We start from the raw sequence: 57671 nt of genomic DNA, 5'->3' as shown, positions 1-57671 counted from the left end.
TTGCCATGAACTTAGTCAAGCGCAAGCAGGCTGATGCCGTGGTGTCGGCGGGACATTCTGGAGCGGCTATGGCTGCGGCTCTGTTGCGTTTGGGGCGATTACCGGGTGTCGATCGACCTGCGATCGGGGCGTTGTTTCCCACACAGGTAGCCCATAAACCTGTATTGCTGCTTGATGTCGGCGCAAATGTGGACTGTCGTCCCAAATTTTTAGAGCAGTTTGCGATCATGGGATCGCTTTACAGCAAATATGCGATCGGCATCCAAGAGCCTAAGGTCGGCTTGCTTAATATTGGTGAAGAAGCCTGTAAGGGTAACGAACTCGCCATTCGCGTTCACCAAGCCTTGCAAGATAACCCCCAAATTACCTTTGCGGGTAATGCGGAAGGACGGGATATTCTGAAGGGGCAGTTTGATGTCATCGTCTGTGACGGCTTTGCAGGCAATATCGTCCTGAAGTTTGCCGAGGGTGTCGGTAATGCCGTAATGCAGATCCTGAAGGAAGAACTACCCAAGGGTTGGCGCGGCAAGCTTGGAGCCTTAATCTTGAAGCCCAATCTCAAAAAGGTAAAAGAGCGCATTGATGCTGATGAATATGGCGGTGCATTACTCCTCGGTGTCGCGGGTATTTGCGTGATTAGTCACGGCAGTTCCAACGCCATCAGTATTCGTAATGCTATCCGCGTTGCTAAGGATGCCGTTGATCATGGAGTGCTAGATCGCATTCGCGGTCAAATCAAGCCCAAGGTATCTATCCCTGCTGACGATACACCTGATGATCCTCCGACTTAATGCTCATCCTTCATATCGTTTACGTTTTACCCTATGGGTAAAACGTAAAAAACTTTATCCAGCCATTCAGATCGAATACAGCACATGACTAATACTGCATCTTCTCTCCTTGGAGTCCGTTTTATTGGTAGCGGTTCTGCCGTTCCCGATCGCGTACTTACTAATCACGACCTCGCGCAGATGGTGGACACTAACGACGAGTGGATTAGCTCGCGCACGGGCATCCGAGAAAGGCATATTGCCGATGGAGAGGAGGATTCGGTCGCAAGTCTTGCCTCGAAAGCTGGTCAAAAGGCGATCGCCGCCGCAGGACTGACCCCACAGGATATTGACCTGATTATTTTGTCAACCTCGACCAGTGATGATTTATTCGGTACAGCAGGACGAGTCCAAAAGCTTTTAGGTGCTGAGCGTGCGGTCGCCTTCGATCTGGTCGCCGCCTGTTCAGGCTTTGTCTTCGGCTTAGTCACCGCATCCCAATATATTCATACAGGGACTTACAAAAACATTTTACTCATTGGGGCGGATGTGCTCTCTCGGTGGGTGGACTGGCAAGATCGCCGCACTTGTATTTTATTTGGCGATGGGGCGGGGGCAGTTTTGTTGCAAGCGAGCAGCCAAAATAAACCCGAAAATAACCTGCTCGGCTTTGAGATGCGGAGCGATGGCAAGGGTAATGAATTTCTCAATATTAATTATTTGGGACGCAGTACCTTTGAACCGATCAGTATGAACGGGCAAGAGGTCTATCGGTTTGCCGTGCGCCAAGTGCCTGAGGTGATCGAAAAGTCCCTGCATTATGCCCAGCTTGAGGTTAACGATCTCGATTGGCTGATTTTGCATCAAGCCAATCAACGCATTATTGATGCCGTAGTCAATCGGTTTGGCATCGATCCCGCTAAGGCGGTCAGCAATATGGGTAAATATGGCAATACTTCCGCCGCATCGATTCCGATCGCCCTTGATGAATGGGTGCAGTCGGGTAAAATTCAGCCCAACCATCTAATTGCGATCGCGGGTTTTGGCGCGGGCTTAAGCTGGGGTTCCGCCGTTTTCCGTTGGGGCTAGACCTTCAGGCGATTTTTGGGGATCCATTTGCTCAGCCCTTCTAAATGATCGCGCCAAGTCACACAGTCGCGAATATCTTCGGGCAAGAGGCTTGCCATATATTGCAATTGAGCCATCGAAAGTGGCGATCGCCCACAGAAAAAGGGATGTTTGGGCTTGCGGCTGCAATAGCCAAAGAAGATAGCCGAGCGCTCGAATTTCGTTGGGGGCTTACCGCGATGGTAATATCGGGCTGTATCTACAAAAATCACCGTACCTGCTTTGCCCACGCAGCTTTGATACCAATTGTCTTGGAGATGGGGCGGTAACATTTCGATAACTTCATGGTGTAGGGCGGTCTTGTACCGACGCAGGGATTTAGCGCTCAGTCGCTCACTGAGGATGTGATTGGCTTCAGGGGTAACGCATTCAAAAGGACCGCCATCGGCATTGACATCATTGATATAGACCCCAACTTTAATCATTTGCCAATCTTCTTTATCGCGATGCCATTTGCGGGGTCCCGCTTCCCGACAATCGGGAAGACTGTAGTAATAGGACAGACCATCATAGGCAACGGGCAATTTGAGGTAGTTCTCAACGATTCTCAAAATTTTGGCATCTGCGCCCCATAAGAACAGTTCGGGATAGCGCATAATCTGCTCGGCATCGATATTTAACGTATGCTTGCCACTGTAAAGGGGTAACTGAGCCTTGTCTTTGAGTTCCTGTGAGATATGTTGAGCTGCGGTAAAAAAGCGATCGCTATCAGGAATCGCCAAATCTTCTAAGGTTGAGACAGATATCCCATACTGTTCTAGGTCGCGAACAATTTTTTGTTCTTCATCTGTCGGACGATTTAGTAAGGGTCGATAGGATTGAATAAATTGCTGATAGCGCGGATAGAGAATTTTTTGCTCGATAATGGCAAGATTGCTAATAAATAGGGCAATATCCGATGGGGCGCTGAGCGCTCGTTGCCATAATTTCTCAATAGTTTGATATGCCTGAGATATAACTATTTGGTGCATCTGCATAAAACCTATAAAACTATTTGCATTCCTAACTCGGCAAGTCTCAGACGATCTAGAGGACTTATGAATTTACCAAAAGTTGCGACTCCTAAGTGACTGGACATAATCAAAACCCAAAAAGCTGTAGCGCACGCTGCGCGTGCGCTACAGCTTTTTGGGTTTTATATTTAATTGTGCCCAGATCCTTATAGCAATCCTCAATGAATTGAGAGAGGCTTCGACCTCGCTCAGCCAGAGGGATACGATGGCTGAGCGAGGTCGAAGCCCTATTTTTCCATGTATTTTTTCCATAAATAATTTAGGACTGCTCTATATAATCTTTGGGCTAGAGAATACCCCGCCATTAGTCCTAAATTTCTTGTTTAATTATTAGAACTAAATCAGCTACCAATTATTTACGGGAGTCTCGGCGCTTACCATTGCATGGTAGCCCATATTTATTGCCATGAAGGTTTTGTAGAGGACATAAACCCCAAAAGATTAGTTGCGGCGCTTCGCGCCGCAACTAATCTTTTGAGGTCGGAGCGGTTTACGCTGCTAGCCAATTTAAAATTTCCGCATTTACGCGCTCGGGATTGTCATCATGGGCGCAATGTCCCAGTCCTTCTAAATATATGAGGGTGGCATTTGGTGCGTATTGGACTAGCCGCTTACCTTCTGATGGCGGAATGAGCCGATCGCTACTTCCCCACAAAATTAATAGGGGGGCTTGCAGTTGGGTGAGGGCTTGGGTCAAGCTGGGCGAATAATCGGGTTGATTCAGACTGCGATTGAGGCGGAGAAAAGCCTCGGCAGCTTGGCGATCGCGGGCAGGCTTAGCAATAATTTCTACTAAGCGATCGTCAACGCGATGGCGATTGCTATAGACGATTCCTTTGAGAATTAGGCGAATGATCCATGGCTGACGGATCAAATGAAATAGCGGTTTGACAAGGATAGCCGAAACGATCGCCTTCACGGCTCGTTCGATCGGTTGCAAGAACTTGGGAACCATAGCGTTAAAAGCAGCGATATCTGGCAAGCTAATGGTCACGACCCCTGAAGCAATTTCAGGATGATGGCTGGCAGCGATCGCTGCCACCAGAGCGCCGATGGAATTGCCCACGATCGTCATGGGGACTTTAATAAATTTTTGCCAAAACCCTAAAACCTGCTCTACCCACAAATGGATCGAATAGTTGATGGGGGGCTTCTCCGAGCCACCAAAGCCTAAGAGGTCGATGGCATATACTGTATAGCTTTCTGACAATGCGGGAATATTGCTGCGCCAGTGATCGATCGCCGCCCCAAATCCGTGAATTAAGAGGATCGGTGGCTTAGTGGGATCGGCATTAAATGCTCGGCGAAATCCATAGCGCGATTGCCAGCCTCGAAAATACCAATCGCGATATTGCATTACCGTAACTCTCTACATATAAAGACTTGAGAAACCATTTAAGACTTCACTAGATCCCCCCAGCCCCCCTTAAAAAGGGGGGAGAATTAAATTCTTCCCCCTTTTTAAGGGGGATTGAGGGGGATCTCTTAGAGTTTTTGACCGCAGAAAGTAATTCTTAAATGGTTTCTTAGGATCACTTCTTGCAGCACGAGTTGCTGCACTTCCTTCCATCGATGGGAAGCTTGCGGGGTGAGCATTTAGCCCTTAGCGCGAACTAAGCGACCATCGCTAGTAACATGGAGTCCGCATTCTTGGTTGCTCATTTCCCACCACCAGCGACCAGCACGCAGATCTTCGCCTGCTTGGATCGCTCTGGTGCAGGGAGCACAACCGATGCTGGGGAAATTTTGGTCGTGCAGAGCGTTGTAGGGAACATCGTTCTGATGGATATATTCCCAAACCTGTTCGTTTGACCAGTCGATCAGCGGATTGATCTTCGCAATTTGGCGATCGCCATCTAGCTCAACGGTTTCCATGGTCGAACGATTAGCGGTTTGATCGCGGCGCAAACCTGTAATCCATGCATCAAGCCCTTGCGTAGCGCGTCCGAGGGGTTCGACCTTACGGACATAACAGCATTGTTTGCGGCTCTCAACACTGTCATAAAACAAATTAATGCCTTTGGTGCTGACCATTTGCTCCACGGCTTCAGCCTGTGGAAACATGATTCGCAATTGGAGTTGAGGATATTTTTGTTGTACCTTCGCGATTACTTCGTAGGTTTCCCCATTTAATCTTCCCGTATCAAGAGAAAATACATGGGCATCGGGTTTGATTTTGGCGATCATGTCGATTAATGCGACATCTTCTGCACCAAAACTAGAGGCAAGCGAGATTTTTTCATAGTTACCCAGAGCCCATGCGAGGACTTCTTGAGGACTTTTGCCCTTGAGCTGAGCGGCTGCGTTGTCGATATCGGTTTGGAGGGTCATTATTTACTTGATGAATCATGACTTAGAGATACTAATGTTATTATGCCCTACGCCCAAGTTCGCTAAATATACCAAAGATGAGTGATGGCGCTTCGCGCCATCACCCATGGTGTTTTATAGCTGCCGCCAGTCTTGTTATACCAATTCCCAAAATGGCGTTGCCATTTTGGGAATCTCAAAACCTGACTGGGTTTGGTGTTTATAGCTGCCGCCAACTGTATCAGGACATAAACAAAGAGAGTTGCCGCGCTCCGCGCGGCAACTCTCTTTGGGGGTTTATATTTGCGCCTAGCTACTTAAAACGTAGGTAGTCATTGCGCCTTTTCCCTTGATCTCTACCCGATCGCGGACTTCAAAATGATAGCGATCGCGCAGATATTGATAGGTAGTTTCGGAGACCTGAATACAGCCTGCAATCCCGTGTGATTCCATCCGACTAGCCGTATTCACCGTATCGCCCCAAAGATCGTAGGTAAATTTTTTGATCCCGATTACCCCCGCGACAACTGGCCCTGAGCTAATCCCGATCCGAATTTTGAGATTTTGTTGATACTCGCGATTAAAAGTCGCTAATTCTGACTGCATGGCGATCGCCATTTCGAGGCTTGCTTGGGCGTGATCTCTATGGGCAAAGGGGATACCCGCTACAGCCATATAAGCATCACCGATCGTCTTAATTTTCTCTAAGCCATACCTCTCTGCAAGGACATCAAAACGGGAAAAAATTTGATTGAGAAAGGTAACTACTTCTTCGGGGGGAAATTTTTCGGCAAATACAGTAAAGCCTACGATATCGGCAAACAGGACGCTTACATCCTGAAAATTATCGGCAATGAGATTGGATTCTAACTTCAGGCGATCGGAAATAGATTGCGGCAAAATGTTTAATAAAAGGCGTTCTGAGCGTTCTTTTTGCTCCTCTAGCTCCTTGCGAGCGATAAATTCCCGCTCCTGTAGCTGCTCGTATAGATAAACAGATAAATCCCCCATTACACAGATCCAACCAACAAATAGAAAGATCAGGGAAATTGGCATCTCCAGCTTACCTGCAACTAATAAGGGCGACCTTGTAAAGATGTCACTCACACCATCGCCAAACAAAAAGGTAACGAGCAGAAAGTAGCTGCCTACGGTAATCGCCTGAACTGCAAAATGGAGTCGCCAACATACTGGGACGATCGTGACCTGAGCTACAAAAACCAATACCCAAGGAATGAAAAAAGGGGTTTCAATACCTGTTAAGGAGACATGAATTTGGGTTGTTAAGTTGATCGTAAGGGGAATAAATAAAAAGATGGGATAAATTAAATTTTTAGCAAAGGGCGATCGCAACAGCCAAAAAGAACCGATCAGGAGCGCCTCGATCCCCAAATCTAGGGCGACGCTGATATGAGTATTGAGGGGAGATTGACCTTTGCGGCTGACCACCATCTGCCAAATCATAAAACTGAAAATACAAATCGACGACATCACCGTCACAATTTGCAGCCGCTTGCGCATAAATTGCGATCGCCACCGAATATACTCAGCATTCATGGGAATTTGCCTGTGATTTGTTTGTAAGTTTGTGTGGTTATGAAGTCGCCATGCTAACCTTGTAGCAAATTTTTCATCCCGCCGATCCCTTCAATAACCTATGGACATAACATCCTTAGATGCTAATCCACTAGATGCTAAATCACTAGATGCTAAATCACTAGATGCTAAATCACTAGATAGATCCCTAATGCCCCTCAGCATAGATGCGATCGCTGACTCAGAAACGAATGTAGCCATCCATACCGAGCAATTGCCCAGTTCGCTTGAGGATCGCTCGGCAAATGATCCTTTGCCGAGCGATTTTCACTCGGCAAACGATCGCTCGAGTGAAAATCGCTCGAGTGAAAATCGCTCGAGTGAAAATCGCTCGAGTGAAAATCGCTCGAGTGAAAATCGCTCGAGTGAAAATCGCTTGAGTGAAAAGAGTCTTGCTCTAGTAAATGAGACCAATGGCATCCTAACCGAAGAATTGGCGGGGATCGAACTCTCCCATACCAAGCAAAAAGGTGACTGCCTATACCTTTACAGCCAAGATCCCGAAGTGAATTGTGCCACGCAGATCTTAGAGGCGATCGCTCCTAGCACCCAAGATCTGGCAAGTTCGGTTCTATTTGCGGAAGGGATCCGTCGCCTTAAACTCCATGGCAATGCTTGGGCTTTGGGGTTAGATTTGCCGATCTCCGATGGCGCGATCGTGGCAACGGAAATTATCGCGAACCTGCTCGCCACCTTCCGCCATGATCAACAGTCCCCCAAGCTCGCTCAAGCAAAATTAAAGTTGTTATTACAAGACAACTGTCTGAACTTACTCTGCGAAACGAAGATTAATATTTTGCAAGCCGAGATGGCTTTGCCTGTACTCAATGCTTTGCGAGCGGTTCGTGCCGCCGAATATTTTCAAGCGGTAACAGTTTCTAGTCGAGTCATTGGCACAAAAAAACCTAGTTGGTCCTTTGAAATCGATCTGCTGGCGATCGGCTCCCAAAATCCTCAACTCGAAATAATTGAGGAAGATAATAGCCTCACCCTCGACAGCTCCGATCAAGAAGAGGTTAGTGACGAGGAATCAAGGAATCCGTCATTTAGCGATCGCCTAAATGCTCGGCTCATGGGAGTCGGACGGATGGTCTTTGGATTGAAGTGGCTGGGACAAACGACCCCACAGACGAATCCACAGACGACCCCACAGACGTTGTCTCTACCGACATGTATTGCTAGTTTTGTGATTGGCTTGGGATTGACGATCGCCCTTGATCGTACCCTCAGCCGTTATGAACCACCCGATCCATCTATTAAATTTGCGATCGCCGATACTAAGATCGATGTCCAAGGCGATCGACCGGCTAGCGCTCCTGCCAAAGAAACTGCGAATAAACCCGCCCTCAATTTTAATATTGCTCTTTTTAATGAGAAATTAGCGTTGCTAGATTGGCAAACTACTAACAAACGGCGATCGCCAGATATTTTAATTGTCGGTAGCTCTAGAGCATTGCGCGGTATCGAACCCAACGTTTTAGAAAAAGCCTTAATCAATAGAGGCTTTAAAGATATCAGCGTTTTCAACCTTGGTATTGATGGCGCAACAGCCAAGGTCGTAAACCTCCAAATCACCCAAATCCTAGCGCGTCCTCAACTACCGCGAGCGATCGTTTGGGCAGATGGTTTGCGGGCTTTTAATAGCAGTCGCAGTGACATTACCTACGACGAAATCACCGCATCATCAGGCTATAAACAATTGCAGGAAAGCCTCAAAGCTAGCGGACTTAACTCCGAGCCACTCTCCAATCAAAATGTGGCGATCGCCAAATCGTTAAACCCCATCTCCCAGTCCCTTGATGCGCTATTCACGACCCTACCCAAGAGGCAAGAAATTCGGACTTCCCTAGTGAAGAAATTCGATCGCAATACCCATATGCTCAGCAACAGCGAAGCCCTAATCGCTTCTACTTTACCCAGTACGGCTACTGCGCTTGACTCCAAAGGCTTTGTGGCATTTGATGTCACCTTTGACCCCAACACCTATTTCCAAAAGTTCCCCCAAGTTCCTGGAGACTACGACCTCGACTATCGCAACTTTGATACCACGGGTTCACAATTCGAGGCTTTTGCCAATGTCGTTGATTTTTGCCGCCGCAATGATATCGAGCTTATCGTCGTGAATATGCCCCTCCATGCCACCTATCTTGATAACATTCGCACGCGGTATGAAGCAACTTTTAACGGGCGGATGCAAGAACTTGCCCTGCGAGAAAGTTTTACCTATCTCGACCTTTCACACCAAATTCAAAATCAAGCCGAGCTTTTCTCCGACCCCAGCCATTTAAATCAAAAAGGCGCGATCGCGATTTCTCAACTGCTCGCCCAAAACCCGAAAATTTCTTGGCAAAATATCCTTAATAATAAACCGAAGAGATGATAGTGTCGGCGTTTCACGCCGACACTATCATCTCTTCGGTTGGGATTTGTCCTAACTAACGTTAAATATAAAACCCTAAAACCTGCGGCGCAGGCTGCGCGTCCGCCGCAGGTTTTAGATCTGGATTTTAATTATGTTCAGCTACTCAGCTGATAAAACTATTTTTTGTAAAACTATGAAGCACTTGTGCTATTTTTCCCAATATAGTTATGCAAAAAGCTATGATCGCCTTACATTGCTTTGCGATCGCAAAGATTTAATCTCAATTGGGTAATGAACTCTTAGGAAATCTTGGGCTATGAATACATCAGATCAAGCGCCAACCACCGCCGCAAGCAGAAATAAGACCAAAGCTCTTGCCAAACGGGGAGGTCGAACTCCCTTCGAGAGCAAACTGATTCAAGCAGGACATGCCACCTCCGACCAGTTCGATCGCGCTGTCAAAGATAGCCAAGAACAAAATGTGCCATTTCTCAACGTCCTAGAGCAAATTCTGGGGCAGCAACTCGCCCCCGACATTACCCGCTATTACAAACGCCAACAACTTTTTGAATTACGGGTACTTTACGGCATCGAACCGATCGATCCCGATGTTGAAATTGACAAATTTGATATTGGTAACCTCAGTGTTTTACTTGACTCCAATATCATCCCCATATCCACCTGCCGAGACTGCGAGATCCTGCCCCTAGTTAAGACAGAAAACAGCATCACACTTGCCGTAGTTGCGCCTGACAGCTATAAAGTCCAAAATGAGATCGCGCGTCTCATTAAAAACATGACAATCGTTAAGCGTGTGATTGCCCGTGAGGATTTTCATCGCACCTTTGACAATATCGTGCAGTTTCAAGTCAATAAGAGTGCCAAGTCGGAAGGAGCGATCAGCGATGAAGATCTACAGGTCAAAGATGATGTCTTTGGCGAAGATATTGCCGATACCGATCAAGGCGATGAACTAATGGTTGGGGGTGAAAATTCCGCCCCAATCATCAGCCTCGTTGATAAAATTCTTGTCAAAGCTCTTAAAGAAGGATGTTCCGACATTCACATCGAACCACAGGAAAAGGATCTCTGCGTCCGTCTGCGGAAGGATGGCGTACTACGCGAATACTTCTTCCTCAGCGAAAATAAGCGCTTACCGAAAAATATTATCAACGCCGTCATTTCTCGCTTCAAAATTATCTCCAACCTGAACATCGCCGAAAAACGCGTTCCCCAAGACGGTAAGCTCAAACGAAACTTCCAAGGTCGGCGGGTTGACTTCCGCGTCAATACTTGCCCCACCCAAAACGGGGAAAAGGTATGTCTGCGGATTTTGGATAACTCCAATACCCAGCTCGGACTCAACAAATTGATCAGCGATCCCGAAAGCCTTGCCCTCATGCAAAGCTTTGCCCAAAGACCCTATGGATTAATTCTCGTAACTGGACCGACAGGTTCGGGTAAAACCACTACCCTCTATTCAACCCTTGCGGAATGTAACGATCCTGGCATTAACATTAGTACTGCCGAAGATCCCGTTGAATATAACTTACCTGGATTGACCCAATGCCAAGTGCTGCGGGAAAAAGGGATGACCTTTGCCAGTATTCTCCGCGCTTTTTTACGGCAAGATCCCGATGTCATCCTCGTCGGAGAAACCCGCGATGCAGAGACCGCCAAAACAGCGATCGAGGCAGCTTTAACGGGGCACTTAGTACTGACCACCTTGCATACCAATGATGCACCTAGCTGTATCGCCCGTCTCGAAGAAATGGGTGTCGAGCCATTTATGGCAAGTACCGCCATTATCGGTGTACTCGCCCAGCGTCTCGTTCGCAAAGTGTGCGACAACTGCCGTATCCCCTACAACCCATCCCAAGAGGAACTAGATCGTTTCGGTTTACCCAGTAGCGACCTTGAGAAAACCTTCTACCGTGCCAACATCGTCAATCGCGAAGCTATGCTTCCTGGTCAACGAGTCTGTCCAAAATGCAATGGCTCTGGGTACAAGGGCAGAGCAGGTGTATACGAGATCATGAAAATGACCGAGCGCTTGCAAAGTGCGATTAACAAAGGCGCAACCACTGAAGTCATCAAGGAAATTGCTGTACAGGAAGGCATGAAAACCTTGATGGCCTATGCTTTTGACTTGGTCAGAACTGGCGCGACCACCTTAGATGAGGTGCTGCGGGTTGTCTATACCGATAAAGGTCGAGAAGCCGAAGAACGCGCCCGTCGAGGCAAAGGATTGGAATGTGATAATTGCGACGCAATGCTCACGCCCGAGACCGTTGAATGTCCGTACTGCACCACGCCTAGAACTTTCTAAAAAACTGCGCTTGAAGCCTTTTGTAAAGCACTTGTGAAGCATTTGCGAAACATTTGCAAAGCACGGGGCTTCAAGCATGGGAATTTTCTAGTTTTTAAAATCTGATGCAAAGGCAGATTTTAGGGGATATATAGGGAAACATGCACTTATTAGGATTAGATCAGGAGAATCGCCCACTATGGTAATGGACTACATCATCGAAGACTTGATGGAAGAGGTCGTAGAGCGTAAGGGTTCTGACCTTCACATTTCCGCAGGACTTCCTCCTTATATTCGTATCAACGGGCATCTCACCCGTACCGATCGCGATCCGCTCACTCCTGAAGAATGTCAGCGCTTAATTTTTGCGATGCTCAACAACAATCAACGCAAAACGCTCGAACAAAGCTGGGAATTAGACTGCTCCTACGGAGTCAAGGGATTGGCAAGGTTTCGTGTCAATGTTTACAAAGATCGCGGCACCTATGCAGCTTGTCTGCGGGCGCTTTCATCGAAAATCCCCGACATGGATGATCTGAACTTGCCACCGATCGTCCGCGAACTTAGCGAAAAACCACGCGGACTAGTTCTGGTTACGGGTCCTACAGGTTCGGGAAAAACAACGACCCTCGCGGCAATGATCCAAACGATCAATAAAACCCGCGCTGAGCATATTCTCACCGTTGAAGATCCCATCGAATTTGTTTATGAATCCGTAAAAAGCGTGATCCACCAACGGCAGGTTGGGGAAGATACCAAAACCTTTGCCAATGCCCTCAAAGCGGCATTAAGGGAAGATCCCGATGTAATTCTCGTTGGGGAAATGCGTGACCTAGAAACCATTCAACTAGCCGTCTCGGCTGCTGAAACAGGACATCTCGTATTTGGTACATTGCATACTAGCTCTGCATCCCAAACCGTCGATCGCATGGTGGATGTATTTCCCCCAGAACAACAAGGGCAGATTCGCGTCCAGTTGTCTAACTCTCTCGTCGCCGTATTGAGCCAAACTCTCGTTCCCCGCCATAATCCCCAACCAGGACAGTTTGGGCGGGTAATGGCGCAGGAAATCATGGTAGTTACACCTGCTATTTCCAACCTCATCCGTGAGGGTAAAACTGCCCAGATGTATGGTTTTATCCAAACTGGGGGGAAAGAATCCATGCAAACCCTTGAATCGGTATTAGCAAGGTTATACATGGATGGGGATATTAGCTTTGAAGCCGCCATGTCCAAGACTTCGCGTCCTGAAGAACTATTGCGCGTAGTGGGACCCAATCCTGCCCCTGTAATGAAACGCAAAACAACGGGAGATCTGCGATCGCAAGACATGATCAAATCGCGATCGATCAGTGGCTAGACGACAATTTTCTACCCATAATTCCTATTAAAGAGGTGCAATCATGGCGAAGTTTCAGGGGAATCTCAAAGATTCTAAAGGTAAATCCGTACAGCAAACAATGGTTGCTGAATCGGTCAAAGAGGCTCGCGATACTTGGAGACAAAAAGGATTTGTAGTTCAAGATATCAAAGAGGTAAAGGGGGGCTTTAGTTTTGCCGCCCTTACCATGAAAAAGGTAACGGTTAAAGACTTAGCTCTATTTTCCCGACAGTTAGCAACCTTGGTCAATGCTGGTGTATCGATGGTGCGAGGCTTGGGAGTCATGTGCGACCAATGCTCCAATCCCACTCTCAAGGTAGCATTAACGGAAGTTCTCGATGACGTACAGCAAGGTACCAACTTTTCCGATGCTCTGCGTAAGCATCCTAAGGTGTTTGATAAGTTATACTGCGCGATGGTACAGGCTGGGGAAGCTGGTGGGGTGTTAGATGATGTATTATCCCGTCTGGCGACATTGCTCGAAGACTCCGCACGTCTCACCAATCAAATTAAATCCGCGATGACCTATCCGATCGTAGTTTCATCGATCGCCGTGATCATCTTCTTAGCGATGTGTATTTTCATCATTCCTGTATTTGATGGTGTATTTAAAAGCTTAGGCGGTGAGTTACCTGCATTTACCCAAATATTGGTAAATATCAGTAATTTTTTAAAGAGTGAGAAGATATTTATCATTCCCGCCCTATTTTTTGCGATTACCTTCGTTTACAACCGCGTTTATGCAACCCCTGCGGGCAAGCTCTACCTTGATGGCGTTTTCTTGAAATTGCCTTTGTTTGGTGACTTGGTGGTTAAAACTGCTGTGGCAAGATTTGCGCGTACCTTTGGCTCTCTTTCTAAGGCAGGTGTGCCTATTCTGGCATCCCTCGAAATTACCGCTGAAACGGCGGGAAATCTGGTGATCTCTAACGCGATCGAGTCCGCCAGAAATGCAGTTAGAGAAGGCGGTCAAATTGCACCTGCTATGGAAAAGACTGAGGTCTTTCCCGTTATGGCTTTGCAAATGGTTAGCATTGGCGAAGAAACGGGTGAAATCGATAAGATGCTGATGAAAGTCGCTGACTTTTATGAGAATGAAGTCGAAGAGGCGGTGAAAGCTCTGACCAGTTTAATGGAACCCTTGATGATCGTCGTCTTAGGCGGCATGGTGGGTTCGATTATCGTTGGGATGTACTTACCGATCTTCTCGATTATGGACAAGATCAAATAACTTCCAAAGAGGCGGCGCTAATCTCCTGCTTTTTGAAACTTTTTATATCCCCAAAAGAGGATCACGGTACAAATCACCGTGACCCTCTTTTTTTGTTATTTCTATAGCTCTACAGTCACTTGACGTAGGACAAATCAAACCCCAAGAATTGACTGGCAGCGCTTCGCGCCGCCAGTCAATTCTTGGGGTTTATGTCCTAATACACTTGGCGACAGCTATAAATGTCAGTTCGGATTAAGTTGGCAAATTTCAAAAGCCCAAAAGTAAAAGCCTTGCTAAGCAAGGCTTTTACTTTTGGGCTTTGCGAAAGGGTTTGCGTAGCTAGAGAAGAGTATGACAGTGCGAAACGCCAACCTTCTTTTTTTTGATTTTTTGATTTTGTCCCAGCATAACTGGCTATAGCTGCATATCAAAAATCACGAAAAAATATTTTGGTAAGTGTTGCTAAAAATGTCCATCATTATGTAATAATAACAAAGCGTTAAAAAACGCCCTCATGGCTCAGGGGTAGAGCATTCCCTTGGTAAGGGAAAGGTCACGGGTTCAAATCCCGTTGAGGGCTTAGGTTTTGCGGCTTAATAGGTATCATAAACCCTAAAAAAGTCGCAATAAAAGCCGCAATAACCTTTTCTTGTATCTCTTAACTACTCTTTAGATGGTTAAGATGATATGTCTACGTTTAATAATAATGGCACTATTGCCTTGAGTTTCGAGTACAAAGGTAAAAGATTTGTACTGAGTGGTTTAGGATCATACAGCGATACTAAGCAGCTAGAGCAGGTCAAGCAAACCGAGCTACGCATCAAGGTAGACCGCAAAGCTAACAATTTTCCTTTTACTGACAACGAATCAGTAAAGCTGTTTTATTTTCCTAGCTCAGAAGATCGTCAACAAATGATCGCTAGGACTATTGCAACTGAACGTAGAATAGAAAAAGAAAGAATCGATCTCAGACCTCAACTTATTGCGGATCTACAAACTAGACTAGCTAAGCGCTACTCAGCTTCAGAATACAGCTTGTTAAATAAGCTAGAAAGCTATAGAGCAAAGATTACTGATACTAAAGAAGCACAAGCGTTTATCACATCTCTCAATAACGCTGGTAAGACATCAAACAACACTGTTAAACGTTATCTGAACTGTCTAAAAGCTATTTCAGATGTTTTTCGAGATATCTCTGTAGATACCGTTGAGGCAATCAAAGAAAAACCGTTTACTAGAGAAGAAGTTGCACTCATCCTAAACTGGTTTAAGTCATCCAAATACTATAACCATTATCATGATTATGTCATGTGTTTGTTTTTGACTGGCATGAGAACCAATGAGGTTACGGGCTTGCAGTGGAAACATATCGACTGGAATACCGATACTCTTATCATTTGCTCAGCACTAGCTAAATCAGGTACGGGTAATGAAAAAATTCGGAAAACCACTAAAACAGGTAAGATCCGCTATTTTCCTATGTCTAACGGTTTATTGGCTATGATGAAAGCTAGATATGAGACTAGCAATAAACATCCTGAATCTTTAGTTTTTCCTAGTCCAACTGGTAAACCGATTGATGACCACAATTTTACTCAGCGTATTTGGCATAAAGCTCTTGAGTCACTAAATATCGAATATCGTACTCAGTACAACACGCGCCATACATTTATTAGTCACTTCTTAGATCAAACTAAAGACTTTGCTAAATGTGCAATGTTAACGCATGGTCACATGACCGCAGTAGGAACGCTCATGAAGCACTACGCAAATTTAGTTAATCGGATTGAAGTTCCAGAAATGTTTTAGCCTAATCAGATAAAGACTCACCAGAATCAAAACTAGTGAGTCTTTTATTTTATCGATCGCACTAAACGCACTGTATAAATATTGAGTCAATATACCTACACTAGCCTCAACCTTTTCTTCTACGGGCTTGCTTTCTGTGCTATATTAGTGTGCTATAGAGAAACGCAATGCAACGAGCAAAGTGAACGGGCTATCAAGCTCTTAATACCGACCTGTTAAAGAGTTACAGGTGGCTGTAAAAGCAAGTGGTACATAGTTTTCTCTAATCTCACGACTGAGATGCAAACCTGCTCTTAGTGGTTGTTGGCTAACGGTGCTGACAATGAAGAGATTATTATAAAGTTTTCAGTATCAACTACAAGATTTCATCATAGAAAAGTAGTAGGCAAAGACCAGTATAAAAGTCTCCCTACGAGATATACAACTACCAGAATAATAACCCAGAAGAACTATGCAAGTTATTGCATAGTTTTTTTGTTTTTAGTTCCTAGTTTTTACCTATTTCTATTAGTTTTTTAGTGATTATATCCCTAGCAATAGCAGCTTTTGGGACTAATGTTTGGCTTGCTAGCTGCTCAAGCTTTTCTGTAAACTCTTCATCCAAGTAAACACTAAGTAATTTTGCATTTCGTAATACCGATTTTCTACCTCTTGCCATCATCAACCATCCTATTTCTTTTATATCTTTATTATATCATTTTATCATTAAGATATGTTAAAATATAAGAAGAAAAGAAGAAAAAGTTTTCACAATCAGTTGATTTAAACTAGGCAATCTGATCTCGCTTCTAACAAAAAAGCATCACTCCTTCAATAGTGATGCCTACCTATTCGTATATTCATTAATAAACAAAAGAAATGATTAATAACTCTATTCCTACTAATATTATAACCCATAAATTGTTGCTAGACAATACGCAGTATCAGAGCAAGCCTACTGATATTGGTGCAATTAATAATAGAATCGTAAACCATCCTAAAGATATTGATATCATTGAATTTAGCAACCAAATTACAACTCCTAATGGTAAAAGTTGGATTCCTGCTTATCTTGAAGGTGCTAGAAAGAATGATGCTTGGAAATCACAATCAGTTTTTGCACTTGATTTTGACAACAAAAATTCTAAAACAAAATCACAGGTTGCTAGTCCTTTAAGCTTTGAACAAGTACTAGAACGCTTGAAAGATTACCGTTTAGATTGTGCATTTGCTTACACTACATTTAGTCATGCTGATAATTGGCAAAAGTATCGCGTAGTTTTTCAAATTAACGAACCTGTTGTAGATAAAGGAGTTCGAGATGCAATCCAAAATGCACTTATGATGATATTTCCAGAATGCGATAAAGGTTGTAAAGATGCTTCTAGAATCTTTTTTGGAGGCAAAGATATCATCTATACAAACTATGACTACTACTTAGATTTACGCTTGCTATTTCAAGCTGCTGATTTTTATGCAATTAAGGATTCAAGCAGTAAAAACATGAAGCGCGATCTAACTACAGCAAGAAAAAATATGGGTGTGAGAAAAATTGAAGCAAATACGATTACACCTATATTTAATAATATAGAGAAAACTGTAAATGCTTCAAAAATCAAAATCATTGATAATGTCGATTGGGATAAACTTAGGAAACAAGTTAAGATCCTTGATGACTTTATGAACCCTGATATCAAACTGTTAGATCCGCAACTCTTTGGACTTGCTTCTAACTTGATATATCTTAGTGGTGGTCAGGACTTATATAAAAAGTGTCTACGTGCTAACCCTGATTATAACTACAAAGAAAAAATACAAAAGCTTCATTACTGTAAAACCTCAGATTATCTACCAATGAGGTTGGAACACTTTTCCCCTTATCAAGAAGATTGGTGTTTTTTAGATCTACTAAATACAACCCAAAAGAAGAAGATTGTAAGATTGAAGCAGTTTCAAGGTATGACAGTAGAGAAGGCAAGACAACTGTTAATAGACACATTAAAAACTGTGATTGCAACACAAGATACTTATATTCATATCTTTAAAGTCGCAACTGGTTTGGGTAAAACGAGCGCTTGTATGAATCTTAGTAATGTTCTTTTTGCACTTCCAACTCACGATCTAAAAAATGATGTGTCATTGCTAATGCAACAAAAACAAATACATCATAGTTGTACACCTAGTGATGACATGCTACCTCAACATGTTAAAGACAAAATATCTTTTCTTTACACTATAGGAGCTAATGCTGAAGCTACAAACTACTTAAAAGAAATGTCTGAAATTTATCCAGAAGTCAATGATTATCGATTACAGAATTTTAGTTGCTATAGATCGCAAGAAACAGTGCTTACAACCCACCAGAAAGCTTTATTTATAGATTGGGGACATGACACAATTATTTTTGATGAAGATATATTTCAAGTGTTACTACCTATTGAGTTTATTGACCTAACTGACCTCTTGCGTCTTGAAAGTAAAATTAACAACAGCAACGATAAGGCGAAAGTAACAGCATTGATTAACGACATTAGAGAAGGGAAGGCAAACACACCTAGAACTATGGATCTTATATTTGAGGATTTAGAGAGCATAAGAGATGAAGTACTAAATTGCTCTGCTTTTAAATCACCTATATTGCACTTTTTTAATGCTCTTTATTTTCAAGCTGAAGACGCAAAATCTGGTGACATCACAAAAATTCGTTTTATTAGTAATTATACCGACAGGCTACCTCAAGACAAGAAAATTATTATCATGTCCGCAACTGCTGATGAGACTATCTATAGTTGCTTATTTGGAGATCGCGTAAAGTTTTATGATATTTCTAATGTAGATACTACTGGCTTCATTGCTCAAGATACTACATACTCATTAAGTCATAGCTCTCTTAATGAACGTCTTAACTACATGACTGAACGATTAAAAGAGAACGGTCAACAAACCATTACTTTTAAATCATATGGCGAATACTTTATGAGCAAAGGAGTAGATATTGTTGAAGATATATATTTCTATAACTGTACGGGACGTGACAAGCTAAAAGGCAAGAATATTAACGTAGTTGGAACACCACACCGTCATCCTATAGAACTTGCTTTATATGCAAAGGTATTAAATCTACCTGTTGTTACCGATGATTTTGACATAAAAAACTTCCATCAGCAAACCGTAGAACACAATGGGTTTAGATTCTGGTTTAACACCTATAACAATCTACACTTGAGAAATCTTCAGTTCCATTTCATTGAATCAGAACTCATACAAGCTGTCGGTCGCGCTAGGGTAAACACCGAACTATGCACGGTTAATCTTTACTCTAATTTTCCATTAAAAAATGCTTGTGTTACGGATGAAGAAAAAGAACTAGGTTTACAGAGCTTTGTACTTAGAAAGAATAGTTCACCTCCTGACTTTGTTAATGAAGATGACCTGTATATACCTACAGATATTACAGACACCGATTATTGCTATGAGAACAATGGAAGCTTTGAATATGATTCATTACCTTGCGATCTGATTGATGCTACTGAGCTTGATTATTCATATATGTAGGGATACAAAGTAGGTAGACATACAACAGCCTACCTACACAACTAACTTTTCTTTCTATGGTCTTTTGAAGTGTCAACAGAATGTGCCATTTATTGCGTTTACAGCCTCTTGTATCCCCTAAACATGGAAACGTAAGTAAACAACCTTGCAAGTCTTAAAATGCAAATAAACATAGAAAGAGAAAGTTTAGCTTATCTATATGAAATCTTTTTTTTGATTTTTCTAATCAGCTATCTACTAATCAATAATTTCAAAGTCGCCAGTAAAGCTAAATAAACTAGCTATATCCTGTAAAAATTGCTTGATTTCAGTTCTCCCACCACCTACATCAAAATACAATTTTTTGTTATCTAAACTTACTCCAACTTCTTTGAATTTTTTCAATTGATACTTAGATTTTGCACTTAAACTTGCATTTGTCCCAATACATTCAAGAGAAGAAAGTCTTTTTATGTCAAATTCACTATCTTGAATTCTTTCAGAAATAAATACCAATACAAAATCAATTAGCTCATGAATATCATCAAAAGCATAGTCTGAGCCGTCAAGGTGTGCAGAAATGGGAGTCTTGAGGGTTTTTCTAGTATTTGACTGAGTAGTTTCAGTTCGCGGAGAGTTATATTTATGATAAATCTTCCCACCGTAATAATCAGCTTCATCAAAGGATTCAAGTCGATTACCTGTTGCTGAACATACTGGATTATTTGCAAAACTAGTCTTCTTGTTCAACAAGTTTTGTTTAAATGTTGTTGGATCTTCAATAATTTTCTGAAGCTGATTTTTCCAAATCCCTACACGAATGCTAACTTTATGGTTGGTTGACCTACTAACCGCATCAATAAAGTTACGATCATAAGTCGATAAGTCTAGAAAATTGTCGTAAATGACATCTGTTAAGTCTTTAATATCTTCTTCTTCGTATTCAGCAAACCCTAGCATCTGAACATCAAATATTGACTGGTTAAGAGATGCAGCAAATTCTGCCCTATCTTTTTTTACAGAAAAGCTTTTGAAATGATTCCCATTAAAAACTAGAGAAACCATTCGAGTGACTTTATCAAGCAGATTCTCTAGTTCTTTGATTGTTTTCAGATTTGGATAAGCAGTAGCATCTTTCTCACTTTCAATTCTTGCTCTCATATAATCATTGAGTATTTCAGCACGAGAGTCGGGATATTGATTGCTTTCAGGCTTATAAAATTCATATAGAGCAAAGAATCTCAATATAAGCTCTACATTTAGCCCTCGGTTCTTATCAGGCTTGCCCTCTTTGGGGACTTGGAATTTTGGAAATGGTGCTAATAATTCTTTATATTGAGCGTTTCTACTACAATCATGAATCAAAAAATCATTAAATGCACCATGAAACATACAATTCCTTAGTTCCTGAGCATTTAAGGATACAGAACCTTGGTTTAGTCTGCCAAAAACTTCAAACTGTATTTCTGGATGAGTATCACTTTCAATAATGATAATGTTAATTTCTCTCTCCAAAAAGATACCGCTAATATTAGGTGGTAGCGTTGGAAAAGTTGTTTGATTTAAATCAGCTAATGTGTCAAGGTTTGAAAGTCTTAATTTCCCTCCATAGAAATTTTCTAGTGTTGTTAGTCTTTGCACTCCATCAATAATTTCAAAAATAGTAGTGCTTGCTTCATCACTAAACTTTTCCAAAAGGAATAGAGGCGGAATAGGAATATCCATGAATATGGATTCAATAAAGCGACACTGTTTATCCGTTTCCCAGACAAACGTTCGCTGATAAGAAGGAATTGTAATCTTCGCACTCTGAAGATCTGCAATCACATCTCGAATAGTACGAGTAATAGTTTTCTTTTTGACTCTAACTTGTTTTAAACGAACAGAAAAGTCATGTCCTACTGCCATTTATATGCCTCCTTAAAATTTGTACTCATTTTGAAGTTCACGTACTCACTCACAACACCTGTAGCTTTTTTTCAGCTTTTTTAACTGCTACGTCATCATCCAACATAAGCTACCTACGCTTTTTTTGTATAACCTTGCTTAGATAAACATAGGAACAGGAACTATTGTCAAATACTTGTTATCCCAAAACCACATCAATATTCTTTGAAGAACAGTTTGGACATCTTGCTGGAGGCGTATTCTTTCTTGATTTCCACTCATAACCACATTTGTTGCACTGCATTGCTCCATACCATTTATTCGGATCATTCAGAACGTCACTGTCTTTCAATAACGAGGCTGCTACGCCAACACCAAAAGGAATTAGAAACCACCACATAACATACTTTTATATAACTTTTCCTAAACGAACAATACAACCAACTTTAAAAGAAAGCTACAGTCTTACGAAAGATAAAAAATTAAACTGATTATTATCTTAATTTGCAGCATAATAACCCAACTATAGCTTTGCTCAGTATAAGTACTCATAGAAGAAATATGATCTACTGTTGTGTCACAAGGAGAAGTAAGTATAAGTAGATACTTATGTTTTATTGCCCAAGCATCACTTTTTTCTATGGCTATCTTTCTAGCCTTGCGATAAGTATAAATACTCACTATAGGATTATGACAGTCAGGCTTAGAGCTTTGCTTACAATATTGTTGATAGTCAAGGGAAAAAGTAACCTATCCACAATAAAAACCTCAATAAATAACCGCAATAAACTATTGCGGATCTATGAAATGCTTGCTATAATTGGGTTTCAAGAGTTACAAGCATTCCCTTGGTAAGGGAAAGGTCACGGGTTCAAATCCCGTTGAGGGCTTACTTAATTTACTGATTGCCACGATCGCTTTCTAGATCAAAAATCACCTTTTGCCAGTACCAAATTTCAGGCATATTAGGATGTTCCTGTTTAGCAATGTCGATGAGGCGTTGAGCGATCGCCATATTACCACCCACCAATAGTAATAAGCGTTGTTGCAATTCCAGACTAGGCATTTGCATGAGATTTACTGTTGCGTTAGCAATGACCTGTTGGCTTTTTGCCTCTTTGGTTTGTTTTTCTAGTTCCGACTGCCAGAGACTAATGCGGGCTAGGGCATAGCGATAGCGTTCCGTCAGCGATCGCGTAAACCAAATATTCGCTGCTTGTTGATAATCCTCGATCGCTCCTTTCAGATCGCCAAAGTCATACCTAGCGTCGGCGCGATCACAATATAGTTGCGGATTAGTGGGATTTAGAGATAGCGATCGCGAAAAGTCTTCGATCACGGCTCGATAGTCCTTAAGTTTGGTATAGGCTTTGGCGCGATCGCTATAAACATCGACCATGCTGGGATATTCGCGGATTAACTCGTTAAAATCGGCAATCGCTCCCCTTGCATCACCGATTTCGAGGCGGATGCGACCACGACCGAGGCGGACTTCGATGTTATGTGGTTCTAGGAATGTGGCTTGATTGAGATCCTGAATTGCTAGTTGAGTATCACCGAGTTTGCCAAGGACTAGCCCCCGCAAACAGAGAGCCTTGACGTTTTGGGGTTCGATTTGCAATACCCAGTTGAGATCGATCAAGGCTTGGGTATGCTCGCCTTGATCGATCTTGGGCTGGATATCTGCCAGAATATTGGCAACTGATGGGGGTAACAAGGTTTCTAGCGACTTATAGCTCTCGATACAACGGCGACAGTTCTCTTCATCCCGTAATTCTAAGAATAGATGGGCAGCCTGTTTATAGGTGGCGATCGCCTTTTCCCATTGCTGCTGTTGCTTGTAGGTTAAGCCTAGTAATTGATGGGCGATCGCTGATTTGGGATTAATTTCTAGAGCCTGAGCAATGTCAGTTTGTGCGCCAAGGATATCGGCGATCGCGATCCGAGTCATACTGCGAGCCACATATACATCAAGCGCATCAGGATTGAGCATAATTGCTTGGTTATAGTCGGCAATGGCTCCTTGGCGATCGCCTAGATCGAAGAGAATTAAACCACGCTGATAATAGGCTTCGGCTAATTGAGGATTAACATCGATCGCAAGGCTAAAGGCTTGTATAGCGCCATAGCGATCGCCTGACTTTGCCTTGGCTAAACCCTGTTGAAAGAAATCTTCATGAAAATCTGTTGGCATGACCATACTTGTTCCCCAAGCTATAGCGATATGATAAATGAAACTCATACTTTTGCAGTGCATTACTCAGGAGTTATTGCCATGCCCAAAAAGTCAAAAGATATCAAATATAAGATCGAAACAACATTGCATACTGTCGCTGACGCAGCCCAACAACAGTACGAAAAAAATTTTAAAAAAGCCCATAAAAATGTCGATAAGCAGGTCAGCTCAGTACGCGATCGCCTTGAAGAGTTTGATAGCTGGGCGGTAGATTCCGTCAACGAAGCCTTAGAAAATGTTGAGAAAAAACTAGAAAAAAAAGTTTCCAAAACCATGAGCCGCATCCAAAATGCAGCAAGATCGGCGTGGGAAAAGCTTACTGATTAAAAAAATGATGCTTGCCGCACAAAGCCCAAACAAAAAGCAGGGAATGGTAGCGCGAAGAGCTACCATTCCCTGCTTTTTTTGGGCTTTGTGCTTGGGCTTTAGCGAGAACCAACCTGCATTTGCTTCATCAACTTGCCAAAGCGATCGCTATTCAAACGATAACTAAGTGGATGCCCGATCAATCGCGCGGTGCTGTGATATAAAACTTCAATTTCGATTAACCCATTATCTTTGAGGGTTTTGCCCGTCGAGACCAAATCCACGATCGCCTCAGCCATCCCTGTAATCGGACCAAGTTCCACCGAGCCATACAGAGGAATAATCTCGACAGGTAAATCAATGCTGTCAAAGTAGGTGCGAGCGCAACCCACATACTTGGAAGCGATACGGCTATGGGGTGGCAAGTCCAACGGCGAACGATAACGACTTTCGCCAGAGACCGCGATCGACATACGACAGCCACCAAAACCTAAATCGAGCAATTTAGCCACTTTAGGAGTTTTTTCCCGCAAGACATCTTCTCCCACGATGCCTGCTTGTGCCTGTCCATATTCCACATATACAGGTACATCTTGCGCTCTCACCAGCAGAGCCTTAGCTGAGCCCGTCGGATCGGTGATTTGCAGTTGACGGTTTGAAGCATCAAGAAAGGCGCTAAAGTCAAGTCCCACTCCTTGGAGCAATTCAATAGAGTCTTTTAATAGTGAGCCTTTGGGCAATGCGAAGGTGAACATGGAGTCGGGCTGCTAACAATATGGTTGATCGTGAATGCGCGATCGCGCTTCTTAGTAATTATCGCGGATGGTGCGCTCATTTTATAGACTTATAGGCGATCGCCAATAGCCTATTTCGTTTACAGCGCTTTGCGCTCAAATCCAAACCAAGAAAGTTTTTGAAAGTGTTGCAAAGCAACACTTTCAAAAACTTTCTTATGGTTCTTTTGATCGAAAATTGCTGTAATACCAATTCACGAAAGTGTGACAACACTTTTGTTAATTAAAAACCAAACCCAGTAATGGTTTTCAAAGCTCAAAATGGCTACGCCATTTTGAGCTTTGGTATAAGTAACGTCAGTTCGGGTTAAGCTGGCAAATTTTAAAAGTCCAAAGGTAAAACCTTGCTGCGCAAGGCTTTTACCTTTGGACTTTGAGAAAGGGTTTGCGTAGCAAACCCTTTCTCAAATATCGTTTCAAATTATCCCGAACTCACGTTACCTATTAAAGCCCCTAACAAATTACTATCGTCAAAGATTGCCTCAGTTATATTTGCCTCTCGCAAATCTGCCCCCCGTAAGTCCGTACCCCGCAAATCTGCGTATTGTAAGTTTGCATTGTGCAAGTTTGCCCCCCGTAAATCTGCCCCCCGTAGATTTGCGGCTTGAAAATTAGCGTGGCTACAGTTGCTTCCATTAAGAGCCGCCCCACTCAAGTCGGCTTTCTGCAAATCGGCTTTGACAAAATAAGCCCCTCGCAAATTCAATCCTGCAAAATTACGTTGACCAACTTGATACTGCGCGAGCAAGGTATTAGCAACGGACAGGCTAAGGTTAGCGATCGCTTCTGTCCCAGCGCGAACTATTGATAAATTGGAGGATTTCCCGAATTGGAGCCTTTGAGGATCGTCACTATCCGCAGCAAGGGAAGCCTCTAACTCATCGATAATCCGCAATACCCCAATAATTTTGCCATGGGGATCGTGAACTAGAACGGTTGAAATACTCACATTAATCCAACTGCTATCGCGAAGCTGCATCGCCATCTCAAATCCTTCAAGGGGTTTGCCAGCTAGAGTATCGAGAATTGCTGATTGTAATTCTAAGGATTGAGATTCAGAAATATGCGGTAGGGAGTGGTTAAAAGTAATGGAACTATTCCAAGCAAATAGCTTCTCGGCGGCGGTATTCCATAATAAAACCTTTCCGTCAGGACTAACAATATCGATCGCCACTGGAACCGCCTTAATCACTGCGCGTAACAATTCATTAGTCCGCTGAAGACTAGATTCGGCTTCACCTCTCTCACTAATATCAATACATACGCCATCGGCAAATACAGCGCCATTGTCAGTCAGGTAGTAACGGGTTATATTTTGTACCCACTTCACTTCACCTGTGATCGTGATAATCCTAAATTCATGACGGAAAGTTGCCAGTTTATCGAAGCCAGCCTTGATCAGAGCCTTAAACTGATCGACATCTTCGGGATGAATTAAATCCAATAATTGGTAGGGAGTAGCAGTCGCATATTTCGGCAAAACACCAACTAAATCAATTAATCCATCGCTAATAAATGGAATTGAAATAGCCCCATCGGAGGAGATGGCGAGACGATAGAGGGTTGCGGGCATACTCGAAGCGATCGCTGCCAATCGCAGTTCGCTCTCTTGGAGGGCAGATTCTGTGCGTTTGCGTTCCGTAATGTCACGGGAATTAATGACTAAACCCTGTACATTCGCATCCTGCAAAAGATTGCAGCAGACTGATTCTAGATAAATCCAATTCCCATTCATATGTTGATAACGCATCACAATGGGAGTTGATACAGATAGGGTATCTACTGACTGAGCCAAAAAGTTTTGAAAAACTGGTAAATCTTCAGGATGGATAAACTTGACATATTTCTTGCCGATTATTTCTTCAGGCATATAGCCCAAGGTCTTAAACAAAGCGGGACTGCAATAGTGAATCGTCGTATCTATATCGAGAATATTCACAATGTCAGAAGAATGCTGCATCATTGCGCGTAACTTTGCTTCGTTGCGAGTGAGATTGCGAGAAATACGTCGTTGTTCTTCCCGTTCGACTCGAATTTGGCGATCCATCAGATTCAGTTTCGCGTTCATTTCTGCAACACGAATTTCTAATCTTTGATGGGAATGTTGCAGCTTTTCAACTTCTTGCTTCCGTTGGGTAATATCCTGAATCCACCAACGCATCCCCGTGACCCTGCCATCGATCGGCATCCGAATGCTAATAATAGTGAAACTGGCATCAAAAGGCTGTCCTGTCGGAAACTGCATCCGAAAATCTAAACTTTTAATGTTTTGCCCTCTTTGCAACTGACCAAGCAAACGCTTAAATTGCTCTTTATAGGAGGGATAGACGAAGTTTTCTAGATTTTGTCCAATTGGATGCGAACCAAACATCAATGTAGCCGCACGGTTAGCTTCAGTAATATCACCTTGAGCATTGGTAACAAAGTAGCCATCAGGGGCAAAATCAAAGAGTTCGCGATATCGATCTAGTTCCCCTGCAAGGGATTGCTGATGAACTTCTAGTTCTATTAAACTTGCTCGTAAAACGTTAAAAGCATCTTCGAGATTAAGCGTTCTCGATTCAGCCTTAGCGTCAATTTCAGTGGAAGATGGTATGGGCAGTAAAGCAATTTGCTCTAAATCTTGCAGTTGCTGAATCGAAGTGGCAATCAATTCGAGACAAAGACGCATACCCATATACAATCCATACTTTAACCAGTCTTCTAAGACCTATATAGTATAGCAACACCAAGAGGAGAAGAGGGTAGATTAGGCTTTTGCGGATCAAAAATGTCCCATCCTTATACCAAAGCTCAAAATGGCTACGCCATTTTGAGCTTTGAAATTGAGCTTTGAAAACCCTTACAGGGTTTGGTTTTTAATTCACAAAAGTTTTGTCTCACTTTCGTGAATTGGTATTATTTATAGGACTCCAGAGGATGAGTGGCGGCGCGAAGCGCCGCCACTCATCCTCTTTTGTTAACGTGGGTTCGGGATAATTTAAAACGAGCTGTGATACCAATTCCCAAAAGTGTGGCTACACTTTTGGGAATTGGTATCACAGCCCAGCAAGGGTTTTAAAATCACAAAATGGCGTAGCCATTTTGTGATTTGGTATTAGTGCTAGCGATGGGGGCGAGATTCCGAGCGTTCAGAGGTGGAGGGCTGAGTTAGTTTTACTGTCGTTTTAACTAACTGTTTTTTCTGTGGGTGAGTTGGCGCTTTGCTTGAAGATATCGGTTTGCCGATCGCTCCACGATCACCACGATCGCTGCGATCGCTCTGTTGATTCCGTCGTGGCTGATGCTTTTGCTGCCTGCCTACTTGGATGGGTTCGGGTTGGGCGCGGGGATCGGGCTCGAAGCCCTCAATAATTTCATGGGGTAGCGATCGCTTGATTAGTTTCTCAATATCGGCAAGAAATTTACGTTCGTCTACACATACCAAAGAAATCGCCTCACCTGAAGATCCCGCCCTTCCCGTACGTCCGATCCGATGCACGTAATCCTCTGGCACATTCGGCAACTCATAGTTAACGACTTGCGGTAGTTCGCTAATATCTAAGCCTCGCGCGGCAATATCCGTAGCAACTAAAACTTGCAGACTGCCATCCTTAAATTTCCCAAGGGCTCGAGTACGGGCGGCTTGACTCTTATTTCCGTGAATCGCCATCGCCACAATATCATCTTGATGCAATTGCTTGACTAGGCGATCGGCTCCATGTTTTGTACGGGTAAAGACCAATACTTGATACCAATTATTAGTCTGAATCAAATGGGTTAGCAATTCCCGTTTGCGATCGCGATCGACGGGGAAAATTCTTTGAGTCACTAAATCTGCGGTAGCATTTTGACTGGCGACTTCAACCATCACAGGGCGATCGAGAAGCGTGCTGGCAAAGGTTTTAATATCATGGGAAAAGGTTGCCGAAAACAACAGGTTTTGACGTTGTTTCGGTAATAGAGCCAAAATCCTTTTAATATCCCGAATAAAGCCCATATCTAACATGCGATCGGCTTCGTCTAAAACTAGGACTTCCACCTGCGAAAGGTCTAATCGGCCCTGCTGAACGTGATCTAGCAAACGCCCAGGGGTTGCTACCAAGATTTCAACCCCACCTCTAAGGCGATTGATTTGGGGATTGATATTTACGCCACCATAGATTGCCATCGAGGTAAGGGGCAAATGTCTACCATACATCCTTACACTTTCTTCGACTTGGGCGGCAAGTTCGCGGGTAGGGGTGAGAATTAAAGCTCGAATGGGAATTTTCCCATTTGACGACCGTTTGACGCTCTTATTTGATAGTAGGTGCAAAATCGGTAGGGTGAATCCTGCGGTTTTGCCCGTTCCAGTTTGAGCACCTGCTAAAAGATCGCGACCTGACAGTACGACGGGGATCGCTTGCGATTGAATTGGGGTGGGCTTGGTATAGCCACGGGCAGCGACAGCGCGCACGATGAGATCGGACAGTCCTAGCGCCAAGAATCCCTGCATTGACGAGGAATTAAGTTCAGAAGATTTTTTCAGTACAGAAGATTTCGGTACTGGAGGGGCAATCGGAGAAGAAGACATAGAACTCCAAAAAAATTATCGGTCTGTCGCTGTTAGCGTTGCCATTTATTAGTCGTACCAAATCCTTAGAATCTTGTGGCATTTCTAAGGAGTTAAAACCTTACCCAGAGGGATTTTAAAAATTCAGAAATATTTTTATTTATATTTTTATTTAAATATTTTATTTAAATATTTTTGAATTTGGTGTCAGACGGATCAGAGACAGAAATTTAGTTAACGTGCCGACAGTATCAATGACTGGGAGCAGACACTGTAGGGCTCTATCTTAGCATTAGAAAAGAAAGATTGCCAGACAATCTTTCTTTTCTCAATTGCTTCTAAATTGCTCCTACAGCAATTATCGATTAAACGAACTACAAGAAAATTTTTGAAAGCGTTGCAAAGCAACGCTTTCAAAAATTTTCTTGGTTTGGGTTTGAGTGCAAAGGGCTGTAAATTGCTCCTAAATTGCCGTAGTCTCATGAAAATGGGTGTAATCAAGATAGCGATGCCCATCCTTTGCCGTATGAATAACATCCATAAAACGGCGATCGTACAGAAGATTGCGAGATGCATACATATGTCGCGCATGAATTGTACCTTCAATCGTCTCATCAACCCCTGTCAACGACACGAGGATCTGAGCATGTAATCTTTCCATTGTTTCGTTGGTTATGCCATAGAGCGGACTGTTCTCATCAATGATATGCATTACAGTCCATGACAGTAAAAAAACAGGAGAATGATCGCGGACTAATTTAAGCTCGTGCAAGCGGCGCATTCTATGACCTTCAACGGTTATTTCGTCAATCATGAGGAAAACACTGAGTTTTGCCTCCAGAATGTTATTTCTCCTCTCATTGGCTGTGCGAAACATGAGTGTGGGGATGCCATTGTAGTCGTGAATCGTGGCTACTCGGCTAAACATGACACGCGAAGAGGATTTTGCAAATCTCGTAAAGGCTATTCCTGTAATGACGGCAAATAACATCAAGCTGGCAATGGACTCTAAGGTTACAATCAAGTTTGCATAAAGCGTATGAGGGTTCATGACTCCATAGCCAATCGAAGCGAGGGTCTGAACGCTAAAGAAGAAAGCCTCTAAAAAACCAACTTTTTCAATACCTGCGATCGCATCAGCATCGAGTAAATAAAGAACCGCAAATACTGCATTGAGAAAGATATCAAATCCTACAACGATCGCCACAAACCCCAGCCAAGGAATAGTTAACATGAGGTGATATGGATCGCGAAAATAAGAATACCAAGAGTTCCCACCGACGACCTGAAGCACTCCATCTCGCTGTTCGAGTTTGATTAGGGGCGGATGGATTTTGCGTTTGATTCCCATATTAACTGACCCACCAATAGCTTTTCCTCATCATGGTAATATGGTCAGCACAATGCGCTTTTCCTAAGATCAATTCAAAGAGCAATATTTTAGAAATTAAGTAAGTAACGTCAGTTCGGGTTAAGCTGGCAAATTTTCAAAGCCCAAAAGTAAAAGCCTTGCTACGCAAGGCTTTTACTTTTGGGCTTTGAGGAAGGGTTTGCGTAGCAAACCCTTCCTCAAAGCCCGTTTTTAACTATGCCGAACTTACATTAATTACATTAAGTAGTTCGGCATAATTCATACGAAATCACAAAATGGCTACGCCATTTTGTGATTTTAAAACCCTTACTGGTTTTGATTTTTAATGCAAAGCGCTATAAATTACCCATTGAAAAATGATTCAAGTTCATACCTATCCCGATCTGATTGAAGGTCGTCTTGTTAGTCGCTACAAACGGTTTTTTGCGGATATCAAATTAGATAACGGCGAAGTTATCACCGCCCACTGTGCAAACACGGGACCAATGACAGGAGTTTGCCAGATCGGGAGTCCTGTCTTAGTTTCCTACCATCCCAGCCCTAAAAGGAAACTAGCCTATAGTTGGGAAGCCATTTATATCGATGAACAATGGGTCGGAGTCAATACTAGCCTTCCCAATCGTGTGATCGGGCATATGCTCGATCGCCATTTGCTCCCCGAACTAGAGCCTTACCATACGGTTAAGGGGGAGATTACCTATGGCAAGGAAAAGAGTCGGATCGATTTTCTGTTGACTAATGGGGAAGATCATCCTCAAAGCCCCAATCCTCACAAAACCTACGTGGAAGTTAAAAATTCCACATGGTGTATTGGTAGTTTGTCCCTATTCCCAGATACCGTTACGACGCGAGGACAAAAACACCTACGGGAACTGATGGCGATAATTACGGAAAATACTGCTGCGGTCTTAATTTTCTTTATTAATCGTGGTGATTGCGATCGCTTTGCAGCAGGAGCCCAAGCCGATCCCGAATATGCCAGACTCCTACAAGAAGCGATCGCTAAAGGTGTGAAAGTATTGCCCTGTCGATTTGCGATCGAACCAACCAAAATCACCTATCTGGGATTAGCATCTCTCGAAGTTTAGGCTATAGCCACTTAATCAAACCCCAAGAATTGATTGGCGGCGCAAAGCGCCGCCAATCAATTCTTGGGGTTTATGTCTACACTTGGCGACAGCTATATCTTAATTTATTGGTTGGCAAGAAAGTAAAAAGCAGAGGGGATTTTTTGATTCCCTCTGCTTTTGTTGAGTTTGTTGAGTTGGATAATTAACCATCTGTAAAGGGTTTAACGATTTTCCAAAAAGTGTATGGAATTCCAAGACTCAAAACAAGACAAACCGTTAATTCTGCCATAGGTCAAGGGACGGGTTTTGTATAGTCAAATTTTAGTTAGTAGTATGGACTACTTCTATAATCTTTTACCATACAAATTTAGCCATATTTTCGCTATCTCCAGTTGGGTGATATAGCAACGTAAGGTTTGTTTAGGACATAAACCGCCAAAGATGAGTGGCGGCGCTAAGCGCCGCCACTCATCTTGGCGGTTTGATTATTTCTTACGTGGCTATATTTAAGACGCTTTTAATAAGATTGCGGCGCAATTAAATTTTTGCCTAAAATTTTTTCGCCAAACTGTCAAACTTGTGATAGTCTGTCTCCCTGACGGGGTTACTCCGAAAGCTTAAGTAAAAAACTAAGTAAATAAATCGTTTCTCACACAAGGAAGTGATATCTGTGAAAAATCTAAATAACTTAAATAAAATTTTGATAGGTTTATCCACTTTAGGATGCCTGTCAGCGATCGCTAATGTTCCTGCCGCCCAAGCACAGCCCGCTTATGGTAGCTACGTTGGTGTCGGCGCAAGCTTTGGTTTTACTAGTGGGAACACCAGCGCAGGCGAAAGTTCGCGCACATCTGGGCTAGTTGCAGCACGTTATAAGTTTCTAGAATTTCCTGTTTCTGTGAGAGCTCAAATATTGATTGGCAATAGTACCGCCGTTGTGCCCACCGTTTCCTTTGACGTGCCATTAAACTTTGATACTGATATTTACATTGGCGCAGGCGTATCCCTGTCTAATACAGTGGACACCACACCTGTAGGCAATAAAAATAGTTTTGTGATTCAGCCTGGAATTGACTACACATTGCCCAACAGCAATCTAGTACTATTTGGTAACGTGATTTTTGCCTTTGATGCCTATCGCAACTCTTCTGGTACATCCGCAACTTCGTTGCAAACTGGTCTAGGCTTAAGGTTCTAGTAAAGGCATTATTCATCATGTCTCCACAACAAAAAATAATAAAGTGCCATTGAAGGAAACGGCACTTTATTTGCATTGCAGAATATATTTCAATTTGCTTAGTTCCGTCTTTTGGAGGCAAACAATGATTTTAGATCGTCGTCATCCATAAATTGCCATCAGTAAACTATAAAAGAATTTCCCAAAATAACAAAAAAGCATTGCCGAAGCCTTTTGGCTTGGTTCGCGATCCAAAGAAAATTGATATTCTACCAAGACTTGCTTTGCCATATTTGCTGTAGAGAAGAATGACAAATATAGCTACAGTCACTTGTCTTAGGACAAATCGCCCAAGAATTGAGTGGCGGCGCGGAGCGCCGCCACTCAATTCTTGGGCTTTGATTTCCCAAGCAAAACTCACATTGCTATACCTTTAGTTACAAGCAAATAACAAGAGCGTAATTTAATCCAAATTAAGATGATAATATTCGTAAAACTGTTACAGGTAAGACGATGAGCGCACCAGCACCAACTGCAACCAAGATCGGACTTAACACCTCTCTGCCCAGTATTCGCCGCATTCACGGCATTATTCGCGATAAAAACGAAGTTGAGATCAAGCTACTCACAGGAGATCAACTGCGGGGCAGAATTGTATGGATTGATGACCAATGCCTTTGTATGGATGCATCTGGGCATAAAATTGTGATCTGGCAACATGCGATCGCTTTCATTAAGAGTTAACTAATTTTTTTAGCTAATTTTTTTAACTAATTTTTAAGCCATAAGGTAATTATGGGTGGCGCAGAGTGTTGCTCATAATTACCCTGTCTAGATGACACTGTCGTGTCTGGGGCTCAAAAATGGTTTCACTAAAGCTGCAAAACCTGTAATACCAATTCCCAAAATGGCATTGCCATTTTGGGAATCTCAAAACCTTACTGGGTTTGTTTTTTAATTCACTGAAGTGTTGGCTCACTCTCGTGAATTGGTATAAAACGTTTATGGAGTAAATATGGCTTCATCACCTTCCGTAGCGAAGTCACCGCTTGTGATTAAGTGGGAGAAGTTAGCCGATGATGTCCAGTTAGAGGAGGAACCTGTGGAAAACGAAGGACAACCACTTTTGGCTGGGGCTTTGCGAGAGAGCTTGGAACTGGCGGATTGGATTCAACCTGAGATGCTGATTGCATCTAACTTAGGGTTATGTGCCACTGTCAACGATACATTATCGATCACGGCACCAGATTGGCTATACGTTAGCTCCGTCAAAAAATTAGAATCAACGGGCGATCGCCGCAGCTATACCCCCATTCTCGAAGGCTCAATTCCCAACTTAGTGATGGAGTTTCTATCTCGCCATGATGGGACTGAATATTCCGTAAAGCGGACATTGCCCTTTGGTAAATGGTTCTTTTACGAACAGATTTTGCATGTGCCCATATACGCTATTTTCGAGATGGTGACGGGTCGGCTAGAGGTCTATCACTTGGATAGCGATCGCTATGAATTAGCGCAGCCTAATGCTGATGGACATTTCTGGATTGAATCCATGAAATTGTATCTAGGTGTATGGCAAGGTAAAAAAGAAGGAAGGGATGGCTATTGGCTCCGTTGGTGGGATGAGCTTGGCAATATGCTGCCTTGGGCGATCGAACTTATCGAAAGGGAACGACAAGGATCTGATGCATCTGTTCTAAGTAGCTAGGCATAAGTAAACTTAAAAAAAACCAGAGAGCATACCGCCCGCTGCGCGGGCGGTATGCTCTCTGGTTTTTAAAAACACAAAATGGCGTAGCCATTTTGTGTTTTGGTATTACGAAGAGATGGTTATGAAGTAGTGTTTATGAAAGCGGTGTATGAAAGCGGAATTTTATTATAGTCAGCGCAAATACGAATGCATTGTGGTTTCACTGTCGCAAAATAATTCTCCCGATGCCCCAAGTCGAATAGAAACAAAAGAATTACGTATCCGTAACCATGAGGGCGAAGTTCTAGCGGTTCGGCAAGGTCAAAAAACGGCTTTACGTGGTAAAAGTCGGGCGACTTCTAAGGTCGTTGATATCTTAAAGAATGATTATTACAACTTAATTAAAGCTGCGGTCAATGCGCTGGATTTAGCGGAAAAGCATCGGCTGATTGCAGATAAAGATGAACAAATTCGCTTGCTTAATGCGGAAATTGCTATTTTTAGGGAAAAGTCAAATCTCTCAGATTCCGAAAGAGCGGAAATAGTTCAATTAAGAGATCAAATTAGCACCTTATCCGATCGCCAAAATACTTCTCCTTTTACCTATAATCAACTGGAAACAGAGAATAAGCTCTTAAAAAGATTGGGTAACAATGCTTGGCAAAATCTGGAGATATCGAGTAAAAAGGATCTTCTAAGCGCCTATAAGCACAAATATCTCGTGGAAGCGGATATTTTTACCGAAAACTTTTCTGACTATAAGCCTTCCTGTCTCTACATAGCCAATGTGGTCGAACGAGAAATCGTGCAGGTTTTCTTTAAGAATTTTTATCATTTCCTATGCTGCCAAAACCCAAGTCATAAGGAATTTACGATCGCAGGAGTAAACCTCAGACCTAGAGGGAAATATACCATTGGCAACTTGCCCTATCTAATTGCTGAGGAATGGGAGACTTTTAGCGATGAAATTTTAAATAGAGAGAGTTTAGCAAGTGAGGATCGCGATCGCCTTTACTATCGCAAATTCTGCGATCGCAAAATATCAATTAGCGATCGCCAATTAGTCAATCAATTTTTAGCCCAATGGGAGCATCCAGTTTCTCTATGGTTATCGGGAAGTAAAAAAGCAGCTAGTAAAATCGATCAAGTTGCAAAGTTGAGGAATCTCACGGCTCACCCCATGCCCATATATAAATGGCAGTTTACTGAATTGTGGTTGTTGGTGATTGGGGGGAAAACGAAGAGTGGTCGCAGTCAAAGGGGAATACTCAAGGAAATCCATGAAAAAGCCAATGGAAACCATTAGAAATCATCTATAGAAATAGCTGGAAATAGCTTGCCTTAGGACAAAATTAAGCCGCAAGAAGAGAAGGGCGGCGCTTTGCGCCGCCCTTCTCTTCTTGTAAGTGGCTGGGCATAATTAAAGCCCAAAAAGATGTAGCGCACGCGCAGCGTGCGCTACATCTTTTTGGGTTTGATATTTAATTGCGCCCAGCTACTTAGTTATAAATTAATAATTAAATTAATAATTGACTTTTAGCTAATAATTCTAATAATCAAAAATAATAAAATATTCAGTAAGACATTTACCTACTTATGGATAAATTTTTTAATCCTGCTCAAGCTTCTAGCCTCTGGCAGCTATGGGAGCAAGGGGCAAACAACCACCCCGATGCGATCGCCCTCCACGATCCCCATGCCAAGCCTCCCGTGAGAATTTCCTATAGGGATGCTTTTGCACAGATTAATGCCTTTGGGGCGGGCTTGCGATCGCTCGGAGTAAATTTTGGCGATAAAGTGGCTCTCATTGCTGACAATTCACCCAGATGGTTGATTGCGGATCAGGGGATTTTAGCGATCGGGGCAGCCAATGCCACCCGCAGCTCTCAAGCCGAGCGGAGTGAACTGCTATACATTATCGAGCATAGTGATAGTGTGGCGATCGTCGTCGAAAATCTTGCCACCCTTAAAAAACTGGAACCAGAACTGCATACCTTACCCGTGCGGCAGATTATTCTCCTCTCTGACGAAACACCACCAGAAGGAGCTTATAACTTTCAGCAGATCATTACCAAAGGATTGGGACTCGATCTGGGCAATCCTCCCATTCAACGCGATACCCTCGCCACATTGATCTATACATCGGGTACGACAGCGCGACCGAAAGGGGTAATGCTTAACCATGGCAATTTCTTATTCGAGATCGAAGGGGCGCAAGCAGTATTAAAACTGAATGTCAGCGAAAAAGTACTGAGCATTTTACCCACTTGGCATTCCTACGAACGTACGTTTGAGTATTTCATTTTTTCCCAAGGCTGTACGCAGATTTACACCAATCTCCGCACGATTAAAAAGGATTTACGCGAACATAAACCTGATTACATGGTTGCCGTGCCGAGGCTATGGGAATCGATCTATGAAGGGGTACAAAAACAATTTCGTGAGCAGCCTACCAGCAAGCAGCGTTTGGTAGATTTCTTCTTAAAGGCGAGTCAGAAATATATCACTGCCAAACGGGTCGTCCAAGGCTTAAATGTCGCGAATCTCTCCCCTTCTCTAGGCGACAAGTTAAAGGCTTCGGTGGTAGTTTTAGCCCTCTGGGCAGTTCATAAACTCGGTCACAAATTGGTATATCAAAAAGTCCGCGAAGCCACGGGAGGCAATTTCAAGTACATCGTCAGTGGTGGTGGCTCGATCGCCGAACATCTTGAAGATTTCTATGAAATTGTTGGTATTGAAATTTTGGGAGGGTATGGTTTAACTGAAACCTCACCGATTACCCATGTACGTCGCCCTAACCGCAATATTCGAGGTGGGGATGGACAGCCTTTAATCAAAACCGAAACGCGCATTGTCGATATCTCCTCAAGAGCCGATCTACCCGTCGGTCAACAAGGATTGGTATTAATTCGTGGACCTCAAGTCATGCAGGGCTATTACAAAAATCCTGAAGCTACAGCCAAGGCGATCGATCCGCAGGGTTGGTTTGATACGGGGGATTTGGGCTATGTCAGCCCGTGGAATGACCTCATCATTACGGGTCGGGCGAAAGATACGATTGTCTTAAGTAATGGCGAAAATATCGAACCGCAACCGATTGAAGATGCCTGTATTCGCAGTAACTATATCGATCAGGTCGTTTTAGTGGGGCAAGACCAAAAACAGCTTGGGCTATTGATCGTTCCCAATCTTTCGGCATTGGAAGCCGCAGGGCTCATTGCTCCCGATTCTAATTTGGCGAATATTTTACCAGCCTTAAACGATCCCAAGATCCGCAGTCTATACCGCGAAGAAATCAATCGCGAGGTGCAAAACCGCCCAGGATATAGCGTTAACGATCGCATTGGCATCTTTGAGTTCTTGCCCGAACCCTTTACGATCGATAATGGATTCCTTACGCAAACATTCAAGATCCGACGTAACATCGTATTTGAGCGTTATCAAGATATTATTGTCAAAATGTTTACTGCGTGATCTGCGAAAGTCTTCGCCTCTCAAAGATCTCGTAAACCCTTAACAAATTGGAGATAAGTGTGAATTCGATTGATTTTTCTAATCAGCTTTTGTTACGTCGCACTGCGAACATTCAAGTGATTGTGACGCAACGCTGGAAAGAGGAAATGCAGCAACAACTGCAACAACAAATTGCTCAGATTGATGCCCAAGTCCAACAAGTCGATGCTCAAGGCTCTCGTCAGATTAACGAAATCGAACGTCAAAGCATCAAGCCCTTTTCTGCCGAAGTAGCCAATGCGATCGAAAGCATTCGCGCAGAAATGAATCGGGTTAAGGCAGAATTACTCGAACAAAAAAATCAATTGCTCACGCAGTTGACCCAAGTACAAAATCTAGAATTAGAGCAAGAAGTTTCTCAAGGGCAACTGGATAGTTATTTCCCCGCCAGCAAAGGCGATAACTTGATCGCTCAGATGCGAGTCGAGATCGTTTTACGCGACGGTATCATCGAAGATATCCGCACGGGTTTCCCTGCTCTCTAAATCTTAAGCTCATCGTCCCTAGGGCGATGAGCTTAAAGTATCCGCCCACTTAGCCCCCAAAGGTATGAACGTTCTACTGGTTTACCCACTGTTTCCAAAAACATTTTGGTCCTATGAAAAAATCCTAGAGCTAGTAAATCGTAAAGTATTACTACCGCCTCTAGGTTTGATTACTGTTGCCGCGATCCTGCCTCAAGAATGGAACTTTAAATTAGTCGATCGCAACGTGCGCTCAATTACTGAAGCTGAATGGCAATGGGCGGATATGGTCATTCTCTCGGCGATGATCGTACAGAAAGACGATCTGTTGTCCTTGATTAAAGAAGCAAAACGTCGCGGCAAAAAAGTTGCCTGTGGGGGACCTTACCCCACCTCTATGCCCGAAGATCCGCAATCGGCAGGTGTAGATTATCTAATTTTGGATGAGGGTGAAATCACCTTGCCCATGTTTGTCGAGGCGATCGCGAAGGGGGAAACCAGTGGCATCTTCCGTACCAGTGAAAAGCCTGATGTTACCAGTACGCCTGTTCCTCGCTTTGATCTGTTAGATTTTGACGCTTACGACTCGATGTCGGTGCAGTTCTCCCGTGGTTGCCCCTTTCAATGCGAGTTTTGCGACATTATCGTACTTTACGGTCGTAAACCCCGTACCAAGACCCCCGCGCAGTTATTAGCTGAATTGGATTATCTCTATAGTCTAGGCTGGCGAAGGGGCGTATTTATGGTGGATGACAACTTCATCGGTAATAAGCGTAATGTGCGCTTACTCCTGTTGGAACTGAAGGAATGGCAAAAAGAGCATGGCTATCCTTTTCGATTTAATACCGAAGCTTCCATCGATCTAGCCGCCGATCAAGAACTCATGGATCTGATGGTAGAATGCTATTTTGATGCGGTGTTCCTCGGTATTGAAACCCCCGATGAAGATAGCTTGCAGATGACTAAGAAGTTTCAAAATACGAGGTCATCCCTGCTCGATTCGGTGGAAGCGATTACCAAGACTGGGATTCGCGTCATGGCAGGTTTTATTATCGGCTTTGATGGGGAGAAACAGGGAGCAGGCGATCGCATTGTCAGATTTGCCGAACTTACGGGCATTCCGACGACCACCTTCGCTATGTTGCAGGCTCTACCCCACACGGCGCTCTGGCATCGGCTCGAAAAAGAAGGACGTTTGCGAACCCAGAATGGGAACTTGAACCAAACCACCTTGATGAACTTCGTGCCCACGCGCCCTGTTGAGGAAATTGCCCGCGAATATGTGGAAGCATTCTGTGCTTTGTACGAACCCCATGCCTATCTCGATCGCGTTTACAGCTACTTCTTAAAACTCGGTGCGCCAAAAGTGCAGGTAGAAGCAAAACTGCCTACACTTACTGATCTCAAGGCATTAGCCATTATTGTCTGGCGGCAGGGGATCAAGCGCAATACCCGTTGGAAGTTCTGGCATCATCTGTTCAGCATGATAAAGAAAAATCCTGCGGTTTGGGAACATTACCTGATTGTTTGCGCCCACAATGAACATTTCATGGAGTACCGCGACATCGTACGCCGCGAAATTGAATCGCAATTAACAGCATACTGGGAAGAAGAAGAACGCTTGAAGCTTCTTAATCCTGTTCCAGAGAGAGAACTAGATCTAGCCAGCTAAGTAGCTAGGTGCAATTAAATCTAAAAACCAAAAACCTGTAGCATGGGCTGCGCTCTTGCCACAGGTTTTTGGTTTTTAATTATGCCCAGCTACATAAATAAGGTGATAAGGTTAGTTAAGTTTTACATTTAAGTCAGTCAAGTTAATCATTTTATATATCAAATCAATCTTGCCACCGAAAAAATAATTATACAAAAATTTCTGGTGGGGATTTGAAATTAAGACAATATAAGTAACGTTACTCAAAAACTTTTAATTCTTGTTAATAAGCAAGTCTTATTAACAAGAATTAAAAGTTTTTTTATTTGAAGAAAGTAATGTTTCATTCTATGCCTGAAACACTGCTTTTAAATCCTTTAATTTATCCCCAAATATAATGCGTGTTTTACTCGTCTATCCGTTATTTCCCAAAAGCTTTTGGTCATTTGAGAAAACACTTGAATTAGTTGGTTTTAAAGCTCAGCTTCCTCCCCTTGGGATGGTTACAGTTGCCGCAATCTTGCCGCAATCTTGGGAATTTAAACTTGTCGATCGCAATGTCCGCGATATCACCGAAGCTGAATGGGAATGGGCAGAAGTGGTGATTCTCTCGGCGATGATTGTCCAGAAAAATGATTTTCTCGCGCAAATTCAAGAGGCGAAAAAGCGGGGTAAACTAGTCGCTGTGGGCGGTCCTTACCCTACGGCTCTGCCTGAAGAAGCGAAGGTCTCAGGGGCGGATTTCTTAATTCTCGATGAAGGTGAAATCACTTTGCCGATGTTTGTAGAGGCAATTGAAAGAGGCGATCGCAAGGGGCTTTTGCGCTCCAATGGCGAAAAACCTGCGGTTACCGATACACCTATTCCTCGTTTTGACCTCCTCGAGATGAATCGCTATGCGGAAATGTCGGTACAGTTTTCCCGTGGATGTCCCTTCCAATGCGAATTTTGCGACATTATCGTTCTCTATGGTCGGAAGCCACGCACCAAAACTCCCGCACAAATTCTAGCGGAGCTGCAATATCTCTACGATCTCGGTTGGAGACGGAGTATTTTTATGGTCGATGATAACTTCATTGGCAACAAACGCAATGTGAAGGTGATGCTGCAAGAGCTAAAGCCTTGGATGAAAGAGCGTAATTTCCCATTCTCCTTTGCTACGGAAGCCTCGATCGATCTTGCCCAAGATCCCGAAATGATGCAGATGATGGTGGAATGTAACTTTGGTTCAGTATTCCTCGGTATTGAAACCCCAGACACCGATAGTCTTGCCCTCACGAAGAAGTTCCAAAATAATCGTGATCCTCTCTCAGAATCGGTGATTAATATCGCCAAAGCGGGGATTCGCGTCATGGCAGGATTTATCATTGGCTTCGATGGTGAGAAAAAAGGGGCAGGCGATCGCATTGTCCAGTTTGTGGAGCTTACCGCCGTCCCTACTGCGCTATTTAGTATGCTACAAGCCCTGCCCGATACTGGGCTGTGGCATCGTCTGAATAAAGAAGGACGGATGATTACCCAGAATAGCAATGGGCATCAAACTACGTTGATGAACTTTATGCCCACCCGTCCATTGGAAGATATTGCGACGGAATACGTTCACGCCTTCTGGACTCTTTACGATCCCCTCGTCTTTCTCAATCGCACCTATCGCCATTTCTTGATTTTGGGTGAATCGCAGTACAAGCGAATTAAACGGGAGAAAACCGATCAGAAAAGGAAAACGGATTGGACGGCAATCAAAGCCTTACTCATTCTCTGCTGGCGACAAGGTTTCGTTCGCAAAACCCGTTTCCAGTTCTGGATTAATCTCTTTGACCTGATGAAGCGTTATCCTAACGTGGTCACCAGCTACCTATCCGTTTGCGCTCAAGGCGAGCATTTCCTCGAATATCGCTCGATTGTTCGCGAACAGATTGAAGCCCAATTAGCGGATTATCTAGCCAATCCTCCTGTACTTCAGCCCAAGGTTCAGTCTGTGGAGAAAACGCTGGATTTGCAAGAAGTGAAGTAGCGATCGCAACGTAAGCAAAAGTGCCGCAAAGCGGCACTTTTGCTTTAGAAACCATTTAAGAATTGGATAGATCCCCCCAGCCCCCCTTAAAAAGGAGAATTAAATTCTTCCCCCTTTTTAAGGGGGATTGAGGGGGATCTCTTAGAGTTTTTGACCGCAGAAAGTAATTCTTAAATGGTTTCTTATACCAAAGCTCAAAATGGCTACGTCATTTTGAGCTTTAAAAACCCTTACTGGATTTGGTTTTCAATTCATAAATTTAATTCGCAAAAGTGTTATCACACTTTCGTGAATTGGTATTATTCAAAAATCTGGACTAGGGGACAGGAAAAATTTGGTAATAATGGTGAAGTAAGAGTATCGCTAATAAATAAGGTCATCGCGAGTTTAAGAACTCCATTTTCGCGGCGATAGATTTGGAGTTTCTTTTCTCGCCAATCAGCGATCCAATATTCTAAAACTCCCTGTGATGAATAGAGCTTTAACTTAACCTCGCGATCGCGTCTTTCGTTCTCTGTTCCTGCTGATAGGATTTCGATCGCAATATCAGGCGCACCCAATAGATGCCCAGCATCATCAATCAAAGCTTCATATTTCTCTTTGCTGACCCATACCACATCAGGGATCACATCATCCTTATCACCAAAGATTACACCTGCGCCCAAAGCTGTTTCGCCCAATTTAGTAGCGATCGACCAAGTATCTAGAGCAGTAAAGAGTCTACCGCAAGTTTTTTGATGTTTCCAATGGGGCGCTCTAGTCACAAAAAGTTCTCCATTAATAATTTCATAACGGTTGCCGTTTTCGGGTAATAGTTCGAGGTCAGCGCTTGTCCAGAGGAGCTTTTCTTCTGGGGCATTGGCTGAGATATCAGGAGGTGCGATCGCTGGAGTCATGATGGTTTCCTAAGCAGAGCGATAGGGTGATTATAGCAATCAGAGCATGGTAAAGCCCAGAAGCTTGTGCTGCCTACATAGCGAGCAGCACAAACTATCTGAATTAGAAATTCTTAGCCTATAATTTTATATAAATCCTTAGCCAAGAGTTAACTATGGTAGCCATCAGCGAAGAGCGATCGCTGTCTAGCATTACTTCAGAAATCATCTATCCCAGTTCGGACAGAGAACCATTGGCCGAAACGTAACAGCACGCTTCCGCAATTCTCGATACCTTCGGATTATTGCGCCTATATTTGGCTTTGTTGCATGAATAACTGATTCTGTTTTATCGTAGCTACCTTTTTAACAATCTCACCAATCACTACCAGAACCCCCTCCATCACTACCGCCCCCACCAAAATCACTACCGCCCCCACCAAAATCACTACTAGACGAGCTACTTCCATAATCTGAGTAAGAGGAATCATAGCCACTAGAGCTAGATCCGTAGTCAGAACTACTTTCATAAAAACTATTGGTATAGCTCGTAGCAACATAGGGATAGACTGGTTGCTCATGAAAGCAGTTCTGACATTGCAAGATACTAACTGCCTCCTTAGAGCCTTGTTTGGGAAATTTTTTGGGCTTACGAGACTCTTTAAGAGAAGCGCCAATTACTGTCGGATATTGGCATTTAGTACAAATAGATTCTGCTTTCAGAATATTGAGCTGGCAATGGATATGTTGGCGATCGCGATTAGATTCAGGATGACAGCGATCGCAGGAATATAAAGCATAGGTCGCATTACCTAGCTCAACAGCAAGCTTCTCAGGTTGAGTGAGATAAGTACCGCTTATTGCTTTATCGAGGTGCTGAGTTACACTGTGGCAAGTGGTGCAAAAAAACTGTTCTCTCGCGCTCTTCTCGCTTTTCTTGTCTAAGGACATTTGATTAACAAGATGAATTAGAAAAAGTTGATAGCTCATGGCAAGACTCAAGCCGATCGCTATAAACAAAATATCGCTAGGCAAGAGTGTGGCAACAGTTAGAGATATTAAGAGGATTATTATCAATAAAAGCAAACATTGAATTCTCAGTAAGAGAAATAAATTTTTGAGGAGGATCGCACCCCATTGCTTCCATAGTTGTGGAGGCGTTGGCTGTTGTAAAGTTCTTGCTAACTTTGCTAGCCAATAATAAGTAATGCCAAACCACATCGGCATAGTAATTAAAGCGATCGCCACATTAATCCTGAGCAGATCACCAAAACGCGGATCTAGGCTGATTGATACAATAGTTGTGGAAGTTGTAGAGCCAGATAACAAAAAAGCACTTGCACTTATCGCGATCGCGCTAACGCCCAAAGCCAGCATTAAGATGGGTCGATTCGCTACTTGCTTAAGTTGTGGAACTCTCACTTGGAATACCAGTGGATCAGAGGATGAAGATCTATCGGGTAATAGCCGACACCATGAGTTAATTTTTGTGACTGTCCAAGCAATGCCGCCTAGGGCGATCGCTATGCCTAATCCACCAATCACTAGATAAACTATTGCAAAATCAAAGCTAGAGCCCCCATATTCTAAAAGATTTGCGATTTCCTCTACACCATTGATTGTCCCTTGATCGAATTTCTGAAGTTTGAATTCAGGTTTAATTTTTGTTTCGATAATTTGCATAACTTGAGCATTGCTCAATCGCGAAGTCAGCCCCCGCCCAGTTTCGATCTCAATCCTCCGTTCGTTTACGGAAATCAGCAATAATACGCCATTATCCACTCCGCGTTTGCCAATCCCCCATGTATTAAATAGCTGCGTAGCATAGGCTTTAGGGCTGACGAGAGGAGAAGTATCAGGAACGGTTACAACCGCAACTTCTGAACCATTTCGAGCCTCTAATTGCGTAATTCTTTGATTGATTCGCGATTTTGTCTCAGCACTGAGAATATTGGCGACATCACTTACCCAAGTACCATTTGTTTTGCGAGGATTGGGAATGTCTTGAATAGGAGTTGCCCATATGGGCGATATGGGTAATACCACTGCCGATAGTAGGCATAAGCAGATGGACATAATTAACAAACTGGACAAAAATCTTTTTAAGCTAATTACTACGCAAATGCTTTTTAAGTAATTACTCCAATTCTTCATAATCTGTAATCTCCACTCCTAAAACTTAATATTTAATCTCGCGAAACTTACTTAAGTAGTTACTCCCTTCCCACCAAAGAAATAGAAATCAAAAACCAACAATTAGACGTTGCGGCGCGAAGCGCCGCAACGTCTAATTGTTCACTGGGAAGGGAGTAAGCATAAGTACACTGAAAACCTAGACGAGCGTACCGCCCGCGTAGCGAGCGGTACGCACTCTGGTTTTGGGTTTTAATTATGCTTAGCTACTTATTAGTCTTTGCCGATATGAGAGGATTCCAAAATTATTTGATTTAGCCTATGGTATCGCAACAATCACATTGTTTTTAGAAAAATTGTTGTCACAAAATATGTCTCCTAATACTATAGCAACGTAAGAGATAGCTATAGTCAGTAATGTTAGGGCAAACATCAAACCCAATAGAGAGTTGCGGCGCTTCGCGCCGCAACTCTCTATTGGGTTTGATGTCCTAGCTATAGATGACATGGAAGTTAATCCGTACCTGACCAAGACCAAATGGGATTGCCATCTTTTACATCTTTTTTCACAATCACAGGCGTATATCCATTAACATCAGTCTTCCCCGTCATATCCAGAATGAGATAGACCTTATTATTGACAAAACGCATTCTCAAATAAGAATTACCTTCAAAGGGTTCGTTATTGACTTTAGTGATTCCTGCGGTTGCCTTGCAATTGCGATATTTGTTTTGGAGTTTTGCAACCCATATCGCACTGAATTCATCACTTTTTTCCAATGTGAATGGTTGAGCGAGCCAACTAAGGGACGCGGAACCATCTAGGGTGTAACCGCCTTCATAATAGGGACGCGATGATTGAGTTAAAGTAACTTCGGATGGACAAATTGGTAATGTTTCGCTCAAATCCGCAGGAAAAACCCTGAGAGTAATATAGTTTGGTGTGGCAAAACTAGGATTTGCCAATAGAGATAATTGAGCGATCGCCGCGCCGCCAAAACCCAAACATACTTGCTTAAAAATTTGACTGAAAGCCTTAAACCTAAAGTTTTTCATGGGATTTTTTACCGCTATAGTAATCCAATCTATGCATTTTGAATCTTTAAAACTTAGAAGTCAAAATCGCTTTTAGAGTTCCCCTCTCCTTCTAGATTTAATGGTGTGTAGCTAAGTAGCTAAGCATAAGTAAACTCAAAACCTAGAAGAGCATACCGCCCGCTACGCGGACGGTATGCTCTCTGGTTAACTACGTTATAGTCAAGTGACTGTAGCTATAAAACCCATTTTAGAGTGGCGGCGCAAAGCGCCGCCACTCTAAAATGGGTTTTCAGTCAAGAGATCTTAAAAAACGCTATATTGATCTCCCTAGGCAAAAAAGCGACAACTAACCCATGACTACCTCCGTTTTATCCGATTTAAAGATCCGTTGCTCTCAGGCGATCGCTGCTGCCTTTGGTGCAGCATACGACAACTACGATCCTGCCGTCGCCCCATCTAAGGATGCAAAATTTGGCGATTATCAATGCAATGCCGCCCTAGGCTTAACCAAAAAGCTCAAACAAAAGCCCCAAGATGTAGCGGCGCAGATAATTGCAAATTTACAAATTGACGATATATTTGAGCCTCCGACGATCGCAGGAGCGGGATTTATTAACCTAAAGCTGAAACTTAGTTACATAGAAACCCAATTAGCAAAAATGCAAAAAAGCGATCGCCTCGCGATCGCCAAGGTCGATAAACCCGATCGCGTGATCGTCGATTTTTCCAGCCCGAATATTGCGAAGGAAATGCATGTTGGACATTTGCGATCGACGATTATCGGTGACAGTATTGCCAGAATTTTAGAATTTCAAGGACATGAAGTCCTGCGCCTCAACCATGTTGGCGACTGGGGAACGCAATTTGGGATGTTGATTACCTACCTGCGCGAAGTCTATCCCGATGCGCTGACTAAAGCCGATGCGATCGCGATCGGTGACTTAGTAGAACTCTATCGCGCCGCCAAAAAACGCTTTGATGAAGATGCAGAATTTAAAGAAACTTCCCGCGCGGCGGTGGTGGAGTTGCAAGCGGGAGGGGCTGAAGCCAAACTAGCATGGCAACTGCTCTGCGAACAGTCACGCCGCGAATTCCAAAAGATCTATGACACCCTCAATATTCAATTAGAGGAACGTGGCGAATCTTTTTATAATGCATTCTTAGCCGATGTCGTTACCGACCTCCGCGAAACTGGTTTGCTCCAAGAAGATCAAGGCGCATTATGCGTCTTTCTAGAAGGATTTAGCAATAAAGACGGTCAACCCTTACCCCTAATTATTCAGAAGACCGATGGTGGCTATAACTATGCGACCACTGACCTCGCTGCCCTACGCTATCGCATTAACGAAGACAAAGCCACAAGGATTATTTACGTAACTGATATTGGGCAAGCGGGACATTTTGCCCAAGTTTTCCAAGTTGCGAAGCGTGCAAATTGGATTCCTGAAACCGTGCAGACTACCCATGTTCCCTTTGGTTTGGTGATGGGTGAGGATGGCAAGAAATTTAAAACGCGATCGGGCGATACGATCGCCCTCAAGAGTCTCCTCGAAGAAGCAGTTGTGCGTGCGCGTACCGATATCGAAACCCGCAATCCCGATGCATCTGATGAATTCAAACAAGATGTCGCCGAAGCTGTCGGACTTGGGGCAGTGAAGTACGCCGACCTTTCCCAAAATCGCACCAGCAACTATATTTTTAGTTTCGATAAGATGTTAGCCCTACAGGGCAACACAGCGCCCTATATGCTCTATGCTTATGTGCGGGTACAGGGAATCGGGCGTAAAGGCGAGATCGATTTTGCCAGTTTAGATGCGGCGATCCATCTCACCCAAGATCCTGAGATTGTCTTAGCCAAGCACCTTTTGCAATTCGCGGAAGCGATCGAAGCTGTTGCCGAGGAGCTTTTCCCCAATCGTCTTTGTCAATATCTGTTTGAACTCAGTCAAAAGTTCAATCAATTCTTCGAGCAATGTCCAGTATTGCAAGCCGAAGAGTCAGAAAGAATCTCGCGCCTGAGTCTCTGTGATATCACCGCCAAAACTCTTAAGCTGGGTTTAAGTCTTCTCGGTATCCGTGTTTTAGAACGCATGTAAAATATAAAAAGGTCGTGCTTCGCACGACCTTTTAACTTGGTATTAATTCACAAAAGTGTTGTCATACTTTCGTGAATTGGTATTAATCAGTGGGAAATCAAAAAATGACCTTAGAACAACCTGACAGTGTTTGGAATCATAAACCTTGGTGGTGTCAGCCTTGGTCGATTATTCTGACTGGCTTCTCGATTATTAGTGCCAGTTGGTTATTATTTAAAATAATTTGGCTGTCGGTTTTGGTAGCGATCCCCATAACGGCATGGATGGGGTTCTTTGTAATTGTATTTCCTAAGTTAGCCATGCCAGAATTAGAGTGAGAAGCTAACTACTCCCTTTCCACCAAGGAAATAGACATACAAAACCAAAAATTAGACGTTGCGGCGCTTCGCGCCGCAACGTCTAATTTTTCACTGGGAAGGGAGTAGCTTATTAAACTTGGGATTTTTCTGCGTTTAAAACAACTCCCAAAAAGCTTGAAATTAGAAAATCAGAGAATCCCCGACTCAAGCTGCTCTAGGTAGATAAAGTCTGGAGATTTGACCCCTGCTTCAGCTCTGATTTTAATTAGTTGAGGCGACTCAAAAAACTTTTTCGCATCAGCGATCGCCGTCCATGCTGAGAAATGGACAATTTTATTAGGCTCCTTTTCATATTTGAGAACCTGATAGGAGCGTTCGCCCGCTTCTTTACGAATATCCGCCGCATCGTCAAAAACCTTCTTCCAAGCTGGATAGTCGGCGACTTCATGGATAATCAAAACGTATTGCATGGTTGAGAATTAGGTGATTGAGACTAAAGACTTGATACCAAGTTAAGAAACCATTTAAGAATTCACTAGATCCCCCCCAGCCCCCCTTAAAAAGGGGGGAGAATTAAATTCTTCCCCCTTTTTAAGGGGGATTGAGGGGGATCTCTTAGAGTTTTTGACCGCAGAAAGTAATTCTTAAATGGTTTCTAAGAAATGGCTTCGTGAATTGGTATTAAACATTAAAGGAAGAGCCGCTTTGCGGCTCTTCCTTTAATGTTTATATTTCAAAGCCCGTAGCAGCTTCCTCGATCGCCATTTTATGCATGGTTTTAGCTAGCTCGGCAGCCACTTCAGGACGCGAGAACTCAGGAGGTGGGCATTCCCCACGGCGAAGCATCTCGCGAACCTTAGTACCCGATAGATGTACCCTTTCTTCGGGGAGGCTAGCACTAGTCTTTGTCGTCGCCATGCCCTGCGTGCGTTTGCAATAAAAAGCATGTTCAAACATTAAAGGAATGATTCCCAGTTCGCCATCCTCAAACTCATAGAAAATATGTTGCGCATCGTAGGTTCCGTAATAGTCACCGACTCCAGCATGATCGCGTCCGACGATGAAGTGGGAGCAACCATAGTTTTTGCGAATTAACGCATGGAAAATTGCTTCGCGAGGCCCCGCATAGCGCATGGCAGCGGGATTAATCGCTAAGGTGACGCGATCTAAGGGGAAATAATGCTCTAGCATGATTTCGTAGCAACGCATCCGCACATCCGCAGGTACGTCATCGCTCTTAGTCGCACCAACCAGAGGATGGAGGAACAACCCATCGACTATTTCCAACGCACATTTCTGAATATATTCATGGGCACGGTGGATTGGGTTGCGGGTTTGGAAGCCGACAACTGTTCGCCAACCTTTTTGAATAAATAATTCGCGAGAATCGACAGGATCGATTTGATAGGTAGGAAAAAGTGGGTGCGGACGACGCTCTAACAGCCATACATCACCTGCTAGATATACCTCACCTTGACCATAGACGACCTTAACCCCTGGGTGCCGATCTTCATTAGTACGATAGACATGGAGAGCTTCTTTTAGTTTGTCGTACTTATATTTTTCGCTTAGTTCTAATACACCTATAAATACACCCTTCGGATCGTTGAGGCGAACTAGACTACCAATATTGAGGCTATCGGCTAATTCACTAGTAACAGGCAAGGTAATCGGAATCGACCAAGGTAACCCATTCGCCAAGCGCATATTTAAGACGACGGATTCATAGTCAGCCTTCCCCAAGAAGCCTGTGAGGGGACTAAAGCCACCGATCGCAATTAGCTCAAGGTCGGACAGCGATCGCTCAGTCAGTTGCACGCATGGCAAGTGGTCAGCTTTGCTATAAAAAACTTCTTTTTGGGCTTCTGAGGCGAGGCGATTAATTAACTGACCACCATGCGGTGCAATATTTTTGAGTTGTCGAGCCATGACTTTTGCTGATAATGTGCTGGTAAAAGGTTTAAATTACTGAGTTTGCGTTTGTGAATGGGAAGCAAGTTGAGGAGTAATCTTTAGAAACTACTGGCTTGCAGGAATTGATCTAGTGATCTAAGTAGCTGGACATAATTAAAATCCAGATCTAAAACCTGCGGCGCACGCTGCGCGTGCGCCGCAGGTTTTAGGGTTTTATATTTAATAATCCTACTTACTTAGTAAGATCTTTTGCCTAGAGCTAGCGAATTATTAAGTTAATGTTAACTTTTTTTGACAACAAAATTTTGGCTTGTCTATTAATTGCTCGGTAATTGCTCGGTAATTGCCAAGCAATTACCGAGCAAAAGTAATGAATGCCACAACTATCGATATTCCCCTGATAAGTAGCTAAGGGACTTGCGAGAGAATAAGATACCAATCCAGATTTGCCAGAATCGGTGGCGCGGCGGAGCCGCACCACCGATTCTGGTTTTATATTTGGTACTTCATTAAATCGCAAGTCCCTAAGCGCAATTAAATATAAAACCCAAAGCCCTGTAGCGCACGCTACAGGGCTTTGGGTTTATAAGCTTAGTGGCGCAATAGATCTAATCTAAACCAACTAAACCCTATTCCTAGATATAAGCGATCCCAGCACACAAATCTAAAGGAGATATGCAAATCACCAAGGATTTTGGGAATGTCGGTTAAAGTTGTGAGGTCAGAAGGCTCAATCAAATTAGCGACAGGAACAAATCGTAATCTTATGGTATCAACTCCTCTCAAAATAGCTGACACGGACTCTTCTACTACCAATAACGCGAATATTAGCTGCTATGGTAAGGCACGTTCGACCGTTGTCGGAAATCCTCTCAGTGCAGAAGAACTTCGGAAAATAGATGCCTACTGGCGGGCTTGTAATTATTTAGCGATCGGGATGATCTATCTACGCGAAAATCCGCTTTTGCGCGAGCCTCTAAAGCCCGAACATATCAAAAATCGCTTGCTAGGGCATTGGGGATCGAGTCCTGGCATGAGTTTTGTCTATACGCATATGAATCGTCTCATTAAAAAATACGATCTCAATGCCATCTTTTTAGCAGGGCCCGGACATGGCGCACCTGGAATTTTAGGTCCTGTCTATTTAGAAGGAACTTACTCGGAGATCTATCACAATATCAGCGAGGACGAAGAAGGCATGAGGCACTTCTTCAAGCAGTTTTCCTTTCCAGGAGGGATTGGTAGTCACTGTACACCTGAGACTCCAGGATCGATCCATGAGGGCGGCGAACTCGGTTACAGCGTGTCCCATGCTTACGGAACTGTATTTGACAATCCCGATCTGATCTCGGTGGTGATGGTTGGCGATGGTGAATCGGAAACTGGTCCCCTCGCGACGGCTTGGCATTCTAACAAATTTATCAATCCCATTCGGGATGGTGCTGTATTGCCCATTCTGCACTTAAATGGATATAAGATTAATAATCCCACCGTCCTATCGCGAATTAGTCACGAAGAACTAGAAAGTCTATTTGTGGGTTATGGCTACCAACCTTACTTTGTGGAGGGTTCCGAACCCGAATCGATGCATCAAGCGATCGCCGCTACCCTAGAGCATTGCCTGAACGAGATTAGACGGATTCAACAGGAATCTAGAGCTACGGGTACGCCCACAAGAGCCAAGTTCCCAATGATCGTATTGCGCACGCCTAAGGGTTGGACGGGACCCGCAAAAGTCGATGGACATAAGGTGGAAGGTTTTTGGCGGGCGCACCAAGTTCCACTTTCAGGAATGCATAACAATCCCGAACATTTACAAATGTTGGCAGATTGGATGCAAAGCTATAAACCGCAAGAATTGTTCGATGCTGCGGGTAAGTTAATTCCCGAATTAAAGGATCTTGCACCGACGGGCAATCGCCGCATGAGTGCCAATCCGATCGCGAATGGTGGACTATTGCGCCGCGCTTTGAGAATGCCTGATTTTCGTAATTACGGCGTACAAATCGATCGCGCAGGGCAAATCGAAGTGGAAAACACCAAACCCTTAGGTGTGTTTTTACGTGATGTGATGCGTCAAAACATGGACAATTTCCGCATCTTTGGTCCCGATGAGAATACATCCAATAAGCTGCAAGCAGTTTACGAAGTAAGTAAAAAGTTCTGGATTGCGGAATACCTGCCTGAGGATGCCGATGGGGGTGAGCTTGCTGCGGATGGGCGCGTGATGGAAATCCTCAGCGAGCATACCCTAGAGGGATGGCTAGAGGGTTACTTGTTGACGGGTAGACATGGATTCTTTTCTACCTATGAGTCTTTCGTCCATGTGATCGACTCCATGATCAACCAGCATTGCAAATGGTTGGAAATTAGCCAAGAGATTCCTTGGCGATCGCCCATTTCATCGCTCAACCTCTTGATCACTTCTACGGTATGGCGGCAAGATCACAATGGCTTTACCCATCAAGATCCTGGATTTTTAGATGTGGTCGTTAACAAGAGTGCAGAAGTAACGCGCATCTACTTGCCGCCCGATGTCAATAGTTTGCTATCGGTCTCCGATCACTGCTTGCGCAGTACCGACTATGTGAATGTGATCGTCTGCGATAAGCAAATGCATTTGCAATTTATGGATATGGACGAGGCGATTAAGCACTGTACCAAGGGCTTAGGCATTTGGGACTGGGCAAGTAACGATCAAGGGGTCGAGCCTGATGTGGTGATGGTCGGTTGTGGTGACATCCTCACCCTTGAGGCTTTAGCCGCGACAACATTGCTCTGGGAGCATTTCCCCGAATTGAAGATTCGCTTTATTAATGTCGTGGATTTGTTCAAGCTTCAACCCGATACCGAACATCCCCATGGTTTGAGTGATCGCGATTTTGATTCGCTCTTTACCACGGACAAACCGATTATTTTCAACTTCCACGGCTATCCTTGGTTAATTCATCGCCTCGCCTATCGCCGCACCAATCATAAAAACTTGCATGTGCGTGGCTATAAAGAGAAGGGCAATATCAATACGCCTTTGGAACTGGCGATTAATAACCAAGTCGATCGCTTTAGCCTCGCGATCGATGTGATTGACCGCGTACCGAAACTTCAGGGTATTGGCGCTCATGCGAAGGAATCTCTCCGCAATCAACAGATCGAATGCCGTCAATATGCCTATGAGAATGGCATCGACAAACCTGAAATTGTGAACTGGCGCTATCCCCACTAACTAAAAAAAGCCTTGCAAAGCAAGGCTTTTTTAGTTATACCAATTCCCAAAAGGGTATCCACACTTTTGGGAATTGAAAACTAAACCCAGTAAGGGTTTTAAAATCACAAAATGGCTACGCCATTTTGTGATCTGGTATTAGTTGCTGTTTAATTAGAAACAATTATGAGCTTGAATTTATATCTACTCCGTCATGGCGAAACCATCTATAGTCGCACTGGGGGCTATTGTGGCGAACTTGATCCTGAGCTAACTGATAATGGCGTAAAAATGGCGATCGCCTTTGGTAAGGCTCATCAGGCGATCGCTTGGGATGCCGTATTTGTCAGTCCAATGAAACGGACGATCGCCACAGCTAAGCCTTTATGCGAAGCGATCGGCGCAGAAATGCAGTTTCGGGAAGGGCTAAAGGAATTGCGTTATGGCAAATGGGAAGGACTGAGTAATGAATTTGTGAGGGAGAATTACAAAGACGACTATCTACGCTGGTTAAGCGAACCTGCATGGAATCCACCCACGGGTGGCGAAACCGCAGTGCAACTGGCGAGTCGAGCTTCGTTAGTAGTTGCTGAGATTCAAGAGAGATATCCTTCGGGCAATGTATTAGTGGTTTCGCACAAGGCAACGATTCGGGTGATTCTTTGTAATCTATTGGGGATCGATTTGGGAAGATATCGCGATCGCATTGATGTGCCAGCCGCATCCCTCAGTGTGGTTCAGTTTGGTGCGTTGGGTCCCATGCTCAAGTTATTGGGCGATCGGAGCTTTATGGATGCTGAACTGCGATCGTTGTCGGGTACTTAAGAATATTTCCATAAGAATATTTCCATAAGAATATTTCCATAAGAATATTTCCATAACAAGTAATGAAAATCTTAGTTCTCAATGCAGGCTCAAGCAGCCAAAAAAGTTGCCTATACGATCTTCCCGATGGATTGCCCGACTCACCGCCTAAGCCAATTTGGGAAGCGAGCATCGACTGGACGCACCATGAGGGCTTTGCCGAAATTAAGGTTAAGCCGCAATATGGCAAAGTTTTAGAAGAGGAAATCTCGGCAACTTCTCGTCCTGAGATTATCGAACATATGCTGGAAACCCTCTGGAGTGGGGAAGTATCCGTTCTCAATAGCCCTCTAGAAGTAGATATCATCGGGCATCGCATCGTTCATGGAGGAGCAGAATATCGCCAAAGTACGATGATTAACGATCAAGTCAAAGAAGCGATCGCGCGATTAGCTATCTTTGCCCCAGTTCACAATCCCGCCAATCTCGAAGGAATTATCGCCACCGAAAAATTATTTGGGAGCAAGCCCCAAGTGGCAGTCTTCGACACCGCTTTTCATGCCCATTTAGCCCCTGCGGCCTATACTTACGCGATTCCCACTAAGTATACCGAGCAAGGAATAAGGCGCTATGGCTTTCACGGGATTAGCCATCAGTACTGTCGCGATCGCGCCGCTCAAATTCTCAATCGTCAGGTTAAAGATTTGCGATTGATTACCTGTCATTTGGGCAATGGCTGTTCCCTCGCCGCGATCCGTCACGGTGAGAGTATTGATACGACGATGGGATTTACTCCCCTTGAGGGGCTGGTGATGGGTAGTCGTTCGGGTTCCATTGATGCGGGAATTCTGCTTCATTTATTACATCAACCCGATATGGATGGAGATAAACTCGATCGCATCCTCAATCGCGAATCGGGGCTATTGGGTCTTTCGGGAATCTCCGCAGATCTGCGTCTGATTCTTCAGGCGATCGCGGAGGGCGATCGGCAAGCGCAGCTAGCCTTGGATGTGTATGTGCATAGTTTGCGATCGCATATTGGCGCGATGGTTGCTAGTCTTGGGGGCTTAGATGTACTAGTCTTTACCGCAGGAGTTGGCGAGAATGCTCCGATCATTAGGGAATCAGCCTGTGCGGGATTTGAATTTTTGGGATTGAAACTGGATTTAGATAAAAATAATCAAAAATTGCTTGATGTCGATATTGCTACACCTGATTCGGCGGTCAGAGTTTTAGTAATTCACACCCAAGAAGATTGGGAAATCGCCCGTGAATGTTGGAGCTTAGTTTAAAGGTGTTGCAAAGCAACACCTTTAAACTAAACATAGCAACGAACTCCCAAAGAGGGTTGCCGCGCGGAGCGCGGCAACCCTCTTTGGGAATTTAATTTTGTCCTAACAAGATTGGCGGTAGCTATATGTGATAAATTTGAGATTGTTACGCCAGTTTTGATATGTTAGTTTTGAGACTACGTGGCTTATGGTTCTCGCAGCCTTTCATCCAGTCACCCTAGATGATTTTTCTCAACTTCCCAACATTGAAGAATCCCCAGCTTGGGAATTTCTGAACGGTCGAGTATTGCAAAAGCCAATGCCTACTTTTTACCATAGCCTTTTGCAGAAGTATTTAGTCAGAGCGATCGATAATACTAATAGCGAATACGAAGCTTTTCCAGAGCTGCGCTGTGTCTTGAGCAAAAACTCTATTGTTCCAGATGTAACTATTATCCATAAAAGCCGTATACCTTTGGATAATTCGGCAATTCAGGGCGCTCCCGACTGGCTAATTGAAATTCTCTCAACCGATCAAAGCACAACAAAACTAATCGCTAAAATTCAAGATTGTTTGACTGAAGGAGCAAAGCTTGGTTGGCTAATTGACAGCCAAGAAGAAGTAATTATGATCTTTCTCCCAGATCGCCCCCTTCAAATTGTTAGCGGTAACGATCAGTTAACTTGTTTAGATGGACTGACATTGCCACTAACTCCAAATCAGCTTTTTAGTCACTTAAAACGATAAATAAGTTGTCTAATACCAAAACTAAAAATGGCGTAGCCATTTTTAGTTTTTCAAACCCTTGCTAGGTTTGGTTTGTAATTCACTGAGGTGTTGGCTCACTTCAGTGAATTGGTATAACGCGGCAAATAATAAAAGGGGCGCTTGTGCGCCCCCTTTATTATTTGCCGCTTATTTTGGCTTTATAGCCTAAGCTGAGCAATATCTGCAAAATTTTCTGACTGCAATCACCTTGAATCTCGATCGCTTGTTCCTTTGATGTGCCCCCAGTACCACATTGATTTTTCAACTGCTTAGTTAGTTTTGCCAAATTCTCAGGCGTGGTCTGAAAACCTGTCACCTCAGTCACGGTCTTTCCGCCCTTGCCTCTGCGTGTGACTTGAATGCGAGGATTTTGTTGCTGTGGTGGTAAATCGACCACATTATTGTCTGAGTCATCTTCCTCAGGTACGCCAAACTCCCGATAAACTACACGATTTTTTGTCATAGCATTATTATTCCACCCATGCCGATCGCCAAGCTAATTCCGCTTCCGCGATCGTCTTTTGTTGATATTTCTTTTCTAGCTCATTTTGCAAATGGGCGATCCTTGCCGATAAAACACGCAATTCGCCGCGATGGGACATAACTTGGCGATCGGTGAATTCAATCTCCGCAAGCCGAATGCTCATCTGCAAGGCTTTTTCACCTTGGATCTGCGCGGCCCTTAATATTTTGCTATCTACTAATAACTGGTTCAGGGTTCCCATACTCTCATCAAGGAGTTTACTGAGCAAATTATCAAGGTTTTCCTGATTAACTCGACTATCACGATCGCATTCTTCTAATTGTGCTTGGATGCGATCGCAAAGAGTCTTAATTGTTTTTCGCAAAGACTCCTGTAAATCTTGACGCTCGGATAATGAAAGCGCTAAAAATGCCTCTGGGCATTTTTGGGTACAGAAGCTAAAGACCGCTAGCAAGATTTGTTGCTGTGTGGCGCGGGCGATCGCCTGAGAATATTCCAGATGAATGGTATCAATGCGGACAAGCGCATCCGCGATCGCCTTTTGGATATTTTGAATATCTTTATCAATACGCATTAGCATCGTCATCACTCACCATATTTCTAGCAATATTTCTGATTTGCCTCTTTCCACTCAGTCCTTTTGCAGTTAGTCCGAAAGGATTTATATAGTAGGGA

Annotated in this window: 45 protein-coding genes and 1 tRNA gene (1 of these 46 running past the window's edge); 25 read left to right on the top strand and 21 right to left on the bottom strand. The window is 43.6% G+C overall.

Annotated features, from left to right (window positions below; translation table 11 throughout):
* Positions 1-791 carry the 3' portion of a phosphate acyltransferase PlsX gene (gene plsX, locus PseudUWO310_RS06970; RefSeq protein ID WP_009626307.1) on the top strand. Its footprint begins 253 nt before the window's first position, so the window shows 791 of its 1044 coding nt (coding positions 254-1044); the start codon falls outside the window, past its left edge; the stop codon is at positions 789-791.
* An 84-nt stretch (positions 792-875) separates the two neighbouring features.
* Complete coding sequence (locus PseudUWO310_RS06965) at positions 876-1859, top strand: beta-ketoacyl-ACP synthase III (RefSeq protein WP_142600004.1); 984 nt, start codon at positions 876-878, stop codon at positions 1857-1859.
* On the opposite strand, the gene PseudUWO310_RS06960 is transcribed toward PseudUWO310_RS06965, so the two are convergent.
* The 5 genes from PseudUWO310_RS06960 to PseudUWO310_RS23890 all read right to left on the bottom strand — a co-directional run bounded on the left by PseudUWO310_RS06960 (position 1856) and on the right by PseudUWO310_RS23890 (position 7160).
* A complete protein-coding gene (locus PseudUWO310_RS06960) occupies positions 1856-2869 on the bottom strand; it encodes a hypothetical protein (RefSeq protein ID WP_142600003.1) in 1014 nt (337 codons plus the stop codon). The two genes, PseudUWO310_RS06965 and PseudUWO310_RS06960, sit on opposite strands and share 4 nt — an antisense overlap.
* A 532-nt stretch (positions 2870-3401) precedes the next feature.
* On the bottom strand, positions 3402-4268 hold the full coding sequence (locus PseudUWO310_RS06955; RefSeq protein ID WP_142600002.1) for an alpha/beta fold hydrolase: 867 nt from the start codon (positions 4266-4268) through the stop codon (positions 3402-3404).
* A 239-nt stretch (positions 4269-4507) separates the two neighbouring features.
* Entirely contained in the window at positions 4508-5242 is a 735-nt protein-coding gene (locus PseudUWO310_RS06950; protein ID WP_142600001.1) for a phosphoadenylyl-sulfate reductase, read from the bottom strand.
* Positions 5243-5530: 288 nt separating this feature from the next.
* Positions 5531-6778 (bottom strand): adenylate/guanylate cyclase domain-containing protein, encoded by a 1248-nt coding sequence (locus tag PseudUWO310_RS06945; protein ID WP_142600000.1) that lies wholly within the window; start codon positions 6776-6778, stop codon positions 5531-5533.
* A 220-nt stretch (positions 6779-6998) separates the two neighbouring features.
* Complete coding sequence (locus PseudUWO310_RS23890) at positions 6999-7160, bottom strand: hypothetical protein (protein ID WP_411729018.1); 162 nt, start codon at positions 7158-7160, stop codon at positions 6999-7001.
* 465 nt (positions 7161-7625) lie between these two features.
* Between PseudUWO310_RS23890 and PseudUWO310_RS23575 the strand changes: the two genes are divergently transcribed.
* The 6 genes from PseudUWO310_RS23575 to xerC all read left to right on the top strand — a co-directional run bounded on the left by PseudUWO310_RS23575 (position 7626) and on the right by xerC (position 15890).
* Positions 7626-9197, top strand: a complete 1572-nt coding sequence (locus tag PseudUWO310_RS23575) for a D-alanyl-lipoteichoic acid biosynthesis protein DltD (RefSeq protein WP_411729017.1) — start codon at positions 7626-7628, stop codon at positions 9195-9197.
* Between the two features lie 298 nt (positions 9198-9495).
* Positions 9496-11508 (top strand): GspE/PulE family protein, encoded by a 2013-nt coding sequence (locus tag PseudUWO310_RS06935; protein ID WP_142599998.1) that lies wholly within the window; start codon positions 9496-9498, stop codon positions 11506-11508.
* A gap of 184 nt (positions 11509-11692) precedes the next feature.
* Positions 11693-12847: a type IV pilus twitching motility protein PilT gene (locus PseudUWO310_RS06930; protein ID WP_040690013.1), complete on the top strand. Its 1155-nt coding sequence runs from the start codon at positions 11693-11695 to the stop codon at positions 12845-12847.
* A 43-nt stretch (positions 12848-12890) separates the two neighbouring features.
* On the top strand, positions 12891-14099 hold the full coding sequence (locus PseudUWO310_RS06925) for a type II secretion system F family protein (protein ID WP_142599997.1): 1209 nt from the start codon (positions 12891-12893) through the stop codon (positions 14097-14099).
* 490 nt (positions 14100-14589) lie between these two features.
* A tRNA-Thr gene (locus PseudUWO310_RS06920) sits at positions 14590-14661 on the top strand.
* Positions 14662-14768: 107 nt separating this feature from the next.
* Positions 14769-15890: a tyrosine recombinase XerC gene (gene xerC / locus PseudUWO310_RS06915; protein WP_142599996.1), complete on the top strand. Its 1122-nt coding sequence runs from the start codon at positions 14769-14771 to the stop codon at positions 15888-15890.
* A 487-nt stretch (positions 15891-16377) separates the two neighbouring features.
* On the opposite strand, the gene PseudUWO310_RS22790 is transcribed toward xerC, so the two are convergent.
* Positions 16378-16548 carry a hypothetical protein gene (locus tag PseudUWO310_RS22790; RefSeq protein ID WP_190315937.1) on the bottom strand — a complete coding sequence of 57 codons (171 nt, stop codon included), beginning with the start codon at positions 16546-16548 and terminating at the stop codon, positions 16378-16380.
* 200 nt (positions 16549-16748) lie between these two features.
* On the opposite strand from PseudUWO310_RS22790, the gene PseudUWO310_RS06910 reads away from it, so the two are divergent.
* A complete protein-coding gene (locus tag PseudUWO310_RS06910; RefSeq protein ID WP_142599995.1) occupies positions 16749-19424 on the top strand; it encodes a hypothetical protein in 2676 nt (891 codons plus the stop codon).
* Positions 19425-19661: 237 nt separating this feature from the next.
* On the opposite strand, the gene PseudUWO310_RS06905 is transcribed toward PseudUWO310_RS06910, so the two are convergent.
* Together PseudUWO310_RS06905 and PseudUWO310_RS06900 are read right to left on the bottom strand one after the other, a co-directional pair.
* The gene (locus PseudUWO310_RS06905; RefSeq protein ID WP_142599994.1) at positions 19662-21311 is read right to left on the bottom strand and encodes a DUF262 domain-containing protein; all 1650 of its coding nucleotides are present in this window, start codon (positions 21309-21311) and stop codon (positions 19662-19664) included.
* Between the two features lie 877 nt (positions 21312-22188).
* A complete protein-coding gene (locus PseudUWO310_RS06900) occupies positions 22189-23532 on the bottom strand; it encodes a tetratricopeptide repeat protein (protein WP_190315936.1) in 1344 nt (447 codons plus the stop codon).
* Between the two features lie 33 nt (positions 23533-23565).
* Here PseudUWO310_RS06900 and PseudUWO310_RS06895 point away from each other — a divergent pair, with 33 nt between their 5' ends.
* Entirely contained in the window at positions 23566-23853 is a 288-nt protein-coding gene (locus tag PseudUWO310_RS06895) for a phasin family protein (RefSeq protein WP_142599992.1), read from the top strand.
* A gap of 98 nt (positions 23854-23951) precedes the next feature.
* On the opposite strand, the gene hisG is transcribed toward PseudUWO310_RS06895, so the two are convergent.
* The 4 genes from hisG to PseudUWO310_RS06875 all read right to left on the bottom strand — a co-directional run bounded on the left by hisG (position 23952) and on the right by PseudUWO310_RS06875 (position 30511).
* Entirely contained in the window at positions 23952-24587 is a 636-nt protein-coding gene (hisG, locus tag PseudUWO310_RS06890) for an ATP phosphoribosyltransferase (protein ID WP_055074012.1), read from the bottom strand.
* Between the two features lie 460 nt (positions 24588-25047).
* Positions 25048-27297, bottom strand: coding sequence for a PAS domain S-box protein (locus PseudUWO310_RS06885; protein ID WP_223805569.1), 2250 nt, complete (start codon positions 27295-27297; stop codon positions 25048-25050).
* 432 nt (positions 27298-27729) lie between these two features.
* Positions 27730-29103 (bottom strand): DEAD/DEAH box helicase, encoded by a 1374-nt coding sequence (locus PseudUWO310_RS06880; protein WP_142600024.1) that lies wholly within the window; start codon positions 29101-29103, stop codon positions 27730-27732.
* Between the two features lie 520 nt (positions 29104-29623).
* Complete coding sequence (locus tag PseudUWO310_RS06875; protein WP_142599990.1) at positions 29624-30511, bottom strand: ion channel; 888 nt, start codon at positions 30509-30511, stop codon at positions 29624-29626.
* A 377-nt stretch (positions 30512-30888) separates the two neighbouring features.
* Here PseudUWO310_RS06875 and sfsA point away from each other — a divergent pair, with 377 nt between their 5' ends.
* Both sfsA and PseudUWO310_RS06865 read left to right on the top strand, forming a co-directional pair.
* Positions 30889-31620, top strand: a complete 732-nt coding sequence (gene sfsA, locus PseudUWO310_RS06870; protein ID WP_142599989.1) for a DNA/RNA nuclease SfsA — start codon at positions 30889-30891, stop codon at positions 31618-31620.
* A gap of 652 nt (positions 31621-32272) precedes the next feature.
* Positions 32273-32800, top strand: coding sequence for a porin family protein (locus PseudUWO310_RS06865; protein ID WP_142599988.1), 528 nt, complete (start codon positions 32273-32275; stop codon positions 32798-32800).
* 166 nt (positions 32801-32966) lie between these two features.
* Here PseudUWO310_RS06865 and PseudUWO310_RS06860 read toward each other — a convergent pair whose 3' ends face one another.
* A complete protein-coding gene (locus PseudUWO310_RS06860) occupies positions 32967-33200 on the bottom strand; it encodes a hypothetical protein (protein ID WP_142599987.1) in 234 nt (77 codons plus the stop codon).
* Between the two features lie 92 nt (positions 33201-33292).
* On the opposite strand from PseudUWO310_RS06860, the gene PseudUWO310_RS06855 reads away from it, so the two are divergent.
* The 7 genes from PseudUWO310_RS06855 (at position 33293) to PseudUWO310_RS06825 (ending at position 42111) form a co-directional block, all read left to right on the top strand.
* Positions 33293-33523, top strand: a complete 231-nt coding sequence (locus tag PseudUWO310_RS06855; protein ID WP_009626374.1) for an Hfq-related RNA-binding protein — start codon at positions 33293-33295, stop codon at positions 33521-33523.
* Between the two features lie 271 nt (positions 33524-33794).
* Positions 33795-34487: a Uma2 family endonuclease gene (locus PseudUWO310_RS06850; protein WP_142599986.1), complete on the top strand. Its 693-nt coding sequence runs from the start codon at positions 33795-33797 to the stop codon at positions 34485-34487.
* 151 nt (positions 34488-34638) lie between these two features.
* Positions 34639-35775: a hypothetical protein gene (locus tag PseudUWO310_RS06845; protein ID WP_142599985.1), complete on the top strand. Its 1137-nt coding sequence runs from the start codon at positions 34639-34641 to the stop codon at positions 35773-35775.
* A gap of 290 nt (positions 35776-36065) precedes the next feature.
* On the top strand, positions 36066-37943 hold the full coding sequence (locus tag PseudUWO310_RS06840; RefSeq protein WP_142599984.1) for an AMP-dependent synthetase/ligase: 1878 nt from the start codon (positions 36066-36068) through the stop codon (positions 37941-37943).
* Between the two features lie 59 nt (positions 37944-38002).
* A complete protein-coding gene (locus PseudUWO310_RS06835) occupies positions 38003-38467 on the top strand; it encodes a YlqD family protein (protein ID WP_009626370.1) in 465 nt (154 codons plus the stop codon).
* A 64-nt stretch (positions 38468-38531) separates the two neighbouring features.
* Positions 38532-40118: a B12-binding domain-containing radical SAM protein gene (locus PseudUWO310_RS06830; protein WP_142599983.1), complete on the top strand. Its 1587-nt coding sequence runs from the start codon at positions 38532-38534 to the stop codon at positions 40116-40118.
* A 376-nt stretch (positions 40119-40494) separates the two neighbouring features.
* Positions 40495-42111 (top strand): B12-binding domain-containing radical SAM protein, encoded by a 1617-nt coding sequence (locus PseudUWO310_RS06825; protein ID WP_142599982.1) that lies wholly within the window; start codon positions 40495-40497, stop codon positions 42109-42111.
* 299 nt (positions 42112-42410) lie between these two features.
* On the opposite strand, the gene PseudUWO310_RS06820 is transcribed toward PseudUWO310_RS06825, so the two are convergent.
* The 3 genes from PseudUWO310_RS06820 to PseudUWO310_RS06805 form a co-directional block, all read right to left on the bottom strand.
* Positions 42411-43007 carry a Uma2 family endonuclease gene (locus PseudUWO310_RS06820; RefSeq protein WP_142599981.1) on the bottom strand — a complete coding sequence of 199 codons (597 nt, stop codon included), beginning with the start codon at positions 43005-43007 and terminating at the stop codon, positions 42411-42413.
* Between the two features lie 354 nt (positions 43008-43361).
* Positions 43362-45062, bottom strand: a complete 1701-nt coding sequence (locus PseudUWO310_RS22785; protein WP_190315935.1) for a TPM domain-containing protein — start codon at positions 45060-45062, stop codon at positions 43362-43364.
* Positions 45063-45632: 570 nt separating this feature from the next.
* On the bottom strand, positions 45633-46175 hold the full coding sequence (locus PseudUWO310_RS06805; RefSeq protein ID WP_142599980.1) for a hypothetical protein: 543 nt from the start codon (positions 46173-46175) through the stop codon (positions 45633-45635).
* A gap of 335 nt (positions 46176-46510) precedes the next feature.
* Here PseudUWO310_RS06805 and argS point away from each other — a divergent pair, with 335 nt between their 5' ends.
* Both argS and PseudUWO310_RS06795 read left to right on the top strand, forming a co-directional pair.
* Positions 46511-48253, top strand: a complete 1743-nt coding sequence (argS, locus tag PseudUWO310_RS06800) for an arginine--tRNA ligase (protein ID WP_142599979.1) — start codon at positions 46511-46513, stop codon at positions 48251-48253.
* A gap of 104 nt (positions 48254-48357) precedes the next feature.
* The gene (locus PseudUWO310_RS06795) at positions 48358-48570 is read left to right on the top strand and encodes a DUF6737 family protein (RefSeq protein ID WP_142599978.1); all 213 of its coding nucleotides are present in this window, start codon (positions 48358-48360) and stop codon (positions 48568-48570) included.
* 170 nt (positions 48571-48740) lie between these two features.
* Here the strand turns inward: PseudUWO310_RS06795 and PseudUWO310_RS06790 are convergent, their stop codons facing one another.
* The 3 genes from PseudUWO310_RS06790 to PseudUWO310_RS23230 all read right to left on the bottom strand — a co-directional run bounded on the left by PseudUWO310_RS06790 (position 48741) and on the right by PseudUWO310_RS23230 (position 50986).
* Positions 48741-49022, bottom strand: coding sequence for an antibiotic biosynthesis monooxygenase (locus PseudUWO310_RS06790; protein ID WP_142599977.1), 282 nt, complete (start codon positions 49020-49022; stop codon positions 48741-48743).
* A gap of 256 nt (positions 49023-49278) precedes the next feature.
* On the bottom strand, positions 49279-50481 hold the full coding sequence (gene sat / locus PseudUWO310_RS06785; protein WP_142599976.1) for a sulfate adenylyltransferase: 1203 nt from the start codon (positions 50479-50481) through the stop codon (positions 49279-49281).
* Positions 50482-50725: 244 nt separating this feature from the next.
* Positions 50726-50986, bottom strand: a complete 261-nt coding sequence (locus PseudUWO310_RS23230) for a hypothetical protein (protein WP_223805568.1) — start codon at positions 50984-50986, stop codon at positions 50726-50728.
* 246 nt (positions 50987-51232) lie between these two features.
* Between PseudUWO310_RS23230 and PseudUWO310_RS06780 the strand changes: the two genes are divergently transcribed.
* The 4 genes from PseudUWO310_RS06780 (at position 51233) to PseudUWO310_RS06765 (ending at position 56491) form a co-directional block, all read left to right on the top strand.
* Positions 51233-53689 carry a phosphoketolase gene (locus PseudUWO310_RS06780; protein WP_142600023.1) on the top strand — a complete coding sequence of 819 codons (2457 nt, stop codon included), beginning with the start codon at positions 51233-51235 and terminating at the stop codon, positions 53687-53689.
* Positions 53690-53854: 165 nt separating this feature from the next.
* Positions 53855-54493: a histidine phosphatase family protein gene (locus PseudUWO310_RS06775; RefSeq protein ID WP_142599975.1), complete on the top strand. Its 639-nt coding sequence runs from the start codon at positions 53855-53857 to the stop codon at positions 54491-54493.
* 62 nt (positions 54494-54555) lie between these two features.
* The gene (locus PseudUWO310_RS06770) at positions 54556-55764 is read left to right on the top strand and encodes an acetate/propionate family kinase (RefSeq protein WP_142599974.1); all 1209 of its coding nucleotides are present in this window, start codon (positions 54556-54558) and stop codon (positions 55762-55764) included.
* A 187-nt stretch (positions 55765-55951) separates the two neighbouring features.
* Positions 55952-56491, top strand: a complete 540-nt coding sequence (locus PseudUWO310_RS06765) for a Uma2 family endonuclease (protein WP_055073875.1) — start codon at positions 55952-55954, stop codon at positions 56489-56491.
* Between the two features lie 157 nt (positions 56492-56648).
* On the opposite strand, the gene PseudUWO310_RS06760 is transcribed toward PseudUWO310_RS06765, so the two are convergent.
* Complete coding sequence (locus PseudUWO310_RS06760) at positions 56649-56975, bottom strand: translation initiation factor (RefSeq protein ID WP_142599973.1); 327 nt, start codon at positions 56973-56975, stop codon at positions 56649-56651.
* Positions 56976-56982: 7 nt separating this feature from the next.
* Positions 56983-57570, bottom strand: coding sequence for a hypothetical protein (locus tag PseudUWO310_RS06755; protein WP_223805567.1), 588 nt, complete (start codon positions 57568-57570; stop codon positions 56983-56985).
* Positions 57571-57671: the final 101 nt, after the last annotated feature.

It is taken from the genome of Pseudanabaena sp. UWO310, from assembly GCF_006861605.1.
Classification (GTDB): Bacteria; Cyanobacteriota; Cyanobacteriia; order Pseudanabaenales; family Pseudanabaenaceae; genus Pseudanabaena.
Note: the sequence above shows the minus strand (reverse complement) of the source record. Positions and strands in the feature narration are given on the sequence as shown.

Excerpts from the sequence above, each read along its gene's own strand:
- PseudUWO310_RS06965 (WP_142600004.1), top strand. The coding sequence starts at position 876 with ATGACTAATACTGCATCTTCTCTCCTTGGAGTCCGTTTTATTGGTAGC.
- PseudUWO310_RS06960 (WP_142600003.1), bottom strand. The coding sequence starts at position 2,869 with ATGCACCAAATAGTTATATCTCAGGCATATCAAACTATTGAGAAATTA.
- PseudUWO310_RS06955 (WP_142600002.1), bottom strand. The coding sequence starts at position 4,268 with ATGCAATATCGCGATTGGTATTTTCGAGGCTGGCAATCGCGCTATGGA.
- PseudUWO310_RS06950 (WP_142600001.1), bottom strand. The coding sequence starts at position 5,242 with ATGACCCTCCAAACCGATATCGACAACGCAGCCGCTCAGCTCAAGGGC.
- PseudUWO310_RS06945 (WP_142600000.1), bottom strand. The coding sequence starts at position 6,778 with ATGAATGCTGAGTATATTCGGTGGCGATCGCAATTTATGCGCAAGCGG.
- PseudUWO310_RS23575 (WP_411729017.1), top strand. The coding sequence starts at position 7,626 with ATGGCTTTGCCTGTACTCAATGCTTTGCGAGCGGTTCGTGCCGCCGAA.
- PseudUWO310_RS06935 (WP_142599998.1), top strand. The coding sequence starts at position 9,496 with ATGAATACATCAGATCAAGCGCCAACCACCGCCGCAAGCAGAAATAAG.
- PseudUWO310_RS06930 (WP_040690013.1), top strand. The coding sequence starts at position 11,693 with ATGGACTACATCATCGAAGACTTGATGGAAGAGGTCGTAGAGCGTAAG.
- PseudUWO310_RS06925 (WP_142599997.1), top strand. The coding sequence starts at position 12,891 with ATGGCGAAGTTTCAGGGGAATCTCAAAGATTCTAAAGGTAAATCCGTA.
- xerC (WP_142599996.1), top strand. The coding sequence starts at position 14,769 with ATGTCTACGTTTAATAATAATGGCACTATTGCCTTGAGTTTCGAGTAC.
- PseudUWO310_RS22790 (WP_190315937.1), bottom strand. The coding sequence starts at position 16,548 with ATGGCAAGAGGTAGAAAATCGGTATTACGAAATGCAAAATTACTTAGT.
- PseudUWO310_RS06910 (WP_142599995.1), top strand. The coding sequence starts at position 16,749 with ATGATTAATAACTCTATTCCTACTAATATTATAACCCATAAATTGTTG.
- PseudUWO310_RS06905 (WP_142599994.1), bottom strand. The coding sequence starts at position 21,311 with ATGGCAGTAGGACATGACTTTTCTGTTCGTTTAAAACAAGTTAGAGTC.
- PseudUWO310_RS06900 (WP_190315936.1), bottom strand. The coding sequence starts at position 23,532 with ATGAGTTTCATTTATCATATCGCTATAGCTTGGGGAACAAGTATGGTC.
- PseudUWO310_RS06895 (WP_142599992.1), top strand. The coding sequence starts at position 23,566 with ATGCCCAAAAAGTCAAAAGATATCAAATATAAGATCGAAACAACATTG.
- hisG (WP_055074012.1), bottom strand. The coding sequence starts at position 24,587 with ATGTTCACCTTCGCATTGCCCAAAGGCTCACTATTAAAAGACTCTATT.
- PseudUWO310_RS06885 (WP_223805569.1), bottom strand. The coding sequence starts at position 27,297 with ATGCGTCTTTGTCTCGAATTGATTGCCACTTCGATTCAGCAACTGCAA.
- PseudUWO310_RS06880 (WP_142600024.1), bottom strand. The coding sequence starts at position 29,103 with ATGCAGGGATTCTTGGCGCTAGGACTGTCCGATCTCATCGTGCGCGCT.
- PseudUWO310_RS06875 (WP_142599990.1), bottom strand. The coding sequence starts at position 30,511 with ATGGGAATCAAACGCAAAATCCATCCGCCCCTAATCAAACTCGAACAG.
- sfsA (WP_142599989.1), top strand. The coding sequence starts at position 30,889 with ATGATTCAAGTTCATACCTATCCCGATCTGATTGAAGGTCGTCTTGTT.
- PseudUWO310_RS06855 (WP_009626374.1), top strand. The coding sequence starts at position 33,293 with ATGAGCGCACCAGCACCAACTGCAACCAAGATCGGACTTAACACCTCT.
- PseudUWO310_RS06850 (WP_142599986.1), top strand. The coding sequence starts at position 33,795 with ATGGCTTCATCACCTTCCGTAGCGAAGTCACCGCTTGTGATTAAGTGG.
- PseudUWO310_RS06845 (WP_142599985.1), top strand. The coding sequence starts at position 34,639 with ATGAAAGCGGAATTTTATTATAGTCAGCGCAAATACGAATGCATTGTG.
- PseudUWO310_RS06840 (WP_142599984.1), top strand. The coding sequence starts at position 36,066 with ATGGATAAATTTTTTAATCCTGCTCAAGCTTCTAGCCTCTGGCAGCTA.
- PseudUWO310_RS06830 (WP_142599983.1), top strand. The coding sequence starts at position 38,532 with ATGAACGTTCTACTGGTTTACCCACTGTTTCCAAAAACATTTTGGTCC.
- PseudUWO310_RS06825 (WP_142599982.1), top strand. The coding sequence starts at position 40,495 with ATGCGTGTTTTACTCGTCTATCCGTTATTTCCCAAAAGCTTTTGGTCA.
- PseudUWO310_RS06820 (WP_142599981.1), bottom strand. The coding sequence starts at position 43,007 with ATGACTCCAGCGATCGCACCTCCTGATATCTCAGCCAATGCCCCAGAA.
- PseudUWO310_RS22785 (WP_190315935.1), bottom strand. The coding sequence starts at position 45,062 with ATGTCCATCTGCTTATGCCTACTATCGGCAGTGGTATTACCCATATCG.
- PseudUWO310_RS06805 (WP_142599980.1), bottom strand. The coding sequence starts at position 46,175 with ATGAAAAACTTTAGGTTTAAGGCTTTCAGTCAAATTTTTAAGCAAGTA.
- argS (WP_142599979.1), top strand. The coding sequence starts at position 46,511 with ATGACTACCTCCGTTTTATCCGATTTAAAGATCCGTTGCTCTCAGGCG.
- PseudUWO310_RS06795 (WP_142599978.1), top strand. The coding sequence starts at position 48,358 with ATGACCTTAGAACAACCTGACAGTGTTTGGAATCATAAACCTTGGTGG.
- PseudUWO310_RS06790 (WP_142599977.1), bottom strand. The coding sequence starts at position 49,022 with ATGCAATACGTTTTGATTATCCATGAAGTCGCCGACTATCCAGCTTGG.
- sat (WP_142599976.1), bottom strand. The coding sequence starts at position 50,481 with ATGGCTCGACAACTCAAAAATATTGCACCGCATGGTGGTCAGTTAATT.
- PseudUWO310_RS06780 (WP_142600023.1), top strand. The coding sequence starts at position 51,233 with ATGGTATCAACTCCTCTCAAAATAGCTGACACGGACTCTTCTACTACC.
- PseudUWO310_RS06775 (WP_142599975.1), top strand. The coding sequence starts at position 53,855 with ATGAGCTTGAATTTATATCTACTCCGTCATGGCGAAACCATCTATAGT.
- PseudUWO310_RS06770 (WP_142599974.1), top strand. The coding sequence starts at position 54,556 with ATGAAAATCTTAGTTCTCAATGCAGGCTCAAGCAGCCAAAAAAGTTGC.
- PseudUWO310_RS06765 (WP_055073875.1), top strand. The coding sequence starts at position 55,952 with ATGGTTCTCGCAGCCTTTCATCCAGTCACCCTAGATGATTTTTCTCAA.
- PseudUWO310_RS06760 (WP_142599973.1), bottom strand. The coding sequence starts at position 56,975 with ATGACAAAAAATCGTGTAGTTTATCGGGAGTTTGGCGTACCTGAGGAA.
- PseudUWO310_RS06755 (WP_223805567.1), bottom strand. The coding sequence starts at position 57,570 with ATGCGTATTGATAAAGATATTCAAAATATCCAAAAGGCGATCGCGGAT.